Below are 55,012 nucleotides of genomic sequence, written 5' to 3'. Positions count from 1 at the left end.
GGTCATCGAGGGCATCGGCTACCTGCGCGGCCACCCCGTGCTGATGATGAGCTTCCTCGTCGACATCATCGCGATGGTCTTCGGCATGCCCCGCGCGCTCTTCCCCCAGATCGCTCACGAGAGCTTCGCCGGCCCGTCCGAGGGCGGCATCGTCTTCGCGCTGCTCTTCGCCGGCATCCCGGCCGGCGCCGTGCTCGGCGGGATCTTCTCCGGCTGGGTCTCGCGGGTGGACGCCCAGGGCAAGGCCGTCGTGTGGTGCATCGTCGTCTGGGGGCTCGCGATGGTGGGCTTCGGTCTGGCGATCGGGCTCGCCGACCATGCTGATGGCGCCGGCGGTGCGGCCCGGCTGCTGCTGGTCCTCGCGGTGCTCATGCTCGTGATCGGCGGAGCAGCCGACATGGCGTCCGCCGCCTTCCGCACCAGCATCCTGCAGGCCTCCGCCGCCGATGCGGTGCGCGGCCGCCTGCAGGGCATCTTCATCGTCGTCGTGGCGGGCGGGCCGCGCATCGCCGACGTCGCGCACGGCGCGACCGCTGCCATGGTCGGCACCGCGGTGGCAGCTGCGGGCGGCGGGGTGCTGGTCGTCGTACTCACGGCCGCGGCAGCGGTCGCCATCCCCGTCTTCTGGCGCTACCGGCTCGAGCGCCCCGCCCGCTGATCTCAGCTGACGACGAGCGGCACGCTCACCGGGCGTCGCACGTAGGGACCCGGCGCCCAGACGATCTGGTCGGGATCGACCGTGAAGCGCGGGATCATCCGCATCAGCTCCTCCAGCGCGATGCGCGCCTGGAGGCGGGCGGCTGCGGCGCCGAGGCAGTGGTGGTGGCCCTGGCTGAAGGTGAGGATCTGGGTCGGCCGGCGTCGGATGTCGAGGTGCTCGGCATCGGCGCCGTACTTGCGCCAGTCGCGGTTGGCGGCGCCGTAGAGCAGCAGGACCCGGCGGCCCGCCGGGACGACCTCGCCATGGATCTCGACGTCGCGGGTGGTGGTGCGAGCCAGGCCCTGCACCGGTGAGGTGAGGCGGAGCAGCTCCTCGACGGCATCGGCCACGAGCCCCGGCGACTCGGCGAGCTCCTCATGCTGCTCGGGGTAGGTCGCGAGGAGCTCCATCGAGCCGCCCAGCAGGCCGGTCGTGGTGTCGTTGCCTCCGGTGACCATGGTGAAGACGAAGCCGAGGATCGCCATCGCGTCGGTGCGCGCGTCCTGATCTCCCTCGGCCGCAGCCGCGACCAGGTGGGAGACGGTGTCCTCCCCCATCCGGCCCGCCGCCTGCTCGGCCCGCCGCTGGTCGATGAGTGCGGAGAAGTAGCCCATCAGCTCGATCGTCGCGCCGGCCGCGCCGCTGACGGCGCCGCCCACCCCGTCGGCCGCGTTGGCCGACACGATCGCGTTGGTCCAGTCGTCGAAGCGCGGCCGGTCCTCCTCGGGCACCCCGAGGTAGTGCGCGACGACCATGCTCGGCATCGGCTTGAAGAGCTCGGCCACGATGTCGCCGCCGCCGGCCGCGCGCAGTCGCTCGAGGCGCTCGACGACGAACGCCCGCACGGCCGGCTCGAGCTCGGCGACCTGCCGCGGCGTGAAGCCGCGGGCGACGAGTCGCCGGAACGCCGTGTGCACCGGCGGATCGGTCATCACGAACGGCGGGTTGTCGGCCAGGCCGATCTGCTCGAGCTCGCCGTAGTTGACCGTCAGGCCCGATGCGCTGCTGAAGGTCTCGGTGTCGACAGCCGCTGCGACGACGTCGGTGTGGCGCGACAGCACGTAGAAGTCCTCGTCCGGCCGCCCGCGCGGGACGACGTGGTGGACGGGGTCGTGCTCACGCAGTGCGGAGTACGACGGCCACGGGTCACGCCACGCGAGTCCGCCTCCGGGCACGTAGTGGGCGGCGGTCGACTCGGTTCCCATCGGAGAAGAATGGAACAGGTTCTATCTCCGCGTCGAGCGTTCCGACGAACGAGATCTACGCGATCTCCTCGAGCGGGCCGTAGAGCAGCACCGGGAGCGCCTCGACGCCGTAGACCGCCGACAGCTTGCGGAAGTCGAGGGCGCTGATGTCAGCGGCCATCGTGAGGTCGGGGTAACGCTCGGCCAACATCCGCAGGGCCGTGCGCAGCTCCATCCGGGCGAGCTCGGCACCCACGCAGCGGTGCATGCCCCAGCCGAAGGACAGGTGGCGCACCGGCTCGCGGGTCGGGTCGAAGGTGTCGAGGTCGGGGCCGAGCCGCGGGTCGCGGTTGGCTGCGAGCAGGGAGACACCGACCGCGTCGCCCTCCTTGATCTGCACCCCGCCGACCTCGACGTCGGTCTTGGCGAATCTCAGGAACGCCAGCTGGACGACGGCCAGGTGCCGCAGCAGCTCCTCCACCACCTTGTCGATCGACTTCGGGTCGGAGCGGAGCATGCGTCCGGCCTCTGGGTTGGTGGCGATCAGGTAGGTGCCGAGGGCCAGCATGCTGGCGCTGGTCTCGTAACCACCGAGGAACACCCCGTCGGCGATGCCACCGAGGGTGATGTCGTCGAGCTCGTCGCCGTACTCCTCGAGCAGGGCGCCGATGAGGCCGTCGCCCGGCTTCTCGCGCTGCCCGCGCACGGCGTTAATCAGGAAGTCGCGGGTGTGCGCCTGCGCACCGAACGCGCCGGCGCCGCCCTCGCTGAGGTCGAACCGTGCGACGCCGAGGTCGAGGAAGCGGCCGCGGTCCTCGACGGGGAGGCCGAGCAGGTCGCAGATGACGTCGAAGGGCACCGCGAAGGCAAACTCCTGGACGAGGTCGACCTCGGGTCCGATCGCGTCCATCGCGTCGAGGCGGTCCTGGACGATCGTCTCGATGCCGGGCTGGAGGCGGGCGAGGCGGCGCATCGTGAACTCGGGGGTGAGGTACTTGCGCAGCTGGGTGTGCAGCGGCGGGTCGGTCATGCCGAGGCCGCCGATCTGCTCCTCGGCCGAACGGCCCTCCTGCGACACGAACTGCCCGAGGTCGTTGGACCAGACCGCCGCGTCACCGGCGAGCACCGTCTTGGCCTCGTCGTAGCCGGAGACCAGCCAGATGTTGCGGCCGAAGAGGGTCGCGAGCTTCTTGACCGGCTGATCGGCCTGCGCCTTCATCAACGCGGGCACCGGGTCGAGCCCGTCGCGCTTGATCGGCAGGGTGAAGGACTCGGGGAGGAAACGCAGCTTGCGAAGGTCGATGCCGTCCTTCATGGTGCGCTCGAGCAGGAGCTTGACGACCCGACGTTTGATCGGGCCGGGAAGCGGGATGGGGAGCGCCATGCCGCCCATTTCATCATCCCGATCCGGTGAGCGCGTGAGCATCCCTACTCAGCGGTCATCGCATCAGCGCCCGGCGAGTCCCTCGGAGGCGCCGGCGAGCTTCTGCGAGACCCAGATCGGGATGATCGACAGCAGGATCAGCACCACGGCGACGACGTTGACGACCGGCGCCTGGTTGGGGCGGAAGAGGTTGTTGAAGATCCAGATCGGGAGCGTCTGCTCACGGGCGCCGGCGGTGAAGGTCGTCACGATGATCTCGTCGAAGCTCAGGGCGAAGGCGAGCAGGCCGCCGGCCAGCAGGGCCGAGCGCATCATCGGGAAGGTCACCAGTCGGAAGGTGGTGAACGTCGAGGCACCAAGGTCGGCCGAGGCCTCCTCGAGGCTGATCCCCATCCGCCGGAGGCGCGCCAAGACGTTGTTGAAGACCGTGACGATGCAGAACGTCGCGTGGGCGATGACGATCGTGATGAAGCCGAGCTCGAGGCCGAAGACGGTGCGGAAGGCGTTGTTGAGCGCGATGCCCGTGACGATGCCGGGGAGCGCGATCGGCAAGATGATCAGCAGGGACACGGCATCGCGGCCGAAGAAGCGGTAGCGCTGCAGCGCCATCGCGGCCATGGTGCCGAGCACCAGCGCGACGACCGTGGCGAGCGCGGCCACCTCGACACTGACCTGGACCGCGTCGCGCGCTCCCTGGCTGTCGACGGCCTTGCGCCACCAGTCGAGCGTGAGGTCGGTCGGCGGCCAGGCGAAGGTCTGGCTCGCGTTGAACGAGTTGATGACGACGAGCATCAGCGGTGCGTAGATCACGACGAGCGCGAGGCAGGTGATCGTGCGCAGCACGATGCGGAAGCCGGGTGACATGGTGGCCGACGGGGTCATCAGACGTTCTCCAGTGCGCCCGTACGACGAGCAGCCGCCAGGTAGACGAGCATGATCACGACCGGGATGGTCGCGACGGCTGCGGCGAAGGGGAGGTTGTTGGCGGCGCCGACGTTGTCGTAGACGACGTTGCCGAGCATCTGGTTGGCGCCACCGACGATGCGCACCGTGATGTAGTCACCGAGCGACAGCGAGAAGGTGAAGATCGAGCCGGCGATCACGGCCGGGAAGACCGACGGCAGCACCACCCGGCGCATCGTGTGGCCGGTCTTGGCACCCAGGTCCATCGACGCCTCGAGCATCGAGTCGGGCAGCCGCTCGAGGCCGGCGTAGATCGGCAGGATCATGAACGGGAGCCACAGGTAGGCCAGCGTGATGACGACGGCAGCGAGCCCGTAGCCCGGGGTGTCGATGCCGAGCAGGCCACCGAGGTCGCTGACGACGCCGTCCTCGCTGAGCATGATCCGCCAGGCGTAGGCCTTCACCAGATAGCTCGCCCACAGCGGCGTGAGCACCGCGATCACGAGGATGTTGCGCATCCTCGGCGAGGCGACCTTGGCCATGTAGAGCGCCACCGGGAAGGCGATGAGGATGTCGATCACGGTCACGCCGGCGGCGATGCCGACCGTGCGGAAGGTGATCTTGCGGTAGACCTCCGACTCCCACAGGAGCCGGAAGTTGTCGAGGTTCCACTCACGGACCACGGTCCCCGTGAAGGGGTCCTGCCCCCAGAGCGAGGTGATGAACAACGCCCCGAGGGCACCCAGGTAGGCCACGCCGAGCCACAGCATCGGAGGTCCGATGAGGAGGCTGAGCCGCAACCGCGGGCGGCGGTGCAGCACGGCGGAGGCCCGGTTCGGCAGCGCCGCTGCGAAGCGCCGTAGCGCAGCGAGCAGCCGGGCCACGAGGGTGCCCTCGGAGGCGTTGTTCGTCTGGTTCATCGGTGCAGAGGTCAGCCCTTGATCTCGGTCCAGGCCTGGGTCCAGTCGCCGTAGTCCGTGCACTTCACGTCCTCGCGACCGTCGAGGCACTGCTCGATGGGCGTGGTCCAGTACCAGATCTGGTCGGCGAAGTCCTCGTCACCAGCGTCGTAGGTCTCACAGTGACCCTCGGTGGCGATGTCGCACGCCTTCGGGTTGGCGGGCGCCTCACCGAAGTACTCCGACACGGCGGCGTTGGCCTCCGGGCTGATGATGTGGTCCATCCAGAGGTAGGCGCACGTCTTGTGCTCCGACTTCTCCGACACCATCCAGGTGTCCGACCAACCGGTCGCACCCTCCTCGGGCAGCACGACGTCGACGGGGACGTCCTCGCCCTGGGCGACGTTGGCGATGACCTGCCACGTGGTGCCGATGACCGAGTCGCCGGTCGTGAAGGCCTGGACCTCCTTGAGGTAGTCGGCCCAGTACTCCGAGATCAGACCGCGCTGCTTCTTGAGCAGGTCGACCGCCGCGTCGAGCTGGTCGTCATCGAGGGAGTAGGGGTTCTCGATCCCCAGGTCGGGCTCGTGCTTCATCAGGTAGAGCGCCGCGTCGGCGATGTAGATCGGCGAGTCGTAGGCGGTCACCTTGCCGGAGTACGGCGAGTCCTCGTCGAAGACCGCGCCCCAGCTGGTGGGAGCCGGGTCGACCACGTCGGTGCGGTACATCAGCAGGTTGGCGCCGTAGCCGTGCGGAACGCCGTACATCTGTCCGTCGACCGAGTTCCAGTCACGGTCCTTGAGGAACGGGTAGAGGTCGGCGTAGTTGGGGATCAAGTCGGTGTTGACCGGCTCGACGTCGCCGGCCGCGATGAGGCGGAGCGAGGCGTCGCCGGAGGCCGACACGACGTCGTACTCCCCGGTCTTCATCAAGGTGACGGCCTCGTCAGAAGTACCGAAGTACTTGACGCTGACCTCGCAGCCCGAGTCCTTCTCGAAGTCGGAGACCCAGTCGACGGCCGGGTCGGTCGAACCGTCCTCGACGTAGCCCGGCCACGCGAGGATGCTGACCTCGCCCTCCGGGTCACCGAGCTTCTCGAGCTGGGGAAGGTCGGGGGCCTTGAAACCGCCGTCCTTGGCGTCCTTGTCGTCGCCGGAGCTCGTGCCGCACGCGGCCACGAGGGTCAGGGCCGCGCACACCGCTGCGATGCGAGGCCACCGGTGGTGTCGATGAGTCATGACGGGTTCCTTGCTGTTAGGAGAGGTGGGCTGTCAGCCGACGGGTTGAGGCGCCACGGAGACGGTGTGCTCGCGCAGCCAGCTGAGATGGACTCGCGCGCCCCGACCAGCGACATCGCCTTCCGAGGGCGACTGCTGGTTCTGTCGGAGCACGATCAGTGAGCCCCCGAGGTCGAGATCGACGATGCTCTGGGTCGCAGAGCCGAGGTAGACGACCTCGCGGACGACACCGGCGGCGGTGACCGCGTGCGGGGTCGCTGAGTCAGAGAGGTGCGGGTCGTCGAGGTGGAGCTGGATCTTCTCCGGCCGGACGCTGAAGATGCCGGGCTCACCCAGCAGCGCCGTCGCGGCTTCGCCGTCGAGCACGTTGGACGTGCCGACGAAACCGGCCACGAAGGGCGTGGCCGGCAGCTCGTAGAGGTCGCGCGGGGTCGCGACCTGCTCGATGCGGCCGTTGTTGAAGACCGCGATCCGATCGCTCATGGTGAGCGCCTCCTCCTGGTCGTGGGTCACGAACAGGAAGGTGATGCCGAGGTCGCGCTGGAGCTGCTTGAGCTCCACCTGCATCTCCCGGCGCAGCTTGAGGTCGAGGGCGCCGAGCGGCTCGTCGAGGAGCAGCACCCGCGGGCGGTTGACCAGCGCGCGAGCCAGGGCGACCCGCTGGCGCTGGCCACCGGAGAGCTGGCCGGGGCGGCGGGCGCCGTACTGGCTCAGCTGGACGCTCTCGAGCGCCTCCTGGGCACGCTTGCGACGCTCCGCACGCGGCACCCGCTTCACCCGGAGGCCGTACTCGACGTTCTGGGTGACGGACATGTGCGGGAAGAGCGCGTAGTCCTGGAAGACCGTGTTGACGTCGCGGCTGAACGGCGGGTCCTTGGTGACGTCGGTGCCGCCGAGCTGGATCGTGCCGGCCGTCGGCGACTCGAAGCCGGCCACCATCCGCAGCACGGTCGTCTTGCCCGAGCCGGACGGGCCGAGCATCGAGAAGAACTCGCCGTTGGCGATGTCGAGGTCGACGCCGTCGACCGCGGTCACGCTGCCGAACTCCTTGCGCAGCCCGCGGATCGCGATGGCCGGCGCGCCTTCCTTCATCTCGGTAGCGGCGTGGTTCATCGGCCCACCGCCGACATGACGTGCTTGACGCGGGTGTACTCCTCCACCGAGTACGCCGACAGGTCCTTGCCGTAGCCCGACATCTTGAAGCCTCCGTGGGGCATCTCGGCGACGAGCGGGATGTGGGCGTTGACCCACACGCAGCCGAAGTCGAGGTCGGCGCTCATCCGCATCGCGCGGCCGTGGTCGGCGGTCCACACCGAGGAGGCGAGCCCGTAGGGCACGCCGTTGGCGAGCGCCACCGCCTCCTCCTCGGTCGAGAAGGCCTGGACCGTGATGACCGGGCCGAAGACCTCCTCCTGGATGATCCGGTCGTCCTGACGTACGCCGGTCACGACCGTCGCGTCGTGGAAGAAGCCGCTCTCGGGCAGGTCGGCGGGCCGGCCGCCGCCGAGCGCGATCGTGGCGTGGCTGGGGAGGTCGGCCATGAAGCCCTGGACGCGGGCGAGCTGGCTGGCGTTGTTGAGGGGCCCGAACAGCGCGTCGTCGTCCTCCGGCAGGCCCGGGCGGGCGTTGTCGCGGATCCAGCCGGTCAGGGCGGCGACGAAGTCGTCGTGGACGTCCTCGTGCACCAGCACCCGACAGGCTGCGGTGCAGTCCTGGCCGGCGTTGAAGAGCCCGCCGATCCCGATGCCCTCGGCCGCCTCGCCGAGGTCGGCGTCGGCGAAGATCACCGCCGGCGCCTTTCCACCGAGCTCGAGGTGGGAGCGGGTCAGGTTGGCCGCCGCCGAGCGCGCGACCTCGATGCCCGCGCGGGTCGAGCCGGTGATGCTCACCAGGCCGGGCGTGCGGTGCTCGACGAGCGCGCGGCCCGTGTCGCGGTCGCCGCAGACCACGTTGAGGACGCCCGGCGGAAGAGCCTCTTGGGCGATCTCGCCGAGGAGCGCGGTGCTCGCCGGGGTGGTGTCGCTCGGCTTGAGGACGATCGTGTTGCCTGCGGCGAGGGCCGGTCCGATCTTCCAGACGGCCATCATCAGCGGGTAGTTCCACGGGGTGACCTGACCGACGACACCGATCGGCTCACGCCGTACGAACGAGGTGAAGCCGGCCATGTATTCGCCCGCCGCACGACCCTCGAACATCCGCGCAGCACCCGCGAAGAACCGGAGCTGGTCGACGGCGACGTCGAGCTCCTCGCTCCTCGTCAGCGAACGGATCTTGCCGGTGTTGGCCACCTCGGCCTCGACCAGGTCGTCGGCATGCTCGGCGACCAGCTCGGCGAGCTTGAGGATGGCCTGCTGCCGCTGGGACGGCGTCGCGCGGCCCCACTCCGCACGGGCGTCGTCAGCGGCGGCGTAAGCGTTGTCGACGTCGGCGGCGCTCGAGGCCGGCGCGGTCGCGAAGACGGTGCCGCGGACCGGCTCGATCAGCTCGGTGCGGGCGCCGCTGGCCGCGTCGCACGGCTTGCCCCCGATGACGTTGCGGACGTGGCCCGGATCACTCATGGCACGAAAACCTATGAGATCAGTTTTCAAAGCACAAGGGTTGGTGCACAATTCGTGATCTGCGCCCGACGGGCGCTCTCGGGACCCGGTCGAGGAGGCCTGCAGCGGTGGCGATCCAGTTCTACGGGCGCGCGACAGCGGCCGTGTTCGCGCCGCTGGAAAGCACCAGCCGATCAGCCCGCGTGGCCCGCCGGCTGACCGACGCGATCGCCCTCGGACTGCTCCCCGACGGCGAGCAGCTGCCCGGCGAGGCCGACCTCGCCCAGCAGTTCGGGGTCTCGACCGTGACGATCCGGGAGTCGCTGTCCGTGCTGCGCCAGGAGGGGCTCATCGAGACCCGGCGCGGCCGCGGCGGCGGCAGCTTCGTGCGCGAGCCGGTCGACGGACCGGCGGTCCTCGCGAAACGTCGGCTAGCCGAGGTGAGCCTGCTCGAGCTGCGCGACCTCGGTGACCTCTACGCGGCGATCGCCGGCTCGGCCGCCGCCCTCGCCGCCCGCCGCAACGACACCGAGGACGTCCGCCAGCTGCGCCGCGCCGCGTCCCAGCTCGCCGACGCGCAGAAGCCCGACGCGCGTCGTCGCGCCGACGCGCAGTTCCACATCCAGGTGGCGGTCGCCGCGCAGTCCGCGCGGCTCTACCACGAGGAGGTCGCGATGCAGGCCGAGTTCGGCACCCTGCTGTGGCTCGCCTTCGGCGACGACGACAGCCACGAGCAGATGGTGACCAGCTGTGATGCCCTCGTCGCGGCGATCGAGGCGCGCGACACCGACCTCGCACGTCGTACTGCTGAGCAACGGGTGGCCGACGCGACCGCCCGCCTGATCGACTACCACCTCGCCCAGGAGCCGTGATGCCCCAGACCGCAGCCCTCGCCCCCGAGGTCGCCGGCGTCCTCGACGCCGTCGCCGACATGGCCGCGGCCGCCTTCGAGGTGGTCGACCAGATCTCCGCGCTCGTGCAGGAGCGGTTCACCGCGGGCGAAGCCCCGAGTCGAGCGACCCTGACCGGAGTCGGCGAGCTGTGCGCCGGCTTCGTCGGCACCCGCGACCACCCGGTGCGCGGGGCGGGCTACGTCGCCGCCGTCGGCTACCTCGCCGACGAGCCGTGGTGGCTCGAGTGGTTCACGCAGGGCGAAGACGGCAAGTCGCACCGGATGGTCTGCCAGACCGATCCCGACGGCGTCGGCTTCTTCGACTACGAGTTCCTGACCTGGTACGTCGTCCCCCGCGACACCGGCCACCGCCACGTCACCGGGCCCTACATCGACTACCTCTGCACCGACGACTACAACATGACCTACACGGCACCGGTGCTGATCGACGGGAAGTTCGCCGGCGTCGCCGGCGCCGACATCGGCGTGCAGACCGCCGAGACCCTCCTGCTCCCCGCCCTACGCACCGCCGGCCGACCGCTCGCGGTCGTCAACGAGCAGGGCCGCATCGTCGCCAGCAACAGCGGCCGCCACCTCTGCGGTGACCTCGTCACCGACGTCGACGTCCCCGCCGCCTGGGCATCACCCGCCCGAGCAGGGCTCCACGTCGTCGCCGACCTGCCCCTCGCCGTACTCGAGCTCGCGCGCTAGCCCGCGAAGTGTCGGGCTTGAGCGCACGAAGTGTCGAGCTTGAGCGGTCGAGGTGTCACACCTCGGCCCGCCAACTCCGACACTTCGTCAGCGCAACCCCGACACTTCGGCGGTGCAAGAGCGACACTTCGCGGCTAGATGAGCTCCACGGAGTAGTAGCGGGTCTCCTGGTACTCGCGGAGGCCTTCGCGGGCGCCTTCGCGGCCGGTGCCGCTCTGCTTGACGCCGCCGAAGGGGGCGGACGGGTCGGAGACGAGGCCGCGGTTGATGCCGACCATGCCGGCCTCGATGCGGTCGGCGAGGCGGAGGGCGTCTTGGAGGCGGCCGGCGAAGAGATAGGCCGCGAGGCCGTAGTCGGTGTCGTTGGCCATCCGGACCATGTCCGCCTCGTCGCGCCACGTCACGATCGGCGCGACGGGTCCGAAGATCTCGTCCTGGAGGATCGCGGCGTCGGGGGCGACGTCGACGAGCACGGTGGGGGCGACGTAGTGGGCGTCGTCGGGGGCGGTGCCCTGGTGGGCGATCCGCGCACCGGCGGCCACGGCCTCCTCGATCTTGAGTCGTACGCCGGCAGCGGCTCGCTCGTGGATGAGCGGACCGATCTCGTTGTCGGCGTCGGTGGCCGGGCCGACGCGCAGCGCCTCGACGGCCTTGCCGAAGCGCGCGACGAACTCCTCGGCCACGTCCTCGTGGACGTAGAAGCGGTTGGCCGCGGTGCAGGCCTGCCCGCCGTTGCGGAACTTCGCGATCATCGCGCCCGCCACGGCGGCATCGAGGTCGGCGTCGGCGGTCACGATGAAGGGGGCGTTGCCGCCGAGCTCCATGCTCGCGTTGACGACGCGATCGGCCGCCTGGCGCATCAGCGTCCGGCCGACCGGCGTCGAGCCGGTGAAGGAGATCTTGCGGACCCGGTCGTCCTCGAGCCAGGCCGTGACGACTCCGGCCGCGTCGGTCGTGGTGACCAGGTTGACGACGCCGTCGGGGACCCCGGCCGCGGTGAGGATCTCCGCGACGGCCAGCGCCGTGAGCGGGGTCTCCGCCGCCGGCTTGAGGACCACGGTGCACCCAGCGGCGAGCGCGGGCGCGATCTTGCGGGTCGCCATCGCGGCCGGGAAGTTCCACGGGGTCGCGAGTGCGGCGACGCCGACCGGCTGGTGGGTCACGATCGTCGTGGCGCCGGACGCGGGGGCGGTGCTGTAGTCGCCCTCGCTCCGCACGGCCTCCTCGGAGAACCAGCGGAAGAACTCGGCGGCGTAGGCGACCTCCGCGCGCGCGTCGGCCTGGGACTTGCCGTTCTCCGCGGAGATCAGGGCGGCCAGCCGGTCCGTGTCGGCGACCATCAACTCGTAGGCCTTGCGCAGGACCTCCGCCCGGACCCGCGGCGCCGTCGCGGCCCACGCCGGGAAGGCGGCGGCGGCCGCATCGACGGCGGCCCGCGCGTCGGCTGCCGTCTGGTCGGGGACCTGCGCGAGGACGGCGCGGGTCGCAGGGTCGAGGACGTCGAAGGTGGCGGTCACTTCGCGGCCGCCAGGGCGTCGGCGAGCACGTCGAGGCCCTCGCCGAGGAGCGCGTCGCTGATCGACAGCGGCGGCAGCAGGCGCAGCACGTTGCCCCACGTGCCGCAGGTCAGGACGACGACGCCCTGCGCGTGCGCAGCGGCGGCCACCTGAGCGGCGAGCGCCGCAGCAGGCTCGGTGGTGCCGGGCTTCACCAGCTCGACGGCGATCATCGCGCCGCGGCCCCGCACCTCACCGATCCGCGGGTCGGCGGCCTGCAGCGCGGTGAGTCGATCGACGACGAGGTCACCGATCTCGCGCGCCCGCCCCACGAGCCCGTCGGCCTCGATCGTCTCGATGACCGCGAGCGCAGCGGCGCAGGCGATCGGGTTGCCGCCGTAGGTGCCGCCCAGGCCACCCACGTGCGGGGCGTCCATGAGCTCGGCGCGGCCGGTGACCGCGGCGAGCGGCAGGCCGCCCGCGATGCCCTTGGCCGTCACGATGAGGTCGGGCACGACACCCTCGTGGTCGCACGCGAAGAGGTCGCCGGTGCGGGCGAAGCCGGTCTGCACCTCGTCGGCGATGAACACTACGTCGTTGGCCCGGCACCACTCGACCAGAGCTGCAAGGAAGCCCGGAGCAGGTACGACGAAGCCGCCCTCGCCCTGGATCGGCTCGATGACGACGGCTGCGAGGTTGGCCGCACCGACCTGCTTCTCGATGACGTCGATCGCCCGGCGGGCGGCCGCCGGTCCGTCGACGCCCGCGTCGCGGAACGGGTAGGACATCGGGGCGCGGTAGACCTCGGGCGCGAACGGCCCGAAGCCGTGCTTGTAGGGCATGTTCTTCGCGGTCAGCGCCATCGTGAGGTTGGTGCGACCGTGGTAGCCGTGGTCGAACGCGACCACCGCCTGCTTGCCGGTCGCCACGCGCGCGATCTTCACCGCGTTCTCGACGGCCTCGGCACCGGAGTTGAAGAGCGCGGTGCGCTTGTCGAAGTCGCCGGGCGTCAGCCGGTTGAGCGCCTCGGCGACCTCCACGTAGCCGTCATAGGGCGTGATCATGAAGCAGGTGTGCGTGAAGGCAGCGGCCTGTGCAGCCACCGCTGCCGCCACGCGCGGGTTGCTGTTGCCGACGGTGGTCACGGCGATCCCGGAGCCGAGGTCGATGAGCGAGTTGCCGTCGACGTCGACGAGCACACCGCCTCCCGCGGCAACGACGTACGCCGGCAACATCGTGCCGACCGCATGGGTGACCGCCGCGTCCTTGCGGGCCGCCAGCTCCCTCGAGCGCGGGCCGGGGATCTCGGTGACGAGGCGTCGCTCCTGCGGGAGCGAGGGGCCACCGGTGGACGGGATGGTGGTGGGCGTTGCGGTCATGCCTCCCACGGTAGGAGCAGCGGCACCCACCAGCGATGTCCGTTGTGCACAATCGCGGACCATTCCTTGTGCGACACTGACACGGTGCTGACGGTCGCCCGCGTGCTCGCCGAGCGCGCCCTCGCGCTGCAGCCGGTCCACCTCGCCGACGGGGACCGGCCGGTCGCCTGGGTCGCGACGAGCGAGCTGGCCGACCCGACGCCGTTCCTCCAGGGCAACGAGGTCCTGCTCACGACCGGCCTCGACACCACGGGCTGGGGCCGCGAGTGGGACGCCTACGTCGCCCGCCTGGTCGCTGCCGACGTGGCTGCGCTCGGCCTCGGCATCGGGCTGACCCACGCCTCCGTCCCGCGGCCCCTTGCGAAGGCCTGCGCGAAGCATGGGCTCACCCTCTTCACCGTCCCGCGCCCGACGGCTTTCGTCACGATCTCGCGCGCCGTCGCAGCACTCCTCGACGAGGAGGCCGAGCACGCGACCCGGCAGGCGCTCGAGGCGCAGCGCCTGCTGACCCGGGCCGCGCTGCGCGGTCAGGACGCCGACGTGCTCCGGCAGCTCGCCCGGCTGGTGGGCGGCCGGGTCGAGGTGGTCGACGCCGCCGGCGCCGACACGGCCCTTGCCCGCGCCGGCGGCACGACCGTGGTCCACCCGCTCGGTCTCGCGGCCCGACCGACCGCGTGGCTGGCCGTCACGACCGATCACCCGTTGCCCGACCCGCACCGCAGCGCGATCAGTACGGCGGTCGCGCTCCTCACCCTCGCCGACGAGGGCCGCCGCGAGCGACGCACCCACGACCGCGTGGTCCGTGCCCGCGCGGTCGGCCTGCTCCTGGACGGTGACGCCGAGGTCGCCACCCTCCTCCTCGACGCCGTCGGCACCGCTCTCCCTCCGGCGCCGGTGCGCGTGCTCTGCGTGCGGACCGGCCGGGTCGAGGACGCCCTCGAGATCCTCGACGACCTCGGCGTCATCGCTGCCCGCGACGACGACCTGACCGTCGCGATCTGCGCTGCGCGCCGGGCAACCGCCGTCGCGACCCGACTCACCGAGGCGGGAGCGACCGTCGGCATCGGCACCGCCACCCGGCTGGACGAGGCGGCTCGCAGCCACGAGACCGCGGTGCAGGCCCTGGCCCGGACCAGCGCCGCGGCACCTGCCCGCGCCTGGGACGAGCTGCACGACTCAGGGGTGGTCGCGCTGCTGGGGGCGGCAGCGACGCCGTACTCCCGTGAGTGGCTGGCACCCCTCGCCGACGACACGACGCTGATCGAGACCCTGAGCGCCTACGTCGCCCACCACGGATCGATCGGCGCCGTCGCCGCGGCGCTGGGCGTGCACCGCAACACCGTGCGCAACCGGGTCGCCCACATCGAGGCGCTGCTCGGTCGCGACCTTGCCGAGGCCGGCACGCGCGCCGAGGCCTGGGTCGCCCTCAGCGCGCTCGAGCAGGGTCGATGACCGGCAGCGAGATCCGGACGTCGTCGAACGTCACCACGCCGGTGCTGCGCTGGAGCCCGAAGATCATCGATCCGGCGATGATCTGGAGCCGGTAGTCCGAGGTCGCGTCGGCACGGGTGGCGATGGCGTTGAGGTTGATGCTCACCCGGTGCGGCCTGCCGTCGAGGACGACGGGCACCGGGGTGACCTGGACCCCGACGACACGGTGCGTGCGCGCGTCGAGCACCTGCGCATAGACCCACGACTTACCGGGCACCGCCCGACCCCGGTAGGAGAGCTGGAGCCGAGGGAAGCCCACGACGTCGGCGGGGCCGCTCGGGGCCGCGATCGGCACCTCGACGACCAGGGCGGCGGCAGGTTGGGCGCCGATGAAGATGAAGCCGACGCTGGACAGCGGACCCGTCGCGAGGAGCGGGAGCTGACCGCTTCCCGCGCCACGGAGCGCACCGTCCGATGCCGGCGGGTAGGCGACCGCGGAGCGGTAGGTGTCCTCGTTGTCCGCGAGCCACTCGAACTGCGGGCCGGTGTCGACCGAGGCGTCGGCCTTGAGCCAGCGGTCCATCCACCGGATCACGACGTCGTTGAAGTGGTCCTCGAGCGGTCCGTCCGAGCCCGGGCACAGCGAGTGACCCTCGCAGTTCCAGACGAGCTTCACCGGCACCCCGCGCGCCTTGAGGGTGGAGTAGTCGCGGACCAGGCTGTCGAGCGGGAAGAGGGTGTCCGACGTACCGCCCTGGATCAGGGTCGGCACGGTGATCCGACGCAGGTAGCGCGCCGGGCTCCGGTGGTCGAGGTAGGTCGTGAACGCCGGGGTGGTCGTGCCCCGCACCACCGACGCGAGCAAGCCGGTGATCGCCGGGGGGTCGATGAGGTGGAGCTGCGGGCCGAGCGGGCTCGCGAGCCCGGCCGGGATCAGCCCGACGCCACCCATGCCGGCGAGGCCGAGGCCCCAACCCTCCTTGAACTTGCCGTTGGTGCTGAGGCTGTCGCGGGCCAGGTCGTGGGAGGTGTAGCCCGGCGCGATCACGTCGACCCGGTCGTCGAGGGCGGCGACGAGGAACTGGACGATCCCGCCGTACGACGCCCCGACCATGCCGATCCGCGGGTCACCGGGCGCGTCGAGCTGGACGCCCGGTTGCGCGGCGAGCCAGTCGAGGATCGCCTGGACGTCCTTGACCTCGTAGTCAGGGCTGTCGAACATCGCATTGCCCTCGGACCCGCCGTGGCCGCGCGCGTCCCAGGTCAGGACGTCGTAGCCGGCGTCGAGCACCGGGCGGATCGTGGGCGCACCGGCGAGCCGGGCACCGTCCGGGTCGGACGGGCCCGCCTCCCCGAAGCCGTGAGCGATCGCGATGACGGGCGCGGTGCCGTCGGCGGCGCGGACGCTCGTGCGCATCAGGTGCACCTGGAGCCGGGTGCCGTCGAACGACGTGACGAACGTGTCGACGTCGGTCGCTGTGGGCTCATCGGCGACCGCCCTGACCACTCCCAGACCGGGCAGGACGAGCGCAGCGAGCATCAGGGCCAGACGGGTCCTCATGGCTGTCGAGATTAAGCACCGTCGTTTAATTGCGCAAGCACTAACGCTTGATCGACCGCGAGCCCGACCGTAGGATCCGCGCATGACGAGCAAGGTCGCACTGCTCCTGGCCGCCGAACGACTGGTGGCCGAGCGGGGTGCCGACGTCCCCCTGCGGGACGTGGCCGCAGCCGCGGGGCAGCGCAACAATTCCGCCGTCCACTATCACTTCGGGTCGCGGGAGAACCTCGTGATGGCGGTGCTGGAGCTGCGCTCCGCGGCGCAGGAGTCACGACGTCTGCAGTCACTCGCCGAGCTCGAGGTCGAGGGCAACAGCGACGACATCGCCGCCCTCGTCGACATCTTGTTGCGCCCCATCTGCGAGGTGCCCTACGAGCAGGGCGCGACCCACTACGCGCGGTTCATGGCCCAGGTCTACAACCGCCCCGAGCTCGCCGACCTGGTCTTCGACCCGGCGCGGTGGCCCTCGGCGCAGATCATCGTGGTGCGGCTCTACCGTCTGCTCGACCACCTCGCACCCGACGTACGACGCCGTCGCATCGCCTCGATCCACGCCCTCTCCACGACCTTCCTCGCCGACCACGAGCGACGCACCCGGCCGGATGCGGATCCCGCGCCCGCTCCCGAGCTGGTCGACGACCTCATCGCGAGCACGGTCGGCATGCTGACCGCGCGGATCCCGGAGCGGGTGTGAAGCGCGCGGCCCTGCTGGGCGCCGCGGTCGCATCGTGCGCGGCCGCGATCGGGACCTTCGTGCCCGCCGGTCCCGCACCTGCCGCTGCCGACGTCGCGGTCACGCTCCCGGCGACCATCCCCGCGGTCCAGCAGTGGCGACCGGCCACCGGCACGTTCACCCCTGCGGACGACGTGCGGATCGTCGTACCTGCCGAGGACGCGGCGCTGCTCGGCGACACGGCCGACCTGCTCGCCCAGGACCTGGCCGCGTCGACCGACCTCGCACCGACCGTCGCGATCGGGACGACTCCGCGCGACGGCGACATCCTGCTCGACCGGATCCCCGGCTTCGGCCTGCGCCCCGAGGGCTACCGGCTCCAGGTCGGCGACGTGCTCGCGGTCAAGGCCCGCGACGACACGGGAGCCTTCTACGGCACCCGCTCGGTGATCCAGATGCTGCGCCAGCAGCCGGCCCTGCCGCGCGGCGTCGTCGTGGACTGGCCGCGCTACCCCGACCGCGGCCTGCTGATCGACGCCGGCCGCCGCTACTTCTCGCCCGCCTTCTACCGCACCCAGATCGAGCGGATGAGCTACCTCAAGCTCAACCTGCTCCACCTCCACATCAGTGACGACGCCGGACTCGGCATCGAGAGCGAGCTCCACCCCGAGGCGGTCGCCGACCAGTTCCTCACCCAGGACGAGGTCCGCGACCTGGTCGCCTTCGCCCACCGCCACCACGTCCGGGTGATCCCCGAGATCGACATGCCCGGGCACATGCTCGGGATCCTCGAGGACCACCCCGAGCTGCAGCTGCGCGACTTCCAGGGCACGCCGTCTCCCGAACGCCTCGACATCACCAACCCCGATGCCCGCGCATTTGCGAAGGAGCTCCTCACCGAACTGCTGCCGCTCTTCCCCGATGCCGACTGGCACCTGGGCGGTGACGAGTACCTCATGCTCGCCGAATACCCGCTCTACCCGTCCTTGAGGAGGTACGCCGCCGAGCGCTACGGCACCGGCGTCGTCGGACAGGACGCGCTGATCGACTTCATGAACGAGATGGCGGCCTTCGTGCAGGCGCACGGCAAGGTGGCGCGGATGTGGAACGACGGCGCCGGCCGGGCCCACAAGGCCGTGCTCGACCCCGACGTCGTCGTCGAGTGGTGGACGGACTTCTCGCCGCTCTCCGACCCGTTGCCGCCGACGCCCGCGACCCTGGTCAAGGCCGGGCACCAGACCCTGAACAACGGCTGGTGGCCGACCTACTACGGCGCACCCGGGCTCCCCGCGCCGAGCTTCCGCGAGGCCTACGGCAAGTGGCAGGTGCACCACTTCTACGGAACGCTCTACGCCAACTCGACCGTGCAGGTGCCGCCGAAGCGGCTGCCGGCGGGGTCGCCCGCCAACCGCGGGTCACAGTTGTCGATCTGGAGCGACGGTCCCGCGCAGACCGACGACGAGCTCCTCGCGGGCAGCCTGCCCGGCTTGCGCCTGATCGCCCAGAAGACGTGGGAGTCGCCTGCGCAGCCGACCTACGACGCCTTCGAAGCGACCGCAGCAGCGATCGGACCCACCGCCGACTGACCGCCGACCGACCGTCAGCGCACCGGGTGGTGACTGGTGATCGAGATCCGGTTGAAGGCGTTCATGCTGATCGCCGCCCAGGCGATGACGGCATAACCCGCGTCGCCCAGCCCGGCCCGGGCGCAGTCCTCGACCACGACCCGGTCGGCCGGCTCGGGGATGAGCGTGATGCACTCGGCCAGCTCCAGCGCGGCGCTCTCGACGTCGTCGAAGAGCTCGGTCTCCTGCCACTCCTGGAGCACCGCGATCCGCCGCGGGTCCTCGCCGAGCCGCACCGCCTTCGCGTGGTGGACGTCGAGGCAGTAGGCGCAGCCGTTGATCTGCGAGACCCGCAGGTTGACCAACTCGATCAGCCGCTCGCTGATGCCGACCTCGGCCGCAGCCGCGTGGATCAGCTTCGAGACGCCGGCCATCGCGGCGAAGATCTCCGGTGCGGCCTTGTCGAGGTACAGCGGGTCGCTCGCGTTCACGACCGCAGCCTACGGCCGGTGTGCGAGCCGCCAGCCCTGGTCGACGAACCTCAGCGCGTCGAGCGTCGCGTCGATGTCGGCACTCACGAACCGCTCGTCACCGAGCGCGTCGACGTACGCCTTCACCTCCGGATCGCCGGACCGCAGGGCGTCCGGGATCTCGAGCGCTCCCTCGATCCGCCGCCGGTGGTCGTCGAGGCCGCGCGCCCGGCGCGCCTGGCGGATCGTGTCGGTCGTGTGCAGGGTCAGCGTGAACCGCTCGCCGGTCGGCAGTGTCACCCACACGTGTGCGGGCGAGCAGTACGTGTTGAAGTCCCGTACGACGACCGCCGCTCCCCCCGCGGACCCGCTGTAGCGCCGGTCCTCCGACGCTGCGAGGTCGCGGCGTGACGTGTCGGCCGCGGGGTTGTCGAGAGGCCGCCCGGCGAGCGGATCACCGGTCGCGACGAAGTGCCAGCCCGCGGCTGCGACGTCCTTCTGCCAATAACCGGTGCGGCCCGCGTGCCTCCCCTCGATGCGCAGGATCCGGTGGACCAGGCCGGGGCCGACCTTGTGCACCGAGATCCGGCCCGTGACGGCTCCGGGGACCTTCGGCTGCTCGACCCATGGGAAGGACGGGAGCTGGACCTTCGGGTTCTTCACGCCGGCCTGGTCGTCGTAGGCGTACTTGTAGAAGAGCGGGTCGGCACCGGCCATGTCGAAGTCGTAGAACCGGGTGAAGACGTCGCCGTGCTCGCTGATCACCGCGACGAGCGAGCCGCTCGAGGCGAGGTCGACGGCGCGGAACCGGCCGCGCTCGGGGGCGCACATCTCGTAGCTCTCGTCGCTGGGCAGCCAGGGGTCGAGGTAGGTCATCCGGCGGCCACCGTGGGACAGCATCCACATGTGGGAGACCTTGCCGAGGCCGATCGCCTGCTCGTTGCCCGCGGTGTCGAGGTAGCCGCCGTCCTCGCGGATCGACACCACCGACCAGTCCCAGTCGGTCGCGCTCGCCGGCAGCTTGCGCCCCGGCCCCGTCCAGAGCGGGGGACCCCAGCGCAGGGTCCAGTTGAAGTCGCTCGGTGTGCCGAGCGCGCCGTCCATCGTGTAGACCCAGCGGTCCTCGTCGATCGCGAGGACCTCGTCGTCGTCGACCGCGACACCGGCGATGCGCCCGTCGAAGCAGTCGGGGATCGGGAGTGCCGCCCACGGCTCGGCGATGCCGGTGACCTCGGTGTTGGAGCGGTACCAGACCGTGCCGCGGGCGACCGCGAACTGATAGCGACGGTTGAACGACTCCCGCGTCGACCGGAGGTGGACCTGGCGCGGGAGCGATCGCGGCGCGTCGGTCGCGTCCCCCGCGTCGAGCGGGTTGCCCTCGTCAGGACCGCGCTCGCGCCGAGGACCGAGCTCCGGGATCCCGGCGGTGCCACCGGCGAGCTCCGGGCAGCGCAGCATGTCGGCCCGGTCGATCGTGAGCCCCTGGATGACGCCGGGCAGCAGGAGCAACGCCTGCAGCGGGTCCATGCCGCTGGTGTCGTCGGCCAGGGCCGGCCGCGGCGGCGCGGCCGCCACCAACGCGAGCAGGGCCGCCGACGCGGCGACCAGACGTCGGGATCTCACAGCCGACCGGCACCCTCGCTGATCAGGAACTGTGCACCGGTGTAGGTCGCCATGACGGCACCCTCGAGTCGCGGGTCGGGGTCGCGGAGCACGAACTTGCGCAGCCCCAGGATCGAGTCGGACGCCAGGAACGTGAGGGCACCCGCTGCGATCAGTCGGCGCGCGGCCGGCTTCTGGTCCGGCCCGAGGCGGGTCGCGGCAACCACCATCGAGGTCAGTGCCGCCGAGTAGCCACCGACCACGGGGGCCACCCCGGCGCGGCGGGCCTGCCACGCCATCAGGGGCGCGTTGGTCGCCCAGATCGCAGCGAGGACGCGGGCCCGCGGGTCGCGGACCAGGCCGGGCTCGCGCCTGCGCCGCGGCACGAACGCCGCGAGGTAAGCCGCGTGGCCGACCGCGAAGCCCGTCGTACCGACGACGAACGGCTTCTTCTCCTCGCTCAGCAGACCGACGTCGCCCACCCAGCCGGCGGCCTGCGCCGCGAGCACGGGGATCCGCGCCGAGGACGCACCGGGCGTCGTCGCGAGCGAGGCCGCGAGCGTCGGCATCAGCAGCGGCTTCGTCACGAACCGGGCCTTGTGCGCGACCGGTCGCTCCGACATCGACAGCGCGGTGTCGACAGCGGCGAGCGCGACGTACGCCGCCTTCAGCTTCGTCGCAGGAGACATGCTCGGAGAGTAGCGGCCCTCACGTGCCGACGACGGCGGCGTGGATCTGCTCGAGCATCGCCTTCATCTCAGGCAGCTGCTTGACGAGCGCGATCTCCTCGGCGAGCTCGGTCAGCAGGCCCTGGACCTGGCCGAGGACCTCGTTGGTCGCCGCGAGGGTCGCGTCGACCGTGGTCATCCGTTGGTCGACGCTCGACAGCGTGCCCTCGACCGTGGTGAGCGTGCCCTCGACCGTGGTCAGCGTGCCGCCGACGGTCTCCAGCGTCACGTTGGCGCTCGCCAGCGTCTTGTCGGCGCGCTTCAGGATCTCTCCGACCGGGTTGAGCCCCATGCCATTCCCCTCGTTTATTGACAGTGGTGTAGTAATTACCACCTCTGAGGGGCCGCCGTCTGTGTGGCGACGGTCACTCCTCCACCGACGCGATGTGCACGAGCGCGTCACCGGCGTTGACGATGGGGGCGCGGGTCAGGCCGATCACGATGCCGGTGCGGTCGGCGCGCACCAGCCGGACCCGGCGACCGAAGGTGTCGGAGAGCCCGCCCAGCCGGTCACCTGCCGTGACCATCGCGCCCAGCTGGGTCTCCAGCAGCAAGATGCCGGTCCCCCGTGCCCGCACCCAGCCACTGCTCCTCGACTCCAGGCTCGCCGGTGGCTGGTCGGTCGGGTGCTTGTCGATCATGCCGAGGTGCTCGAGCACCCGACGGATGCCGACGACACCGGTCTTGATCGACTCGTCGTCGAAGCGCAGCGCCTCGCCCGCCTCGTAGAGGAGCACCTTCGCGCCGACGTCGGTCGCCGCCTGGCGCAGCGACCCGTCGCGCAACCGGGCGTGGAGGTTGACCGGTGCGGCGAAGGCCTTCGCCAGCTCTCGGGTGCGCGGGTCGTCGAGGTCGGCACGGATCTGGGGGAGGTTGGCACGCTTGTCGGCGGCGGTGTGGACGTCGATGCCGACCTCGCACTTCGACACGACCTCCTTCATGAAGAGGTGCGCGATGCGGCTGGCCAGCGAGCCGCGCGGCGAGCCGGGGAACATCCGGTTGAGGTCGCGGCGGTCGGGCAGGTAGCGGTCGCCGGTCATGAAGCCGAGCACGTTGACGACGGGTACGGCGACGAGCGTCCCCCGGAACTCCTTGGCCGACAAAGTCAGGATCAGCTCACGGATGACCTCGACGCCGATGACCTCGTCACCATGGATCGCGCCGCTCACCCAGACCGTCGGCCCCTCCTCGCGACCATGCACCACGCGGACCGGGAGGCTGGCGTCGCCTCCCGTGACGAGCCGGGTGATGGGCAGCTCGACGTCGCGCTCGGACCCGGCCCGCACGCGCACGTTGCCGATGGCGAAGGACTCGCGCACCATCGGCCTAGAGTCCCCGGTTGCGGCGTCGTACGACGCGCTTCGGGCGGCCGGCGAGGTAGGACCGCTCGGAGTCGACCAGGAAGCCCTGACGCAGTGCCTCCCTGCCGACGAGCAGGCGGAACCCCATCTCGTCGCGGCGCGTGAGGGTCACCTCGGTCCTGACCACTCGCTCTGCGATGCGCAGGTCCATGAGGACGACGTAGCGCTCCTGGACGTGGCCCGACGAGCTCTTCACGTGGCGTACGTCGTGCACCGGGAGCTCGGCGGTGACGGCGTCTGCGGCCGTCCGCTGCCAGGGGTGGACCGAGAAGCGCACCCAGGGCGCACCTTCTCGCTCGAACTCCTCGAGGTCGAATGCATGGAGTGCGGAGCTTCGGGCACCTGTGTCGAGCTTGGCCTTGATCCAGTCGACGCCCAGCTCCGGCAGACTCACCCATTCGCGCCACCCTGCGACGCTGGTTAGATGGGAGCCGGACACGCCCCCCATCCAAGCAGGCCGGCATCCGGGCGTGGTTGCAGTCCGGTGAGCAGTCCCTTCCCCTACGAGAACTGATCGGGTTCAGACGTGAAGCTGGCGATCCTTTCGCGCGCCCCCCGCAGCTACAGCACGCAGCGACTGCGGACCGCCGCGCTCGACCGCGGCCATGACGTGAAGGTGCTCAACACCCTGCGGTTCGGGATCGACCTGTCGGGCGACGTACCGGACCTGCAGTTCCGCGGACGGACGCTCTCGCACTACGACGCGGTGCTGCCGCGCATCGGCAACTCGATCACCTACTACGGCACCGCCGTCGTGCGGCAGTTCGAGCAGATGGACGTCTACACGCCCAACACCTCCAGCGGCATCACCAACTCCCGCGACAAGCTGCGCGCGACCCAGATCCTGTCCCGTCACGGCATCGAGATGCCGGCGACGACGTTCGTCCAGGACCGCGCCGACGTGATCCCGGCGATCGAGCGGGTCGGCGGCGCCCCGGTCGTGATCAAGCTGCTCGAAGGCACTCAGGGCATCGGCGTCATCCTGGCGCCGACCATCAAGGTCGCCGAGGCGATCATCGAGACGCTGCAGAGCACCCGTCAGAACGTCCTGATCCAGCGCTTCGTCAAGGAGAGCAAGGGCCGCGACATCCGCGCGCTCGTGGTCGGCGACCGCGTGGTCGCGGCGATGCGGCGCACTGCGCAGGGCGACGAGTTCCGCTCCAACGTGCACCGCGGCGGCAGCGTCGAGCGGGTGGAGCTCGACGAGGCCTACGAGCAGACGGCCGTCCGCGCCGCCCAGATCATGGGCCTCAAGGTGGCCGGTGTCGACATGCTCGAGGGCCGACGCGGGCCGCTGGTCATGGAGGTCAACTCCTCCCCCGGCCTCGAGGGCATCGAGACCGCCACCAAGCTCGACGTCGCCGGCGCGATCATCGACTACATCGACAACCAGGTCGCCTTCCCCCACATCGACGTGCGCGAACGGCTCAGCGTCTCGACCGGCTACGGCGTCGCCGAGCTCGTCGTCAACGGCGACCCCGACCTGGTCGGCAAGCCCCTGGGCGAGTCCGGCCTGCGCGAGCGCGACATCACCGTCCTCACCCTGCACCGCGGGGTCCAGGTCATCCCCAACCCGCGGCGCAGCCAGGTGCTCGAGGACGGCGACCGCCTGCTCTGCTGGGGCAAGCTCGAGGAGATGCGCTCGATGATCCCCGCCCGCCCGAAGCGCCGGTCGCGGGTGAAGCGGCTCCCGAAGAATCCCATCCACGAGGACTGACGCCGGCGGCGCGATCCGGCTGAGCGACGATTGACCGGTGACCGCCCCGCTCCTGGGCGCCGACCAGCCGTCCGCGCCACCCCGCGTCGTGTCGACGCGACGACGCTGGGCCATGCTCGCGGTCAGTACGGCGGCGCAGGCGTCCTCGGCGACGATGGTCCACGGGCCGGCCTTCTTGATCCCGGTCCTGCACGACCGCGGCGCCATGTCGCTCGGCGAGGCAGGCCTCGTCGCAGCGGCCCCGATGGCGGGGCTGATGTGCACGCTCGTCCTGTGGGGCCTGGTCGTCGACCGCCGCGGCGAGCGCTTCGCGCTGCTCACCGGCATCAGCGGTGTCGTGGCTGCGGGCACCGTCGCCGTCCTGGTGGACGGCACCACGCAGATCGCCGCTGCCCTCTTCGTCGCTGGTGCGTTCTCGTCGGCGACCAACGCAGCCTCGGGGCGAATCGTGGTCGGGTGGTTCCCACCGGAGCGGCGCGGTCTGGCGATGGGCATCCGTCAGTGCGCCCAGCCGCTGGGCGTCGGCCTCGGGGCGCTGACCATGGCTGTCCTTGCTGAGCACGTGAGCATCTCGGCCGCCCTGGTCGTGCCGTTGGCGGTCGCCGCGATCGCGCTGGTGCTCGTCACCCTTCTGGTCATCGACCCGCCCCGCCCCCCGGCCGCGGAACGCGCGGGCGCCCCGAACCCCTACCGCGCCGACCGCTACCTGGCCCGGATCCACGGCACCTCGATGCTGCTGGTCGTGCCGCAGTTCGTCGTGTGGACCTTCGGCCTGACGTGGCTGGTCGACGAGCTCGGCTGGGCCGCCGGCTTCGCCGGGATCGTCGTCGCGGGCACGCAGCTGCTCGGCGCGTTCGGCCGGATCGGCGCGGGCCACCTCTCCGACCTCGTCGGCAGCCGCACGCGGCCGACGCAGTGGATCGCCTGGGCCGCGGCAGGGACCATGTTGGCGCTGGGCATCGCGGCATCGGGATCCGGCTCGTGGGTGGTGGGGATCGCCGTCATCCTCCTCGCCGTCGCCTCCACCATCACCGTCGCCGACAACGGCCTCGCCTACGCCGCCGTGGCCGAGCGGGCGGGCGCGTTCTGGTCAGGACGGGCGCTCGGGATCCAGAACACCGGCCAATACCTCGTCGCCTCGGCCGTCCCTCCGGTCGCCGGCATCGTCATCACCGTCTGGGGCTACGGCGCCGCGTTCGGCGCTGCGGCCGTCTTCGGGCTGGTCGCCGCAGCGGTCGTGCCCGTTGCGCAGGAGCGCCCCCTTTAGGGGCGGCACCTTTTCGGAATAGCGCTCGGCATGCGACCGTTTGCCCACTATGTCCACGATCGACCTCACCGCTGAGACCTTCGAGCAGACCGTGCTCGACAACGACATCGTCCTCGTGGACTTCTGGGCATCGTGGTGCGGCCCGTGCCGCAACTTCGCCCCGATCTACGAGCAGGCCTCCGAGACGCACGCCGACCTGGTCTTCGCCTCGATCAACACCGAGGAGGAGCAGGCGCTGTCCTCGGCCGCGCAGGTCACCTCGATCCCGACGCTGATGGCCTTCAAGAAGGGCCAGCTCGTCTTCCGGCAGGCCGGGGCACTCCCCGCGCCCGCGCTCGAGGAGCTCATCGGCGCGGTGCGCGCGCTCGACGTCGACGCCGCGGCGGAGTAGTCCATCCGCGCGTTCTGGGCCGCACTGCCGACCGAGGGTCGGTGGTTGTTGTCGACGGTCGCGATCCAGACCCTGGGCCGCGGCCTGACCCTGCCGTTCACGGTCATCTACCTGCACGAGGTGCGGGGCTTCGACCTCGGTCTGTCCGGCACCCTGATGAGCCTGATCGCCGTGGCCGGGTTGATCGTCACCGGTCCGGGTGGGTCACTGACCGACCGGCTCGGAGCGAGAGTCATCCTGCTGGCCGGCTGCGTGACTGCGTTCGCGGGCAACGCGCTCCTCGCGTTCGCGGAGACGCCCGCTGCTGCCGCGGTCGGCCTGATCCTCATCGGGATCAACTTCGGCGTCTCGTGGCCGGCGTTCAACGCGTTGATCGCCGCCGTCGTCGAAGGTGACATCCGCCAGCAGTACTTCGGCGTCAACTTCGCTCTCGTCAACGTCGGCATCGGGGTCGGCGGTGTCGTCGGCGGGCTCTACGTCGACGTCTCCGACGCGGGCACCTTCACCACGATCTTCCTCGTCGATGCGCTGACCGCCCTGATCCCCGCCGCGCTCCTACTCGGACCGCTGCGCCACGTCCACGGCCGCGCCGAGGCACCGGTCGACGCCGACCTCGCCAGCGAGGCGAGCTATCGCGCGATCCTCCGCCAGCCGGCCGTCCTGTGGCTGACCGGCCTGACCTTCGTCGCGGTGTTCGTCGGCTACGGACAGTTCGAGGCCGGGCTCCCCGGCTACGGGCGCCAGGTCGCGGAGCTGTCCACCCAGATCATCGGCATCTCCTTCGCGGTCAACACCGTGTGGATCGTGCTGATGCAGTTCACCGTGCTCACGCGGCTCACCGGCCGCCGGCGCACGCGCGCCATCATGGTGATGGCCGGCGTCTGGGTCCTGGCGTGGCTGGCCCTCGGCGGTGCCGGACTGGTCCCGGGGTCAGCGATCGCGGCGGCCGGGATGCTCACGTTCATGGCGGTCTTCGCCTTCGGCGAGACGCTGATGCAGCCGACGATCCCGGCGATCGCCAACGACCTCGCGTCCGACCACATCCGTGGCCGCTACAACGCGCTCAGCTCGGCGGCGTTCCAGGGCGGCGCGATCCTCGGCCCCGTGGTCGCTGGCTTCCTCCTCGAGCACGACCTCGGTGCGACCTACGTCGCGGTGATGGTCGCGGGCTGCGTGGCGGTCGGGCTCATGGCCGTGGCGCTGGAGCGGCGGATCTCGCCGGCGGCCAACGGCGTCAGTCCTGAGCCGAGTCCGATCCCTGGTCCGTGACGCCACCGGCGTCGGCCGACGTGGACGTCTCCGACGGACCGTGGTCGTCCTCGTTGACGTCGAGGGCGCCGCCCAGACCACTCGTCATCGCGGCGATCACGGCGGCGGAAGCCGCCCAGCGCGAGGTGACCAGGACCGTACGGCGCCGGCGGGGTCGAAGGGGAGGCTGAACTTCGTCGGGAACATCCGTCATGTCGTCCGACAGTGGCACGGTTCCCTGAACGCCCACTGAGAACGAACTAGAACACGTTATCGTTCACGATCGTGGATCGTTTCGCAGACAAGGTCGTGCTGGTCACCGGCGCATCGTCCGGGCTGGGCGCGGCCTGCGCCGAGCTCTTCGCGGCGCAGGGCGCCCAGGTGTTCGCCGTCGGGCGGGATGCCGGACGGCTCGATGAGGTCGCCGCCCGAGCGGGAAGCACGACGACCCACGTCGCCGACCTGGCCGACCCCGACGCCTGCGTGGCGGCCGTCGCCGCCTGCGTCGAGACCTACGGCCGGCTCGACGTACTCGTCAACAACGCGGGCCGCCACGACTTCCGGATCACCACCGACGTCACCCGCGCCCAGTGGCGCAACGACATCGCCGTCAACCTCGACAGCGTCTTCTTCCTCAGCCGGGCCGCGCTCCCACACCTGCTGGAGACCGGCGGCAACATCGTCAACGTGGCGTCGGTAGCGGGCGTGATGGGCGAGTCCTACTCGGCGGCCTACACCGCGGCCAAGCACGGCGTGGTCGGCATGACCAAGGCGCTGGCGGTCGAATACGTCCGCACCAACGTGCGGGTCAACTGCGTCTGCCCCGGCGGCATGGACACGCCCCAGGCCTCGACGATCGAGGTCCCCGACGGCGCCGACTGGGACCTGATCATGCGGGTCGCCTCGCTCCGCGGGTTGATGTCAGCGGAGAAGGTCGCCCAGGTCGTCGCCTTCGTCGCGTCCGACGACGCCTCCGCGGTCAACGGCAGCATCCTCACTGTCGACCAGGGCCACACCGCCGGCTGACCGGCCGCGAATCAGCCGGTCTCGATCCCCAGCTCCGCAGCAGCGGCCGAGATCTCCCGCGCCAGCGCCACGTCGCGCTCGCTGAGACCCCCGATCTCGTGCGTCGAGAGGCGTACGGCGACGCTCGGGTAGCGCAGGTCGACATCCGGGTGGTGGTTGGCGGCGTCGGCGAGCGCGCCGATCCGCGCGATGAGGTCGACGCCGCGCGCGAACGACCCCGTCTTGAAGGTGGCTCCGACTTCACCGCTGCCGAGGATCGTCCAGTCCTGGACGCCCTCGGCAGCGGCGAACTGCTCTGCCGTGATGCTCGTGACCATGGCTCCGACGGTAGCCCGTCGGGGGTTCACAGTCCCCGGGCGAACTCCGTGATCAGCGTCGGCACCGCCGCATCGAAGCCGACCACGTCGAGCATCCCCGCATCGGTCGGGTCGGCGATGCTGAAGCGCGTCGCGGTCATGCCGACCACGACCAGCTTGGCGTCGATGCCCGAATGCCGGCGGTAGTCCACCAGCGCCTGGTGCGGGTGGACGCGCCCTGCCCACGTCTCGTTGTCCGTGTAGACCACGAACGTGTCGACCTCGAGCTCGCGCTCGATCGCGTGCACCATCGGCAGCGCGCAGTCGGTGCCACCGAACGGCATCTGGTCCACGACGCGCAGCGCGTCGTCGAGCCGCTGCCGCGGCGAGATCCGCAGCGGGGTCAGCACCGCCGATCGCGACCAGCTGCCACCGGTCGAGGCGAAGCCGACCGCCGTCGCCGACGGCTCCGTCGCGAGCTGCACCAGCGCCAGCGCCGCCGAGGCCTCCCGCGCCGAGAGCGGCAGGCCCGAGATCGGCGCCGTCATCGAGCCCGAGACGTCGAGCGCGAGCAGCGTCCGCGTGCCCGACGGCTCGACCGCACCGAAGGCGGCGTAGAACGCCGCGTCCAGCGCGTCGGTGACCTTGCGCGACGGCGTCCACACACCGTCACCCCGGGCCGACTGGCCGCGGGCGTAGGTGCGCTGAGCCACCAGCACGTTGACCGGGTGCACCCGCGCCTTGCGCAGCCGCGTCGCGTCGGTCAGCCGGCCGACCACCTCGTCGGTGCGGCCGCCCACGTCCGGCAGCATGCCCAGGCGGGTCAGCCGCGGCAGCTGGCGCATCAGCGCCGTCTGCGGCAGCCCGACATCGAGCAGTGCGTCCCACACGGCACGCTCGGTGAGCGCGGCGTCGGGGAGCATCTCCCAGGTCAGCCGGTAGTCCCGCACCAGCGCCGCCCAGGTCCCCGCGTCCGACGCGTCCTGCGCCTTGACGTAGCCCTCGACGTACGCCGGCACATGGTCGCCGAGGGCACCCTGGACGATCCACGCGAACGTGTCGGCCAGCTCGGGCGCGTCGGCCACCGGGTGGGCGAGGCGGAGCAGGTCGCGGTGCGACCAACCGTCCCGCTGGCGGTACTTCACGGCCTGGTAGGCCACCGCATCCGCATCCTTCGCGACGTACCAGTCGGCCACCGCGCGCCGCAGGCCGCGACCCCAGCCGCGGAACTGCTCGACGTACTCGGCGAACCAGAACAGGTGCGTGCCCGTGCGCGCCACCTGCGGCAGGGCCGCGAGGGCGAGCTGCGAGGACTGGGGAAGCGCCGCCGCGTAGGCCAGCGCGAACAGCGCCGGCCGCTGGTTCGGAGCGACACCGCCCGTCGACGCCTCGACGATGGTCCGGACCAGGCCCTCGGGGTCGGTCTCGGCCATCCGGGCCACGACCGCGACGTTGTCCTTCGCGAGGGCCTGGGGCGCCGTGTAGTAGGTGCCGCCGTCCACGCCGAGCACGAGGAAGCGGCGCAGCCGCGCCGCGTCGTCGAGGGTGAAGGCGTAGCCGCCGGCAGCGTTGCGCCGCTGGCGGGCATCCGCCCGGTCCGTCTGTGCGGTGCGGCGCAGGTTGAAAGCGCGCAGCACGTCCATCGTTGGTGGTCCTCTCGTCATCAGGGATCGCGAAGACGAGCGGTGGCGGGCATGGCATGCCGACCGGAGCCAACCGGCAGGCGCCGGCCGGGCCCTTCTCGGGGGCCCTCGTGGCACGAAGGTGAGAGATAACCGGTCAGCTCCGGCCCGCCACCGCACGGGTCAGGTGGGCGTGTTGATGACTGCCGGAGTCGTGCTCTCCCATTGAGCTACCTGCTCACCTGGGCGAACAGAGCGGGAGTCGAACCCGCAACACCGCCATTTCAAGGTAACCGACCGTCCCCGGCCCACCTGACCTCGTCTTCTGTTGTCGATCAGGAAGGTAGGAGAGGGCGTCCGGGCTGGCCTAACGCATTAACCGAGAACGATCAGGCGAGGCGGTCCTCGGGGCCGCGCGGGAGGATCACGGCGGCGATTCCGGGCCAGGCCTCGTCGATCAGGTCGGCCATGTCGAAGTCGGTGGCGCGCCGCACGTAGGGCTTGGAGAGCTCGGTGCGCACGACCTTCACCAGGAAGCGGCGCAGCTCCGGCTCGAGGCGCGCGAGCTTCTGGAGCACGGCGCCGCGGCGGGTGTCGCTCTGCAGCGTCAGCGCGACCTCGTCGTCGTTGGGGACGGTGATGTCGATGCGGATCCGCAACGGCGCGACCGTGTGCACGGTCAGGACGATCGGGACCACGACGTCAGCGGTGAAGCGGTGCTTGTCGACGCGCATGTCGATGTCGAAGACCACGCTGATCGGCAGGTAGACGCGGTAGGACAGCAGCGGGCCCGGGATCTCCTCGCCCTTGCAGGGGCGGAAGGTGCCGAGCGCACTGACCGTCGCCGCCTTGCGGCCGGGGCCGGCGCCGATCGGGCCGAGCTGGATGGTCGGCCCGAGGAGCTCGTTGATGAGACCGAGGATGCGGTCCTTGTGGAGGACGCGGCGGATGTATTCGAACCCGAACTGCTCGTAGGAGATCTCCTGCTCGCGCTCGCGGTCCTCCGCCGTGCCGCCCAGGGCGACCGGCGCGGTCGCGGCCTCGTCGTCGATCGCGGCGAATCCGCTGAGCTCGTCGGCACTGATCAAGACGATGTCGAGCAGTGCGTCGACGTCGTCCTGCTGGGCTGCCTCGGTCACGTGTCCCCCGGTCTCGTTGTCCATGGCCACCTCTCGCGACGGGAACGGAGCGCTCTCGTCGGACGCGCCACTCTAGCCACCGGGGGACGCGGATCACCCACCAGTACGGGCGATTCTCGTCCCCCGGTCGGCAGAGGACCGCTCAGGTCACGTTGCAGTCAGAGTTGTTCCGGTTGATCGCGCAGTAGGAGCTGATGACGTTGCCGGCCCTGCCGTAGGTGGTCAACGTGATGGTCCCGAAGTTGAGCGACACGGACATCGAGCCGTCCTTGAGACCGCGCGCCCACGAAGCGCTGCTGATGATCACATCGGTCATCACCCACTTACGCCGTCCGTTGCTCGCGTCCGGGCTGGTCACGGTGACCGTCGAGATGCTGTCGCCGCTGCCCAAGGCCTCGAGGAGCCGAGGATCGGTGAGCGAGGACTCGATGGTCACGGTCGCCTCCGAGAGGGAGAGGTTGCTGATCTCTCCCATGCTGGAGACGGCTCGCCCGCCACCGAACTGGAACGAGGTGATCGGCACCGTGAGGCTCGGCGACAGCGAGAACGAGATGTTCCCGGCCCCGCTGACCGTCGGCTGGGGCGGTGCGGACTGGGTGGGGAGCGGCGCGGCCTCCGAGGCGGGTCGGGCGATCCACCACGCAGAGGCGACGATGGTGAGGATGAGGACCAGAAGCGGGAGCGACTGGCGACGCGGTACAGCTGTCATGACAAGACCCCTCGGGAGCAGGACGGATGTTCCGTCGAGTGTCTGCCCGGCCCGGACACCTGTCAGAGGGTTGGGGAAACCTTTCCTCGCACCTCGCCCAGCTCCAGGAGCCCGCCGCCCACCGCCGGAGCCGTCGCGGTGATCACCACCTCGTCACCGTCCTCGAGGAAGGTGCGGCTCGATCCGTCCGCGAGGTCGATCGGTTCGGCACCGTTCCACGAGAGCTCCATCAACGAGCCCCGCTCGTCGCGCTCCGGTCCACTCACCGTGCCGGAGGCGTAGAGGTCACCGGAGCGCAAGGACGCACCGTTGACGGTGAGGTGGGCCAGCTGCTGCGCGGCCGTCCAATACATCGAGGAGTACGGCGGCCTGGCGACCCGGTTTCCGTTGAGGCTGATCTCGATCCGGAGATCGAGCCCCGCCGGGGCCAGGCTCGCGTCGTCGAGGTAGGGCAGCGGCTGCTCGTCGCGCGGCGGCGGCGCGACCCAGGCTGCGTCGAGAGCCGCGAGCGGCGTCACCCAGGCCGAGACCGAGGTGGCGAAGGACTTGGCGAGGAACGGGCCGAGCGGCTGGTACTCCCACGCCTGGATGTCGCGCGCCGACCAGTCGTTGACCAGGCAGACCCCGAAGACGTGCTCGCGGAAGCCGGCCATCGGGACCGAGGTGCCGAGAGCAGAGGGCACGCCGACGACGAACCCGACCTCCGCCTCGACGTCGAGGCGGCTCGTCGGACCGAAGACGACCTCGCCCTCGGGCGTCCGGCGCTGGCCGCGCGGCCGCACCACGTCGGTCCCGGAGACGACGACCGTCCCGGCGCGACCGTGGTAGCCGACGGGCAGGTGCTTCCAGTTGGGCGGGAGCTCGGGCTGGTCCGGGCGCAGCATCCGGCCGATGTTTCGGGCGTGGTGCTCGGAGGAGTAGAAGTCGACGTAGTCGGCGACGGTGAAGGGCAGCAGCAACCGGACGTCGGCGAGCGGGTAGAGGTGCTCGGGCAGCGGCTCGAGGACCGCGACGGCCGCGAAGACCCGGTCCCAGAGCGGCGGCCCGCCGGCCAGGAGCCGGTCGAGATTCGGCCCTGCGACCTCTGCGGCCAGCCCGGGCTCGAGTGCGGCGGCAAGGTCGAGCACCTGGTCGTCGTACCGGACGCCGAGGCGGGCGACGCCGTCCTGCTCGAACGACCCGTAGCGGTGGGTCACCGACGCCCTCCGGCCCATGACCACGCGTAGGCGCCGTCGTCGGTCGCGCGGCCGGCCTCGCCGAGCTCGAGCGGGCGGAACGTGTCGACCATGACCGCGAGCTCGTCGAACCGCTCGGCGCCGAGGCTCGCCTCGATCGCGCTCGGCTGCGGGCCGTGCGCGTGGCCGCCAGGATGCAGGGTGACCGACCCGATGCCGATGCCCGAGCCCTTGCGCGCCTCGTAGTCGCCGGCGACGTAGAACATGACCTCGTCGCTGTCGACGTTGGAGTGGTAGTAGGGCACCGGCACCGCGAGCGGGTGGTAGTCGACCTTGCGCGGCACGAAGTTGCAGATCACGAAGTTGTGCCCCTCGAAGACCTGGTGGACGGGCGGCGGCTGGTGCAGCCGGCCCGTGATCGGCTCGAAGTCGTCGACGTTGAAGGCGTAGGGGTAGAGGCAGCCGTCCCAGCCGACGACGTCGAACGGGTGGTCCGGCACGACGTGCACCGACCCCGCGAGCCCACCGGCGCCCGCACCGCGATGCTTGATGAACACCTCGACGTCGGTCCCTTCGACCGGCTCGGCGAAGGTCGGCAGCCGCAGATCGCGCTCGCAGTAGGGCGCGTGCTCGAGGAACTGCCCGTAGCGCGACAGGTAGCGCTTCGGCGGCGCGATGTGGCTGTTGGCCTCGATGACATACAGACGGACCGGGGTGCTCTCACCGACGACCCACCGGTGCGTGGTCGCCCGCGGGATCACGACGTAGTCGCCGGTGCCGACGGCGAGGTGGCCGAAAACGGTCTCGACCGTCGCCTGGCCGCTCTCGACAAAAACGACCTCGTCGCCGATCCCGTTGCGGTAGAGCGGCGAGGTCGAGCCGACCACCGCGTAGCTGATGCGGACGTCGCCATTGCCGAGCACCAGGCGGCGGCCGGTCACCGCGTCGACGCCCTTCCAGTCCTCACCCGGGAACAGGTCGTGCAGGGACAGGTGCCGCGGCATCAGCGGTGCGTTGGGCACCGTGGCCTGATCGGGGAGCTCCCACTCCCGCGCATCGACCATCGCCGACGGGACGTGCCGGTGGTAGAGCAGCGAGGAGTCGGAGGAGAAGCCCTCCTCCCCCATCAGCTCCTCGTAGTAGAGGTTGCCGTCGGGGTCACGGTGCTGCGTGTGCCGCTTGGGAGGTACGTCGCCCACCCGCTGGTAGTGCGCCATGTGCCCACTCTCCTCCTCGTCCGGTCAGAGGTTGCCGCGACGCTCCTGCTCGCGTTCGATCGCCTCGAAGAGGGCCTTGAAGTTGCCCTTCCCGAAGCCGAGCGAGCCGTGCCGCTCGATGAGCTCGAAGAAGACCGTGGGCCGGTCGCCGATGGGCTGGGTGAAGATCTGCAGGAGGTAGCCGTCCTCGTCGCGGTCGACGAGGATGCCGCGCTTCTGGAGCTCCTCGATCGGGGCGCGCACGTTGCCGATCCGCGCCCGCAGCTCGGGGTCCTCGTAATAGCTGTCCGGGGTGTTGAGGAACTCGACGCCCGCGGCCCGCAGGTGGTCGACGGCGGTGAGGATGTCGTTGGTGGCGAGCGCGAGGTGTTGCGCGCCGGGGCCCTTGTAGAAGTCGAGGTACTCGTCGATCTGGCTGCGCTTCTTGGCGATCGCCGGCTCGTTGAGCGGGAACTTCACACGGTGGTTGCCGCTCGCGACGACCTTGCTCATCAGGGCCGAGTAGTCGGTGGCGATGTCGTCGCCGATGAACTCGGCCATGTTGGCGAAACCCATGACACGTCGGTAGAAGTCGACCCAGTCGTCCATCCGGCCGAGCTCGACGTTGCCCACGACGTGGTCGAGCGCCTGGAAGAGGCGCTTCGGTGCACCCTCCGGCCGCGTGAGCGTGGAGGTACGCGCGACGTAACCGGGCAGGTAGGGCCCGTGGTAGCGGCTGCGGTCGATCAGGGTGTGGCGGGTGTCGCCGTACGTCGCGATCGCGGCACGGCGGATCGTGCCGTGCTCGTCGGTCACGTCGCGCGGCTCCTCGAGCACGGTCGCCGCCTGCGAGGCCGCGTGCGCGATGCACCGGTCGACGTCGGGGACCTCCAGCGCGATGTCGACGATGCCGTCGCCGTGGCGCGCGTGGTGCTGGATGACCGGGCTGTCGGGGTGGACGCCACCCTCGACGACGAAGCGGACCGCGCCGCTCTCGAGCACATACGACTTCCGGTCGCGGTTGCCCGTCTCCGGGCCCGAGTAGGCGACCAGCTGCATGCCGAAGGCGGACATGAAGAAGTGCGCGGACTGGGTCGCGTTGCCAACCGCCCACACCACTGCGTCCCAGCCGGTGACGGGGAACGGGTCGTGGCTCGCGTCGTAGTCGACGAGGCCGACGAGCTGGTGGAGCTGCTCGAGGCTGAGGTGAGCGAGCCGCTCGGCGTCGGTGAGCTGGTCCAGGGTCATACGCGTAGCGAACCGCGAAGCGGAACTCCTGTTCAACCGAGCCAGTCCCTGCTGGTCATCGAGGCCACTACTGCACAGTTGAGCGCCGTTGAACTAGGCTGATTGCCTACCATGCACCTCGACCGCCTCGACCTCGCCCTGCTCACCGCATTGCGCGCCCATCCTCGCGCCGGTGCGCTCGAGCTGTCGCGCATCACGAAGGTCGCCCGCGCGACGGTCCAGGCGCGCATCCAGCGGCTCGAGTCGACCGGCGTCATCACCGGCTACGGACCCGACATCGACCTGGAGGCCGCGGGCCAGCACGTCTCCGCCTTCGTCACCCTCGAGATCGCCCAGGGCGCGCTCGACCAGCTCGCCCCCGAGCTCGCGGCGATGCCGACGATCCTCGAGGCCTACGTCACCACCGGCACGGCCGACGTCCTCTGCAAGGTCGCCGCGACCTCCCACGCCGACCTCCAGGACACCCTGATCGCGCTCAACCGGTCCCCCTCCGTGGTGCGTACGACGAGCGTCGTCGTGCTCGGCACGGTGGTCGCTCCCCGGGTGCTGCCCCTCCTCGAGCGGTCGGCCGAGGAGCGCGACGCCCGAGCGCCGGCCTACCGCTCACGCTGACCGGACACCGTGACCCCACCCACCTAGAACGCGTTATCGTCCCGGAGCACCCGGGAGGAAACCACCATGCGTCGAAGCCACGCCGTACGTTCACTGATCGCCGCCGGCGCCGCACTCGTCGGACTCACCGCGACCCTGGGCGCCGCCCCGGCCGGCCACGCTGAGGACGGCGCTGGGGACCTGCCGGTCAACTACAACTTCCTCCTCGGCGCGATCGCCGCGGGCGCCAAGCTCGACGCCGACCCGCCGGGCGGCAACGACTGGACCTGCCGGCCCACCGCCGCGCACCCGCGGCCGGTCGTCCTCGTCCACGGCACGCTCGGCAACAAGAACACCAACTGGCAGGCCTACTCGCCGCTGCTGAAGAACAACGGCTACTGCGTCTACTCGCTCAACTACGGCGTCATCGCCGGCACCCCGCCGCCGATCAACCAGTTCGGCGGCCTCGGCAACATCAAGGACAGCGCCCAGGAGCTGAAGGTGTTCGTCGACCAGGTGCTCGCCGCCACCGGCGCGCGCAAGGTCGACATCATCGGCCACTCGCAGGGCACGTTCATGCCGGAGTACTACGCGAAGTTCCTCGGCGGCGCGTCGAAGATCAAGAAGTACATCTCGCTCGCCCCGCTGTGGCACGGCACCAAGGGGACGATGCCGCTCTCGATGATCGCCAAGGGCTTCGGCATCGCGGAGGACGACTTCCCCGTGTGCGCCGCGTGCGTCCAGATGGGCAACGAGTCGCAGTTCCTCGCGCGGCTGCGCGAAGGCGGGCTCCTGGTCGGCAACATCGAGTACACCAACATCATGACCAAGTACGACGAGCTCGTGCGGCCCTACACCAGCGGCAGCGAGCCGGGCATGCGCAACCTGGTCGTCCAGGACTACTGCAAGACCGACTTCTCCGAGCACTTCGAGATCGCGTCCGACCCGGTCGGCGCGCAGCTCGTGCTCAACACGCTCGACCCGGCGCACCCGCAGCCGGTGCCGTGCATGGTGGTGCTGCCGTTCATCGGGCCGCTCGGGGGCTGACCGCTCTATAGAGTCGCGGCGTGCCCCTGCCCTTCCGCCAGGTCGACGTCTTCAGCACCACACCGCTGCTCGGCAACCCGGTCGCGGTGGTCCACGACGCCGACGGCCTGACCGACGAGCAGATGGCCGCCTTCGCCCGGTGGACCAACCTGTCCGAGACGACCTTCCTGCTGCGGCCGACCACGGACGAGGCCGACTACCGGCTCCGGATCTTCACCCCCGGCGGCGAGCTGCCCTTCGCCGGCCACCCGACCCTCGGCTCGGCGCACGCCTGGCTCGAGCACGGTGGCACGCCCCGAGGAACCGAGGTCGTGCAGGAGTGCGGGGTCGGTCTGGTGCGGCTGCGGCGCACCGAGCGGCTCGCGTTCGCTGCGCCGCCGCTGATCCGCTCCGGACCGGTCACCGACGATGACCTCGGCCGGGTCGTGCGCGCCCTCCGCATCCACCGCGACGACGTCGTGGACAGCCAGTGGGTCGACAACGGGGCGGGCTGGGTCGCCGTACTCCTGCGGGACGCGGAGGCCGTGCTCGCGCTGAGCCCCAACTTCGGGGGCTTCGACGGCCTCGACATCGGCGTGGTCGCGATCTACGCCGACGGCGGCGAAGTCCAGGCGGAGGTGCGCGGCTTCGCCCCCGACGCCGGCATCCCCGAGGACCCGGTCACCGGCTCCCTCAACGCCGGACTCGCTCAGTGGCTCACCGGCAACGGCACCCTGCCCCCGTCCTACGTCGCTGCCCAGGGCACCGCTCTGGGACGCGCAGGTCGGGTCCACGTCGACACCGACACCGCCGAGGCGGGCGGCACGATCTGGATCGGTGGCGCCACCGTCACCACGATCGTCGGAGAGCTCAATCTCTGAGAAGAGTGGCGCCCGCCGCTAGAGTTCGACCCATGAGCACGCGCTGCCAATGACAGCCCGATACGGGCCGTCAGCTTCCTGAAAGGCACCGTCATGCTCACTCGCACCCTGCGTCTTCTCCTCCCCGCTGGTCGCCGCCGCGCTTTCGACGACTGGGCTCTTCGCCGCCGCTGGCGCCTCGGCATTCGTATGGACGCCAGCCCGGAGGTCAACGCCCGGTTCCTCGCCGACGGATACCGCTACGTCTGGCGCATCAGTCGGGACGTCGCGATCGGCCACACCCTTGACGGGCGCGTGGTGACGATCCCCGTCGACGCTTTCGTCTCCCGCTACCTCGTCGGCGCGCAGTAGGCGGACGACCACCGCAGACGGACGTACCAAAGTCGTTTCCGGTCCGGCGCGCCACGCTCAGCACCGAACCCCACCCGGACTTTGGTACGTCCGTGTGTCGGCGCATCAACCGGAAAGCATCAGCCGGCGGCAGCCTCGGCGGCGATCTGCTCGAACTGGGCACCCATCCGCGCGGACAGGGCGTTGGCGGCCGAGAGCGGTCGCACCATGACCTTGAAGTCGTCGATCAGTCCGGTCGCGTCGACGTGGATGAAGTCGGCGCCGTTGATGGCCTTGCCGTCGACCGTCGCCTCGAACTCCAGCACCTGGTGGTCGCCGTCGTTGATCTCCCGCACGTAGCGGAAGTCCTCGAAGACCCGGAAGACGCCCCGCAGGATCGCCGCGGTGATCGCCTTGCCCTCGTAGGGCTTGAAGGCGACCGGGCTGGTGAAGGTCACGTCGTCGGCGAGACAGGCTGCCATCGCGTCGGTGTCGCCGGCCTCGACCGCCGCACGGAACTCCTGCATGTGGTTCTCCTCGTTCTCAGTCAGGGATGACGGCGAGCGCGAGCCGAGCGGCCCGCTCCGTCCCTGCCCAGTCTGACGTGCCCCCCGCACAGGTCAGCTGGTCCTGGACGTTGCCGGCGTTGAGGTAGGCGTCGATCCGGAAGGCGTCGTCGCCCGGCGCGGCCGAGCCGGCGATGGTCAGCTCGGACTCGAGGAGGTCGATCCACTCCTGCTTGAGCCGTCTCACGGCATCAGCGACCGGGCCGCTGCGATGGCCGTACTCGACGGACGTCGCGGCGATGAAGCAGCCGCCCGGGAAGACGCCGGCCTGGAGGTACGCGACCCACGACTCGAGCAACGCGCGGAGTCGTACGGCGCCCGCCGGCTCGTCCCAGACCGGCGCGATCACGACCTCCTGGTAGATCCGTCGCGCCTCGGCGACAGCCGCCACCTGGATGGCCTCGCGGCTGCCGAAGACGGTGAGGATGCCGCTCTTGCTGACGCCCGTGCGCTCCGAGAGCGTGCCGACGGTGATCGAGTCGAGTCCGCTGACGGTCGCGATCATCGCGGCCTCGCGGGCCACTCGCTTCCGGGTGACATCGCCGCGCGCGCGGCGGCCGTCGGTGGGGGGCGCGTGAGTCACGACACAACTATAAGACCGACTGGACGTAAAGATCGAGGCGGCGTACCTTGGACAGAACTAAACGACCGATCGCACGTATATCTCCAGGAGCGCGCCATGCCCGACACCAGCGCCGGCATCCTCATCCGCAAGCGGATCTATCTCGACGACCTCGACGGCTTCGGGATGCTCCACCACGCCCGCTACGCCCTGCTCTTCGACAACGCCGTCATCGACTTCTGGGCCGACGCCGGCTGGGTGCTCGACCCGGCGGACTCGGTGCTGGTGATCCGCGAGCTCTCCTTGACCTACCACCAGCCGGTCGTCGGGATCACCGACGTCGACGTACGTCTCTGGGTCGAGCGGGCCGGTCGCACCAGCGTCACCTACCGCTTCGAGGTGCTCTCGGCTGACCACTCCGTGCTCCATGCCGACGGCCATCGGGTCGTCGTCAACCTCGACAGCGAGACCCTGCGCCCGGCGCCGTTCAGCGAGGCGACGTGGGCGATGGCCCGGCCGCTGCTGGCGCCGGGGGTCGAGCGCCCGGCTGCCTGACGACGGTCACCGCGAGCAGGATGATCGCCAGCGCCTGGACCACGCCGACCAGCACAGCGAGCAGGCCGACGTGGTGCGTCACCAGCGCACCGGCGACACCACCGCCGACGAGAGCGCCGACGCCCTGCACGGCCGCGAAGACGCCGTACGCCGTCGCCCGCCGCCGCGCGGGGACCAGGTCGGCGACGTAGGCCTTCACGGTGGAGTCCTGGATGCCGTAGGCGACACCCCAGACGACCACCCCGACGAGCACCAGCCACAGCTGGTCGGCGAAGACACAGAGCGGCACCGCGGCCACGAGGAACGGCACGCCGAGCAGCACCCGGCCACCCCAGCGGTCGAAGAGGCCACCGGTCGCGAGCGCGGCGACGGCCTCGACCGCCATCGCGAGCGCGTAGACGAGCGGGACGGCTGCCAGGGAGATCAGCCCTATGTCGACAAAGCGATAAGAGATCACGCCGAAGGTCATCAGGCCGGCGGTGGTCAGGGCGGCCGAGAGCGAGAAGAGGTGGAAGGTGCCGGGCAGGTCGACGCCGAGCGATGCGCGCAGGCCGCCCGTTGCTCCGCGCGCCGGCTCCGGACCGTCCTCGGGGTCGGGCTCGGCGACCGACGGCACCCGCCGTCGCAGCTGGGCGAGGAGCAGCATCGCCGCGGCACCGGGGATGGCAAGGAGCGCGTAGCCCGGCCACAGGACGCCCGTCAGCGCGGCCGATCCGGCGAGGAGCAGCGGACCGCCGAAGGCGCCCACCTGGTCCATCGCCTTGTGGACCGCGAAGCCCTTGCCGCGACCTGTCGCCGTCGCCATCCGGGCGAGGAGCGCGGACTTCGAGGGCGACCGGACCGCCTTGCCGGTGCGCTCCAACAGGATCAGGGCCGACGCTGCAGCCAGGCCGATCCCTCCGATGAACGGGGTCACCGCGAGGAGCGGCACGCAGACCGCGGTCATGCCGTAGCCGATGACGGTCAGCCGCCAGTGGCGACCGCTGTGGTCGGCCCACGCGCCGGTGGCGAGCCGCAGCATCAGCGCGACCGCTTCGCCCGCACCCGTGACGAGCCCGACCGTGAACGCCGAGGCACCGAGCGTGCCGAGGAAGGGGCCGGCTGTGGCCCGCATGCCCTCGTAGACCATGTCGGCGGCCATGCTGACCAGGCCGAACGCGAAGACGGTGCGCCACGGGGTCCAGGCAGGCCGGACGTCGGTGGGACCACTCACGTCGGTCGATCCTGGCACAGGCCGCCAGGACTCAGCCCGCGTCGACCTCCTGCGGCCGCATGGCGCGGCGCAGTGCGGGGAGCTGGACGCTGCGCGGCGTGACCTTCGACCCGAGCGCGGTCAGCCGGACCATCGCGCCCGGCACGACGACCCTGCGGTTCTTGTCGAGCCCGGCCAGGGCGATCTCGGCGACCATGTCGGCGCTGATCCCCATCCCCGACGGGCCCGGGCACAGGGCCGTCACCGAGACGCCTCGGTCCGCCATCTCGTGGTGCAGCGCCTCGGAGAAGGAAAGCGTGTGCGCCTTCGCGGCGGCGTAGCCGGCCGACCACGGCATCGGCTGCATGGCCGCCGTGGACGCGACGTTGAGGACCGCGCCCTCCCCCCGCTCGACCATGCCCGGCAGCACCTGCGACGCCAGGTCGACGACCGCCTCGACGAGCACCCGGACCTGCCGGAGCTCCAGCGCGGTCTCGATGCCGACGAAGTCACCGCTGGTCGAGGCGCCGGCGTTGTTGATCAGTACGTCGACCCGCCGCTCACGCGCCGCGATCTGGTCGAGCAGCGCGACGCGTGCATCGGGCTCGGCCAGGTCGCAGGTGAGGACGTCCACCTTCACCCGGTGCTGGTCGCGGATCGACTCCGCGAGATCCTCGAGGACGTCCTCGCGCTGGTTGTCGTGTTGGGCAACGAGCGTGAGATGGTGTCCTCGCGCCCCCAGTTGCTGGGCGAGCGCGGTGCCGATCTCGCTCGATGCCCCCGTGACCAGTGCGGTCGCCTGATAGTGGGGCCGGGGGATGCTCATCGTGGGTCCTCAGGGGGTCGGGGGACCACCCAGATTACTACAGTAGTGTAGTAATTGACGACGTGACGTCGCGCACACGTGGTCGCCTACCGTGGGCACATGCGTGGCTGGACCTTCGCCCAGTGGGGCTTGCTCGTCATCTGCACGCTCCACGTGATCCAGGCGGTCGTCGGCTTCATCGCCGAGCCGAGCTTCGCCATCGGCCCCGACGCCCCGACGACGCCCGTGATGGGCATGGACTACAACGGCTGGCACGCTGTCGCCGGCCTCGCGCTCTTCGCTCCGGGGCTCTACTTCGCCACCCGTCCGGCCTGGGCCGTCGCCTACCTGCTCCTCGCCGCGGGAGCCGGCATGGGCCCCGGCGTCTGGGCGCTCTTCTCCCACAACGTCGCGTGGATCTTCCACTTCCCCAACAACACGACCGACGCGATCGTCCACCTGGTCACCGGCGCGGTGATGATCGGCGTAGCGCTGGTGCAGATCCGTCGCGACGGCGGGCTCAAGCAGTCGCTCGCCGGACTTGGCGCAACCTAGATCGCGCCCAGGATGCGAGCCCGCGCGGCGTCGTACTCCTCACGACCGATGAGATCGCGCTGCAACAGGCTGTCGAGCTCGGCCAACCGCTCCTCCACGGGGCGTTGGTCGGGCGCGCCGGCCGCGACCGGAGCCGCGGGCGCGGGCATCGCCTGGTAGGGCACGCCCGGAGCCGTGCCCGGGTTGAACGCCGGACGGGCGGCGTCCCAGTCGAACTCCCACTCCTGGGTCGTCGGGTCGACGAGCACCGGCATCGGTCCGGCGTAGAGCAGCGGCAGCCGGAAGTCGGGGATCACGCTCTTGGTCTGCGCCTCGAAGGGCGCCATGTCGTCGCCGTGGATCCGGACGTGCAGCTCGAGGAGCGGCTGGTCGTTGATCCGCACACCGGTCTGCTCGACCGACACGACCTCCGCGACGCCTCGGCGGCCGACCGTGTGGAGCCGCAACGACTTCTCCTGCGACTTGGTGCGGCCGAGCGCGATGACGAAGGCGATCGCCACGTCGAGGATCGTGATCCCGAGGCCCGTCCACAGCATCCAGCTGATCAGCGGCTCGCCGCCGCTGAGGAGGTAGATGATCAGGAAGATCGGGCCGACGATGCCGCAGACGAGCATGAACGCCAACGTCTTGATGAAGTTGACGATGAAGGACGGCTGGGGGATCGCCGCCTGCTCGGAGGGGGTGCTCACGGGCGGATCGTAGTCCTCGCCGAAGCGGTCAGGAATCAAGAAGCAGGTTCCTGCCGCAGCGACCTAGCGTTTCCGTCATGAACTCCATCGACACCATCACCCTCGACGTGACCGACGTGGCCGCCGCCCGCACCTTCTACGAGCAGGCGTTCGGCCCCTCCTTCGACACCGGCGCGGTGCTCGAGCTGCACGCGGTCGACGCCGCCCCCACCGGCTTCCAGGGCTTCACCGTCTCGCTCGTCATGGCCCAGCCCTCCGACGTCAACGCGGTCTTCGAGGCGGCGCTCGCCGCTGGCGCAACCGCGATCAAGCCCGTCACCAAGTCCTTCTGGGGCTACGGCGGCACGCTGCTCGCACCCGACGGCGCCATCTGGAAGATCGCCTGCTCCGCGAAGAAGGACAGCGCGCCCGTCGCCCGGACCGCGCAGGACGTGGTGCTCCTCCTCGGCTGCGAGGACGTCGCGGCGACCAAGCGCGACTACCTCGAGAAGGGCCTGACGGTGGCGCGCAGCTTCGGCAAGAAGTACGTCGAGTTCGAGGCCGGCGGCTCACCCGTCAAGGTCGCGCTCTACGGCCGCAAGGCGCTCGCCAAGGACGCCGGCGTACCTGCCTGATCCCTAGCGTCCCGGGGGCGGGACGTCGCCGACCACGCTGATCCCGACCGCACGCGCGGCCGCGGCGATGCCCGGCGACGCCCGCTCCGCCAGGGCGGCGATCGTCAGCGACGGGTTGACCGTGAGTGAGGTCGGCACGGCGCTGCCGTCGGTCACGAACAGCCCGGGATGGCCGCGCAGCTGGTGGTCCGCGGTCAACGCGGAGGTCGCCGGGTCGTCGCCCATCCGGCACGAGGCGAGCGGGTGCGCAGACAGCACCGGCTGACCGCCGGTCCAGTCGAGGTGCTGGCCGAGCCCGTCCTTCTCGACGATCGCCCGCAGCGCTGCATCGGACGCGGCGAACCCGCGCAGGGTGTGGGCGTTGGGGTGATAGCTCAGCGAGCTGATGACCGCCGACGAGGCGACCCGGATGAAGTTGCCCGTCGGAGGCAGCGCACCCCACTTGCCCTCGTTGTCGTCCTCGGTGAGAGCGAGGAGCGTGAGCCAGGACCGCCACTTCTTGGCCAGCAGCTTCTTGTCGACCCCGAACCAGTCCGGTGCCCCGGGAGTCCCGTCCTCGGGGAGGATGTTGGTGATCGCCGGGAAGTAGATCTGCTGGAGCCCGAACCGCTCGAACTCCGGCAGCTGCCCGTTGAGGTAGTCGTAGGACATCGAGCCGATCGGCTTGCCGATGGGGAAGGCGTCGTACGCCACCCCGGGCTCGCGCTCGAGCCGCAACACGTCGCGGATCCGCCGCTCGTCCATGACCGCCATCGAGACCCGGTCGCCGTTGGGCGAGAAGTACTTGCCGACGGCGCCGGGGATCTTGCCGAGGGTCGCGGCCGAGCGCCGCAGGATGACCGGAGTCCCCATCGTGCCCGCGGCGACGATGACGATCTTGGCCTCGATCGAGCCGACGCCGGCGGGGATCCGGTAGTCGTTCGGGTTCACCACCGTGTAGTCGACCTGGTAGCGATAGCCCGGCGTGAGGGCCTTGGTGATCAGCTGGACCTCGTGCAGCGGTCGCACCTCGGCCCCGTGCGCGCGGGCTGCCGGGAGGTAGTTGAGGAGCATCGACCGCTTCGCGTCGAAGCGGCAGCCGTTGAGCATCCAGTTGCAGTTGGTGCAGCGGTCGAGGTCGACGGCCAGCGGCACCGGGTTGCAGGTGTGGCCGGCGTTGCGGCACGCGGCAGCGAAAAGACCGCCCGCGTAGGGCACGTCGTCCCAGGTCTGGTGCGCGACGGGAAGGGTCTCCTCGACCCGGTCGTACCAGGGGTCGAGCGTCCGCCTGCTGATAGCGCGTGGCCACAACCGATGGTCGGTCGACCCGCGGCGGTTGAAGACGAACGACGGCGCGCGCAGCGACGCGGCGAAGTAGACGACGCTCGAACCGCCGACGCAGTTGCCGGCGACGACCTGGATCCCGTTGCCCTGGATCAGGTCGACGATGCGGGTGTAGCCGCCGATCTCGAGGCTCTGGGTGAAGTCGGCCGCGCCGAGCTCCGGACCCCGCTCGAGGATGGTGACCTTGGCGCCACCCGCCGCGAGGTTGTAGGCCGGGATCGCTCCGCCGAAGCCGCTGCCGATGACCAGGACGTCGGTCTTCTCCGTGAGGCTCATGCCGGATGTCCTGTGGCCGTCGTGCGCGGGTGGGTCCGGGCGAGCGCGCGGCGATAGCTGAAGTCGGGGAAGCGCCAGATGCCGTCGTCGTCGGGCTGCGGGAAGCCGAGCCACGTGAGGCCCGGGTGCCCGTCCCGGACCGCGGTCGCGGTGTCGAGGTGACCGGCCGTGTGGAAGGCCAGGATCGGCATCGCCGCGAGGGCGTACCAGACCAGTTGCACCGGGCCGGGCGGTCCGCCGAGGAGCTTCTGCGCCACCGCGGTGCGCTCCTTGAAGGTGAGCTCGACGAAGCCGAGGACGACCTTGCCGTGCCCGGCGGCATAGGTGATCGCCTCGGTGTCGATGAGCGCAGCAAGGGCCGGCAGCAGCGGGCCGAGGCCGACGTCGGGGTCGTTGTAGAGCTTCCAGGCACCGGCCTGGACGGCTCCCGGTCCGGGGGTCGCTCCGAGGACCACCTTGTCGCCGGCGTACCGCCGCTCGCCCGGCACCATCGTGTCGGCCCAGGCCTCCATCGTGGCGCGGGTCTGGAGGATGGCCGCCTGCGCCTCCTCGGCCGGCAGCAGCGGGATCACGGCAGCGGCCGCCGTCGCGATCTGGAGGATCCGACGTCGAGACAGCGCGGGGACAATCATCGGCGTCGCGGGCTCAGACGCAGAGCGGGTTGAGCGGCACGCCGAGCTTGACGGACCCGCCGTCGCCGCCCTGGCCGTACTGGCGGAAGTAGGCCGCGAGCGCCGGGCTGATCTTCGCGAGGTACTTCGCGCCCTCCTCGATGGTGATCGGTCGGCCCAGGATGCGCAGGTCGGTCAGTCGCGCGCCGAGCTGGCCGGTGCCGAGGTCCCACCAGTAGCTGCCGTCCCACCGGATGATCGGCGTCTGGCCCGGCTTGAGCTGGACGCTCCAGTGGTCCTGCTGCCAGTACTGGCACTTCGTGCCAGCCAACGCGAAGCGGGCCGGCTCGGCGAGCAGGAACTTCACGGCCCCGCCGTTGCTCAGGGTGATGTCGCGCTTGGCATACTCCACGCACAGCGGGTCGTCGGGCAACGCGCCGAGGTCGGGGATCTCGCCCTCGGCGAACTGGTGGACCGTGCAGTCCGCAGCGAACGGCGGCGGGACGTACGGCGTCAGCGGCGCCGCCGCCTGCGCCGACGGCACGGCCGGAGGAACCACGAGCGCCGCCAGTACGAGGCCGGGCAGCGCGAGGGCGCGGAGGACGGAGACGGGTTTCATGACTGCTCCTGGTGGCTGAGCGTGGTGACGCTGGGTTCGGGCTGATCGCTGAGGAACTCCAGCGCGCCGCCGTGCTCGCTGCGCAGCGTGAACGCAGGTTCGCGGGTCGGCTCGACGTGGAGCTCGACCTCGGCGGTCTTGGAGTTGAGGCAATAGCTGGTCGGGCGCGCGGGGTTGCTGTAGTCGAGACAGACCATCCGCGAGGGCCGCCCGGTCATCCGGAGCTCGGCTCGGCCGTGCGGCCCGCGCATCGCGAGCGTCCACTGCGGGAAGACGATCTCCGGGCGCTGTCGCCACAGGTCGATCAGCCGGTCGAACCGGTATTCCTGGTCACGGTGCCGGACGACCAGCATCGACACCAACGGCGAGCGTCGGCGCCCGATCTCGGTCCGCCCCGAGGCGGCCTCGACCATTCCCACTGCGGTGCCGTCCTCGAGGAACAGGCACTGTCCCCACGCATACTCCGGGCTGTGGGCCACCCCCCAGTTGTGGCCCTGCATCCCGGACCATCCGTCGAGGTCCCAGCTCACGCCGTCCAGACTCATCCGCCCGGCGCAGGTGCCGGACGGGAACGGCGTGAGCAGCTTGTTGCTCGGCAGCCGTCCCTCGACCAGACGGTCGGAGGGCAGCAGCGAGAGCGGTCGTCCGAGCGGCCCGGGCGTGCGGACCAGGGTCAGGTCCCAGTCGACCCGCGAACCGTCGTGCTCGAGCGCGCCTCCGGTCCGGATCTGGTCCGGGCCCAGGTCGAGCCACAGCACGCCGAGGTCGATGAAGGTCCCGAGCTCGTTGGCGCTGAAGGTCGCGTCGGCCAGCGGCACCTCGGTGCAGAAGGCCTGCGTACGGTCGTCGTCGAAGGTGCTGCACCACGCCTGCACGAGCGAGGTCCCGTCGCGACGGGTCAACACCGTCGCCTTCAGCCAGATCGAACGCGCCGACGCCGCGTCGTTGGCGCGCACGAACCACGACTCGACGTGGTCGGTGCCCGGTCGGTAACGCGGGAGGTTGCCGCGGTAGGAGGTCATCGCGAGCCACCTCTGCGGGTCAGCGGCAGGAGCCGACGGCCCGCGCGGATCAACGCCGTCGTACGGCGACCCGGGTTGCGCGTCGCGTAGGCCGCGGCGAGCGCTGCCATCCCGTCCTCGAGCGCCGGGTCGTAGGGGTGCCACCAGGGCCGGTGGGGCCCGAACCGGACGCCACGCGGGGTGTCGATCACCTGCACCCACGACGCGTCGAGGAGGGCGTCGACCCCGTGGGACCGACCGAAACCGGAGTCACCCACGCCGCCCCACGGGACCTCGGGCGAGCTGTAGAGGATCGCGGCGACCTCGTTGACAGCCACCGCGCCGGCGTTGAGCCGTCCGGCTAGCGCCGCTGCTCGCCGGGTGTCGGCGGAAAGGACGCTGGCGGTCAGGCCGTAGCGGGTGTCGTTGTGGAGGGCGACGGCCTCGGCCTCGGAGTCGAACGGGACCGCGGCGACGACCGGCCCGAACGTCTCGTCGCTCCAGACGCTCGCCTCGAGGACGTGGGGATCAGTCACCAGCGTCGGGGCGAACCGGTCACCCGGGAGCGGGTGGCCGCCGCAGCTCACCTGGGCGCCGATCGACTGCGCCTCCTCGATGTGCCGGCCCCAGGTGGACAGCTGCCGGCCGTCGATCGCCGGACCCAGGTCGGCGAGCGGGATCTCCGCCATCGTGGCGCGGATCTTCTCGACCAGCTCGTCGTGGATGCTGCGCGCGACGATGAGGCGCTCGACCGAGCAGCACGCCTGGCCGCCGTTGAAGGTCGCGCCCCACGACGCCGCCTCGGCGGCGAAGTCGAGGTCGGCGTCCTCGAGCACGACGAGCGCATCGATGCCGCCCAGCTCGAGGCCGACCGGCACGGGAAACTGGGCCGCAGCCGCCATCACCCTGCGGCCGGTCGCAACGGACCCGGTAAAGAGGACCTTGTCGGGGTGCGCGTCGACCAGCGCCGCGCCGGTGGCTCCGTCGCCCTCGGCAAGCTGGAGCAGGTCAGGGTCGATACCGGTCTGGTGGACGATCTCGACGAGGAGGCGTGCCACCCTCGGCGTCAGCTCCGACGGCTTCAGCACGACGGCATTGCCCGCCAGCAGGGCCGGGAGCACCTGGCTGAACGGGATGAGGAACGGGAAGTTCCAGGGCGCGATGGCGACCACGACGCCGTAGGGCCGATGGTGGCGCACGACCTTGCGGTGCGGGAGGTTCGGCGTACGGATCCTGCTCGCGCCCAGCACCTTCGGCGCCTTGTCGACGTGGTGCCGAGCGAGCGCGACCGCGGGCGCGGCCTCGTGGGCGCTGGCTTCGACGCGCGGCTTGCCGTTCTCCTCATGGATGACGGTGACGATCTCGTCGAGGCGCGCGAGCACCAGGTCCGGAAGGGTTCGCAGCGCCTGGGCCCGTTCCTTCGGGGTCGCCTCTCCCCATGCCTCCTGGGCACGGCGGGCCCGATCAACCAGTCGCGTGGCGCGCTCGGTCTCGGACAGCGTCGTCACAGTCATCGGCGCTGGCTCATCCTTCCCTCTGTACCCGTGGAGTATCCGACATACTTATCGGTAACACAAGGTACGAAGTTGGGTACAGTGGCTGGCATGACCGCGGGACTCGCGTCGATCGACCTGTCCACCCTGATTGCCAACGGGGTGGCGTTCGGCCTGTCGCCGGAGGACTTCCTGACCCGCTCCGCCGCGACCCAGCGGGGTCGGCTCCTCGTCGCGTCGACGCTCGTCGTCGCCGAGCGCGGCTACGCCAAGGCCAGCGTCAGCGACATCGTGGCGGCAGCCGGCGTCTCGCGCTCGACCTTCTACGACAACTTCGACGGCAAGGACGACTGCCTGATCGCGGCCTACCAAGCGACGGTCACCACGAGCCTGGCCCGGATGGCCGAGCGCGCGATGGTCGCCGCAGCCGACGGGTGGCGGGCCGGCCTCGTCGCCGGCGTCCAGCTGATCTTCGACGACATCCGCGACCGGCCGATGGTCGCGCAAGCGACCTACGTCGGACTCGTCGCCGCCGGGCCGGGCGTGCTGGCGGCGCGACGCGAGGGCAACGCCCGCTTCGCGGAGCACGTCCACGCGCTCGCGGCCGCCGTCCGCACGGTCGATCCGCGGATGCCCGACGTCAGCGTCCCCCGGCTCGAGCTGCTCATCTCCGGCCTCGACCTCCGCATCGCCTACGCGCTCAACGTCGGCAACGTCGACGAGCTCGACGAGATCAGGGACCTCACGATCGAGGCGCTCGACGTGATGTACAGCCCGGCGCTCGGTCCGACGGACTGACCGCCGGACGCTCTGTCAGCGGGCTCCGCTGACGACCAAGGCGATGCCGAAGACGGCGAAGAGTGCCGCGGCGCCGTACTTGATGACGTGCTCGGGCAGTTGGCGCCCGAGCATCGCGCCTACGCCGATCGCGAGGGCGTCGGCGGCGACCATGCCGACCGTCGAGCCCAGCCAGGTGCCGAACCAGCCCTCCTGCGTGGCGAGGGTGATGGTCGCGAGCATGGTCTTGTCGCCGAGCTCGGCGAGGAAGAAGAAGGTGGCCACGACGAGCACGGCACGGCCGGTCGCGGCGTTGGCCTTGGCGGTGTCTTCGTCGGTCAGCTCGTCGCCGCGGAGGGTCCAGAGCGCGAAAGCCAGGAACGCGAGGCCGGCGCCGATCTCGATCGCCCCCTGGTAGTCGGCGAAGGCGTCGCCGATGAGGTAGCCGATGCCGACCGAGACGAGGTGCACGACCGCGGTCGCTGCGGTCAGTCCGATGATCACGTCGCGCGCGCGGTAACGGGTCGCGAAGGTCATCGCCATCAGCTGGCTCTTGTCGCCGAGCTCGGCGACGAAGATGACAGCAGTGCTGAGGAGGAAGGCATACATCGGCTGTCGAAGGTACCGGCTGGCTCCGCGTTCCTCCTCATCGAGCGGGTCGTCGCAGGTAATCTCGAGGGCGTGTCGGTGGTCGACGTGCTCCTCGCTCGACGCGACAGCGGTAGCCGCCCGGGCGCGCGCACGGACGGGCACCGCGTCGCGCTCGCAGTCGAGGGCGGCGGCAACCGCGCGGCCTACTCCGCGGGCATGGCTCTCGCGATCGACGAGGCCGGGCTGACCGACAGCTTCGACGCGGTCTACGGGACGTCCGGTGGCGCGCTCAACGCAGCCTGGCTGCTGACCGGCGAGGCGCAGCGCTACCTCCCGACCTGGGCGTCGGAAGAGGTCGCGTCAGCCGGCGTCACCGACGCGCGGCGAATGCTGCGCGGCGGCGTGATGATCGACCTGCGTGTCCTGGTCGAGCACGTCTACGAGCACATCACCCCCATGGACTTCGACGCGATCCTCGCCAACCCGATCTCCTTCCACCCGGTCGCGACCGACGCCCGCACCGGGCAGACCGGCGACCTGGCCCCACTGATCAAGGACCGCGCGACCCTGCAGACCGCCCTGCGCGCGACCGCCTGCCTGCCACTCCTCAGCGGTCGGCCGGTGCGCCTCGGCGACCGCACCTGGGTCGACGGCGGGCTGTCGGAGGCGGTGCCCTACCGGTCCGCACTCGCCGCCGGGGCGACGCACGTGCTCGTCCTGCGCACCCGGCGGGAGGACCAGCGGCTGATCCCGACCCGGGGCGAGGGCGTCGTACTGGCGCCGTACTTCTTCGCGTTCGCGCGGGGTGCGCGCCGCAGCTACGTCGTACGTCACCACATCTACGCCGACGACGACCGCCAGCTGTCCGCGGGTGCCCCGCGACTGATGCAGGTGCGGCCGCCGGTGGGCTCTCCCGACGTCGCGCGGCTCTCCCAGGATCTCGACGCGATCCGGGAAGCGATCGAGATCGGGCGTACGGCGCTGCACGAGGCTCTCGGCATCGTCGATCAGATCTAGAACACGTTCTTGTTTCGGGAGCGCGGTCGTGCTTCCATCGCGGCGTGACTACAACGACTGCTCCGCTGCGCGTCATCCAGTGGACGACGGGCAACGTCGGCCAGCGCTCCCTGCACGCGATCCTCCGCCGGCCCGACATGGAGCTGGTCGGCGTCTTCGCCCACGGCGCCGACAAGCTCGGGGTGGACGCTGCCGAGCTGGCCGGCGGGGGCGCGCCGTCGGGAGTCGTGGCCACCAACGACGTCGACGTCCTCATCGCGCTGAAGCCGGACGCCTGCGTCTACAACCCGCTGTGGTCCTCGACCGACGAGCTCGTGCGGCTGCTCGAGGCCGGCATCAACGTGTGTACGACGGCGGGCTGGATCAACGGCACCAAGCTCGACCCGGCCGAGCGGGCTCGCGTGGAGGACGCCTGCCAGCGCGGCGGCTCGTCGATCTACGGCAGTGGAGCGCACCCGGGCATGACCAACACCGTGGCGCTCGCGCTGACCGCGAGCTGCGCTTACATCGACAGCGTGCGGATCACCGAGTCGGTCGACTGCTCGACCTACGCCTCCGCCGAGACGCAGCGGGCGATGGGATTCGGCTGCGACCCGGCCACCCCCGGCCTCGCCGAGAGCGTGCGCCGGGAGAGCGAGGTCTTCGCCGAGTCGGTCGCGGTGATGGCCGACGCGATGGGTGTGACGCTGGACCGGATCGACTTCGACGTCACCTTCACCGCCGCGACGGGGCACTCCGACCTCGGCTTCATGGAGATCCCCGACGGCACGGTCGGGAGCGTCTACGGCTACCACCGCGGTTGGGTCGGCGACCACAACCTCATCAGCGTCGGCTTCAACTGGACGATGGGCGACCACGTCGTCCCGCCCAAGCCCCTCAAGCACGGCCACGACATCCAGGTCTTCGGCGCCCCCAACATGCGCACGGTGATCCACTGCCTCCCTCACGCCGAGTGGGACGAGGAGGGCTTCATGGGGCTCGGGATGATCTACACCGCGATGCCGGTGACCAACGCGGTGCCCTACGTCGTCGCGGCGCCGCCCGGGATCGTCACCCTGGCGGACCTGCCGGTCGTGACGGGGCGTCCCCGCCTCTGACGCTGCGGGTCGCTCCCTAGACTGCGGCCGTGATGCGGGAGCGGTGGGCGGCACTGGGGATCCCCGGTGCGATCGACATCCACACGCACTTCATGCCGGCCAACGTGATGGCCAAGGTGTGGGCCTACTTCGACCGGATCGAGGCCGACTTCGGTCAGCCCTGGCCGATCACCTACCGCTTCGACAACGACCGGTGCGCCGAGATCCTCGAGGACTTCGGGCTGGTCGCGCACACCGCGCTGAACTACCCGCACCGGCCGGACATGGCGACCTGGCTCAACGAGTGGGGAGCGGCCTTCGCTGACAGCCACCCGTTGTGCGTGCGGTCGGCGACCTTCTTCCCCGAGGCTGCTGCCGCCTCCTATGTGCCGGCCGCGATCGAGGCGGGCACGCGGGTCTTCAAGGCGCACCTCCAGGTCGGCGGCTACGACCCGCTCGACCCGCTGCTCGCACCCGTCTGGGGTGCCATCGAGAACGCCGGCCTGCCGGTCGTCTTCCACTGCGGCTCCGGTCCGGCGCCGGGCACCCACACCGGGCCGGCTCCGGTCGCTGCCCTGCTCGCGCGCTTCCCTCGTCTGCGGCTGGTGATCGCCCACATGGGCACACCGGAGTACGCCGACTTCCTCGCGCTCGCCGCCGCCCACGAGGGCGTCCATCTCGACACGACGATGACGTTCACCGACTTCACCGAGGCCAACGCGCCCTACCCGCGCGAGTTGCTGCCGCGGCTGCGCGACCTCGGCGATCGCGTGGTGTTCGGGTCGGACTTCCCCAACATCCCCTACACCTACGACGTGGCGATCGACGCGCTCGAACGGTTGGACCTGGGCGAGGAGTGGCTGCGCGCCGTACTCCACGACAACGCGGCGCGGCTCCTCGACCTCTGACCTGCGGTTTTCAGGCGGTCCTCAGACGGTCGGCGTGCGGGCGGGTGCGCCCGGAGTGGTCGCCCACCGGATCGCTCCGACGGCGCCCACACCCAGCGCCCGGACCACGGTGCGCTCGGCGACGGGCAGCCAGGGCAGACGCAGGTGGCGGCGGGTCCACACCGGCAGGAGGCCGACGGCCGCGGCGACGAGGACGACGTAGGGAGCCCGAGCGGGCAGCGGCAGCGGGGGCCTCAGCAGGAGGTAGCGGGCGGCCTCACGTGCCTCCGGCGTCGAACGCAGCTCCGGACGAAACGCCGCCAGCGTGGCTCGGAGCTCCGCCTCGGTCGTCGGCGGGTCCGTGACTCCCAAGCGGCGGGCGACCTCCGCGGTCTGGGCCACGTAGTGGTCGCGCTCAGCGGCGTCGAGGGGGCGGGCGCCGTAGGCCTGGTGCGCGGCGAGGAAGCTGTCGACCTCGGCGACGTGTACCCAGAGCAGCAGGTGGGGGTCTGATGCGGAGTACGGCGTCCCGTCCGGCATCGTGCCCCTGATCCGCTCGTGGATCGTGCGGACCGCGGCGACCGCCTGCTCGGCGTCGGTGTCGCGACCGAAGGTCGTGACGGCCAGGTAGCGGCTGGTGCGGGCCAGTCGACCCCACATGTCGGCGCGGTAGTCGGAGTGCTCCGCGACCCCGCGCATCGCGGCCGGGTGGAGCGTCTGCAGCAGCAGGGCCCGGATGCCTCCGACGAACATCGAGGCATCGCCGTGCACGCGGGCGATAGGGCTGTCGGGCTCGAACCACCGCGGGCCCGGCGTGCCGTGGATCCGATCGCGATGGCGCGGACCATCGGGACCCGCCACTCGCAAGAAGATCTCCGCGCCGATCCGGTCCCGCGCGGCCGCGGTCGCAGCGCCGAGGCGCACGCCCGGGATGCCGATCGCGGGAAGGCCCATGCCCCCAGTCTGCGGGCTGGGTCAAGCCAGCAGATCCCCGCCGCGGCTGCTCAGGCTGGGGTGAGGACGACGACCGGGATCGGTCGGTCGGTCTTCGCGCGGTAGCGGGTGTAGCGGCCGCTGTTGCTGTCGTCGCAGATCTTCATCAGCCGCTCGTAGCCGGCCTGGTCGGGGTAGACGGCGCGGGCCGTCGCCTCCTGCCGCTTGCGGCCGAGCTGGTAGTTGATCGCCGGGTCGGCCTCGAGGTTGAAGAGCCAGGCGGGCGGCTTGTCG

Annotated in this window: 59 protein-coding genes (2 of these 59 only partly in view); 22 read left to right on the top strand and 37 right to left on the bottom strand. The window is 70.9% G+C overall.

From position 1 onward, the window contains the following. A protein-coding gene (locus F0U44_RS21075) for an MFS transporter (protein WP_223163783.1) crosses the window boundary here: on the top strand, positions 1-658 show its 3' portion. The gene continues 644 nt to the left of window position 1, outside the view; the window shows 658 of its 1,302 coding nt (coding positions 645-1,302); its start codon lies beyond the left edge, outside the window; it ends in the stop codon at positions 656-658. Between the two features lie 2 nt (positions 659-660). On the opposite strand, the gene F0U44_RS21070 is transcribed toward F0U44_RS21075, so the two are convergent. From F0U44_RS21070 to F0U44_RS21040, 7 genes are all read right to left on the bottom strand, one after another. Next, positions 661-1,905 carry a cytochrome P450 gene (locus F0U44_RS21070; protein ID WP_149730352.1) on the bottom strand — a complete coding sequence of 415 codons (1,245 nt, stop codon included), beginning with the start codon at positions 1,903-1,905 and terminating at the stop codon, positions 661-663. A gap of 55 nt (positions 1,906-1,960) precedes the next feature. Continuing rightward, positions 1,961-3,268, bottom strand: a complete 1,308-nt coding sequence (locus F0U44_RS21065) for a cytochrome P450 (RefSeq protein ID WP_188113603.1) — start codon at positions 3,266-3,268, stop codon at positions 1,961-1,963. A gap of 63 nt (positions 3,269-3,331) precedes the next feature. After that, a complete protein-coding gene (locus F0U44_RS21060; protein WP_223163782.1) occupies positions 3,332-4,150 on the bottom strand; it encodes an ABC transporter permease in 819 nt (272 codons plus the stop codon). Continuing rightward, positions 4,150-5,091: an ABC transporter permease gene (locus F0U44_RS21055; protein ID WP_149730351.1), complete on the bottom strand. Its 942-nt coding sequence runs from the start codon at positions 5,089-5,091 to the stop codon at positions 4,150-4,152. The genes F0U44_RS21060 and F0U44_RS21055 overlap by 1 nt, the downstream gene beginning before the upstream one ends. Positions 5,092-5,102: 11 nt before the next feature. After that, positions 5,103-6,308 (bottom strand): ABC transporter substrate-binding protein, encoded by a 1,206-nt coding sequence (locus F0U44_RS21050; protein WP_149730350.1) that lies wholly within the window; start codon positions 6,306-6,308, stop codon positions 5,103-5,105. Between the two features lie 33 nt (positions 6,309-6,341). Then, positions 6,342-7,421, bottom strand: a complete 1,080-nt coding sequence (locus tag F0U44_RS21045; protein WP_149730349.1) for an ABC transporter ATP-binding protein — start codon at positions 7,419-7,421, stop codon at positions 6,342-6,344. After that, positions 7,418-8,866 carry an aminobutyraldehyde dehydrogenase gene (locus F0U44_RS21040; protein WP_149730348.1) on the bottom strand — a complete coding sequence of 483 codons (1,449 nt, stop codon included), beginning with the start codon at positions 8,864-8,866 and terminating at the stop codon, positions 7,418-7,420. The genes F0U44_RS21045 and F0U44_RS21040 overlap by 4 nt, the downstream gene beginning before the upstream one ends. 107 nt (positions 8,867-8,973) lie before the next feature. Here F0U44_RS21040 and F0U44_RS21035 point away from each other — a divergent pair, with 107 nt between their 5' ends. Continuing rightward, positions 8,974-9,717: a FadR/GntR family transcriptional regulator gene (locus tag F0U44_RS21035; protein ID WP_223163781.1), complete on the top strand. Its 744-nt coding sequence runs from the start codon at positions 8,974-8,976 to the stop codon at positions 9,715-9,717. After that, positions 9,717-10,448, top strand: coding sequence for a cache domain-containing protein (locus F0U44_RS21030; RefSeq protein WP_149730347.1), 732 nt, complete (start codon positions 9,717-9,719; stop codon positions 10,446-10,448). The genes F0U44_RS21035 and F0U44_RS21030 overlap by 1 nt, the downstream gene beginning before the upstream one ends. 134 nt (positions 10,449-10,582) lie before the next feature. On the opposite strand, the gene F0U44_RS21025 is transcribed toward F0U44_RS21030, so the two are convergent. Both F0U44_RS21025 and gabT read right to left on the bottom strand, forming a co-directional pair. Further along, positions 10,583-11,965: an NAD-dependent succinate-semialdehyde dehydrogenase gene (locus F0U44_RS21025; RefSeq protein WP_149730346.1), complete on the bottom strand. Its 1,383-nt coding sequence runs from the start codon at positions 11,963-11,965 to the stop codon at positions 10,583-10,585. Next, a complete protein-coding gene (gabT, locus tag F0U44_RS21020; protein WP_149730345.1) occupies positions 11,962-13,323 on the bottom strand; it encodes a 4-aminobutyrate--2-oxoglutarate transaminase in 1,362 nt (453 codons plus the stop codon). The genes F0U44_RS21025 and gabT overlap by 4 nt, the downstream gene beginning before the upstream one ends. 84 nt (positions 13,324-13,407) lie before the next feature. On the opposite strand from gabT, the gene F0U44_RS21015 reads away from it, so the two are divergent. Then, positions 13,408-14,775, top strand: a complete 1,368-nt coding sequence (locus F0U44_RS21015; RefSeq protein WP_188113602.1) for a PucR family transcriptional regulator — start codon at positions 13,408-13,410, stop codon at positions 14,773-14,775. Here the strand turns inward: F0U44_RS21015 and F0U44_RS21010 are convergent. Then, entirely contained in the window at positions 14,750-16,315 is a 1,566-nt protein-coding gene (locus F0U44_RS21010) for an alpha/beta hydrolase family protein (RefSeq protein ID WP_188113601.1), read from the bottom strand. The genes F0U44_RS21015 and F0U44_RS21010 overlap by 26 nt on opposite strands. Positions 16,316-16,397: 82 nt before the next feature. Between F0U44_RS21010 and F0U44_RS21005 the strand changes: the two genes are divergently transcribed. Both F0U44_RS21005 and F0U44_RS21000 read left to right on the top strand, forming a co-directional pair. Further along, positions 16,398-17,009 carry a TetR family transcriptional regulator gene (locus F0U44_RS21005; RefSeq protein ID WP_149730342.1) on the top strand — a complete coding sequence of 204 codons (612 nt, stop codon included), beginning with the start codon at positions 16,398-16,400 and terminating at the stop codon, positions 17,007-17,009. Further along, entirely contained in the window at positions 17,006-18,574 is a 1,569-nt protein-coding gene (locus F0U44_RS21000; RefSeq protein WP_149730341.1) for a beta-N-acetylhexosaminidase, read from the top strand. Before F0U44_RS21005 ends, F0U44_RS21000 begins: the two co-directional genes overlap by 4 nt. 14 nt (positions 18,575-18,588) lie before the next feature. Here F0U44_RS21000 and F0U44_RS20995 read toward each other — a convergent pair whose 3' ends face one another. The 6 genes from F0U44_RS20995 to F0U44_RS20970 all read right to left on the bottom strand — a co-directional run bounded on the left by F0U44_RS20995 (position 18,589) and on the right by F0U44_RS20970 (position 23,162). After that, positions 18,589-19,044: a carboxymuconolactone decarboxylase family protein gene (locus F0U44_RS20995; RefSeq protein ID WP_188113600.1), complete on the bottom strand. Its 456-nt coding sequence runs from the start codon at positions 19,042-19,044 to the stop codon at positions 18,589-18,591. A 9-nt stretch (positions 19,045-19,053) separates the two neighbouring features. Further along, positions 19,054-20,646 carry a hypothetical protein gene (locus tag F0U44_RS20990; protein ID WP_149730340.1) on the bottom strand — a complete coding sequence of 531 codons (1,593 nt, stop codon included), beginning with the start codon at positions 20,644-20,646 and terminating at the stop codon, positions 19,054-19,056. Continuing rightward, the gene (locus F0U44_RS20985) at positions 20,643-21,314 is read right to left on the bottom strand and encodes a lysoplasmalogenase (RefSeq protein ID WP_149730339.1); all 672 of its coding nucleotides are present in this window, start codon (positions 21,312-21,314) and stop codon (positions 20,643-20,645) included. The genes F0U44_RS20990 and F0U44_RS20985 overlap by 4 nt, the downstream gene beginning before the upstream one ends. Before the next feature lie 19 nt (positions 21,315-21,333). Continuing rightward, positions 21,334-21,645 (bottom strand): hypothetical protein, encoded by a 312-nt coding sequence (locus F0U44_RS20980; RefSeq protein ID WP_149730338.1) that lies wholly within the window; start codon positions 21,643-21,645, stop codon positions 21,334-21,336. Positions 21,646-21,718: 73 nt separating this feature from the next. Then, the gene (locus F0U44_RS20975; RefSeq protein ID WP_149730337.1) at positions 21,719-22,675 is read right to left on the bottom strand and encodes a succinylglutamate desuccinylase/aspartoacylase family protein; all 957 of its coding nucleotides are present in this window, start codon (positions 22,673-22,675) and stop codon (positions 21,719-21,721) included. 4 nt (positions 22,676-22,679) lie between these two features. Next, a complete protein-coding gene (locus F0U44_RS20970) occupies positions 22,680-23,162 on the bottom strand; it encodes an ATP-dependent zinc protease family protein (protein WP_149730336.1) in 483 nt (160 codons plus the stop codon). 78 nt (positions 23,163-23,240) lie between these two features. Between F0U44_RS20970 and rimK the strand changes: the two genes are divergently transcribed. Genes rimK through F0U44_RS20950 form a run of 4 tightly spaced genes read left to right on the top strand, consistent with a single transcriptional unit; the run spans position 23,241 to position 27,358 of the window. Continuing rightward, positions 23,241-24,431, top strand: coding sequence for a 30S ribosomal protein S6--L-glutamate ligase (gene rimK / locus F0U44_RS20965; RefSeq protein ID WP_149730335.1), 1,191 nt, complete (start codon positions 23,241-23,243; stop codon positions 24,429-24,431). 37 nt (positions 24,432-24,468) lie between these two features. After that, positions 24,469-25,698 (top strand): MFS transporter, encoded by a 1,230-nt coding sequence (locus F0U44_RS20960; protein WP_246160731.1) that lies wholly within the window; start codon positions 24,469-24,471, stop codon positions 25,696-25,698. A 49-nt stretch (positions 25,699-25,747) separates the two neighbouring features. After that, a complete protein-coding gene (gene trxA, locus F0U44_RS20955) occupies positions 25,748-26,089 on the top strand; it encodes a thioredoxin (protein WP_149730334.1) in 342 nt (113 codons plus the stop codon). Positions 26,090-26,134: 45 nt separating this feature from the next. Next, entirely contained in the window at positions 26,135-27,358 is a 1,224-nt protein-coding gene (locus F0U44_RS20950; protein ID WP_223163780.1) for an MFS transporter, read from the top strand. Here the strand turns inward: F0U44_RS20950 and F0U44_RS20945 are convergent. Next, the gene (locus F0U44_RS20945) at positions 27,324-27,551 is read right to left on the bottom strand and encodes a hypothetical protein (RefSeq protein ID WP_149730332.1); all 228 of its coding nucleotides are present in this window, start codon (positions 27,549-27,551) and stop codon (positions 27,324-27,326) included. The two genes, F0U44_RS20950 and F0U44_RS20945, sit on opposite strands and share 35 nt — an antisense overlap. Before the next feature lie 71 nt (positions 27,552-27,622). Between F0U44_RS20945 and F0U44_RS20940 the strand changes: the two genes are divergently transcribed. Beyond that, positions 27,623-28,363, top strand: a complete 741-nt coding sequence (locus tag F0U44_RS20940; protein WP_149730331.1) for an SDR family NAD(P)-dependent oxidoreductase — start codon at positions 27,623-27,625, stop codon at positions 28,361-28,363. Between the two features lie 11 nt (positions 28,364-28,374). Here the strand turns inward: F0U44_RS20940 and F0U44_RS20935 are convergent, their stop codons facing one another. The 7 genes from F0U44_RS20935 to hppD form a co-directional block, all read right to left on the bottom strand. Then, positions 28,375-28,680: a 4a-hydroxytetrahydrobiopterin dehydratase gene (locus F0U44_RS20935; RefSeq protein ID WP_149730330.1), complete on the bottom strand. Its 306-nt coding sequence runs from the start codon at positions 28,678-28,680 to the stop codon at positions 28,375-28,377. 26 nt (positions 28,681-28,706) lie between these two features. Further along, complete coding sequence (locus F0U44_RS20930; RefSeq protein ID WP_149730329.1) at positions 28,707-30,302, bottom strand: TROVE domain-containing protein; 1,596 nt, start codon at positions 30,300-30,302, stop codon at positions 28,707-28,709. A 368-nt stretch (positions 30,303-30,670) separates the two neighbouring features. Next, a complete protein-coding gene (locus F0U44_RS20925) occupies positions 30,671-31,444 on the bottom strand; it encodes a hypothetical protein (RefSeq protein WP_149730328.1) in 774 nt (257 codons plus the stop codon). Positions 31,445-31,562: 118 nt separating this feature from the next. After that, entirely contained in the window at positions 31,563-32,129 is a 567-nt protein-coding gene (locus F0U44_RS20920; protein WP_149730327.1) for a type VI secretion system tube protein Hcp, read from the bottom strand. 62 nt (positions 32,130-32,191) lie between these two features. Next, positions 32,192-33,343: a fumarylacetoacetate hydrolase family protein gene (locus tag F0U44_RS20915; RefSeq protein WP_149730326.1), complete on the bottom strand. Its 1,152-nt coding sequence runs from the start codon at positions 33,341-33,343 to the stop codon at positions 32,192-32,194. Further along, a complete protein-coding gene (locus tag F0U44_RS20910) occupies positions 33,322-34,521 on the bottom strand; it encodes a homogentisate 1,2-dioxygenase (RefSeq protein ID WP_149730325.1) in 1,200 nt (399 codons plus the stop codon). The genes F0U44_RS20915 and F0U44_RS20910 overlap by 22 nt, the downstream gene beginning before the upstream one ends. A 24-nt stretch (positions 34,522-34,545) precedes the next feature. Beyond that, positions 34,546-35,748, bottom strand: a complete 1,203-nt coding sequence (gene hppD / locus F0U44_RS20905) for a 4-hydroxyphenylpyruvate dioxygenase (RefSeq protein ID WP_149730324.1) — start codon at positions 35,746-35,748, stop codon at positions 34,546-34,548. A 111-nt stretch (positions 35,749-35,859) separates the two neighbouring features. On the opposite strand from hppD, the gene F0U44_RS20900 reads away from it, so the two are divergent. The 4 genes from F0U44_RS20900 to F0U44_RS20885 all read left to right on the top strand — a co-directional run bounded on the left by F0U44_RS20900 (position 35,860) and on the right by F0U44_RS20885 (position 38,597). Further along, a complete protein-coding gene (locus F0U44_RS20900; protein WP_149730323.1) occupies positions 35,860-36,360 on the top strand; it encodes an Lrp/AsnC family transcriptional regulator in 501 nt (166 codons plus the stop codon). A gap of 66 nt (positions 36,361-36,426) precedes the next feature. Beyond that, the gene (locus F0U44_RS20895; RefSeq protein WP_149730322.1) at positions 36,427-37,386 is read left to right on the top strand and encodes an esterase/lipase family protein; all 960 of its coding nucleotides are present in this window, start codon (positions 36,427-36,429) and stop codon (positions 37,384-37,386) included. Positions 37,387-37,406: 20 nt separating this feature from the next. Then, positions 37,407-38,246, top strand: coding sequence for a PhzF family phenazine biosynthesis protein (locus F0U44_RS20890; RefSeq protein WP_246160730.1), 840 nt, complete (start codon positions 37,407-37,409; stop codon positions 38,244-38,246). 93 nt (positions 38,247-38,339) lie between these two features. Beyond that, positions 38,340-38,597, top strand: a complete 258-nt coding sequence (locus F0U44_RS20885; RefSeq protein ID WP_149730321.1) for a hypothetical protein — start codon at positions 38,340-38,342, stop codon at positions 38,595-38,597. A gap of 119 nt (positions 38,598-38,716) precedes the next feature. Here F0U44_RS20885 and F0U44_RS20880 read toward each other — a convergent pair whose 3' ends face one another. After that, positions 38,717-39,103: a nuclear transport factor 2 family protein gene (locus F0U44_RS20880; RefSeq protein WP_149730320.1), complete on the bottom strand. Its 387-nt coding sequence runs from the start codon at positions 39,101-39,103 to the stop codon at positions 38,717-38,719. Positions 39,104-39,119: 16 nt separating this feature from the next. Continuing rightward, positions 39,120-39,725, bottom strand: coding sequence for a TetR/AcrR family transcriptional regulator (locus F0U44_RS20875; protein WP_149730319.1), 606 nt, complete (start codon positions 39,723-39,725; stop codon positions 39,120-39,122). Between the two features lie 96 nt (positions 39,726-39,821). On the opposite strand from F0U44_RS20875, the gene F0U44_RS20870 reads away from it, so the two are divergent. Beyond that, on the top strand, positions 39,822-40,259 hold the full coding sequence (locus tag F0U44_RS20870; protein ID WP_149730318.1) for an acyl-CoA thioesterase: 438 nt from the start codon (positions 39,822-39,824) through the stop codon (positions 40,257-40,259). On the opposite strand, the gene F0U44_RS20865 is transcribed toward F0U44_RS20870, so the two are convergent. Next, positions 40,192-41,472 (bottom strand): MFS transporter, encoded by a 1,281-nt coding sequence (locus F0U44_RS20865; RefSeq protein WP_246160728.1) that lies wholly within the window; start codon positions 41,470-41,472, stop codon positions 40,192-40,194. The two genes, F0U44_RS20870 and F0U44_RS20865, sit on opposite strands and share 68 nt — an antisense overlap. 31 nt (positions 41,473-41,503) lie before the next feature. Next, the gene (locus F0U44_RS20860; protein ID WP_149730317.1) at positions 41,504-42,277 is read right to left on the bottom strand and encodes an SDR family NAD(P)-dependent oxidoreductase; all 774 of its coding nucleotides are present in this window, start codon (positions 42,275-42,277) and stop codon (positions 41,504-41,506) included. A gap of 99 nt (positions 42,278-42,376) precedes the next feature. Here F0U44_RS20860 and F0U44_RS20855 point away from each other — a divergent pair, with 99 nt between their 5' ends. Beyond that, the gene (locus F0U44_RS20855; RefSeq protein ID WP_149730316.1) at positions 42,377-42,811 is read left to right on the top strand and encodes a DUF4383 domain-containing protein; all 435 of its coding nucleotides are present in this window, start codon (positions 42,377-42,379) and stop codon (positions 42,809-42,811) included. On the opposite strand, the gene F0U44_RS20850 is transcribed toward F0U44_RS20855, so the two are convergent. Then, a complete protein-coding gene (locus tag F0U44_RS20850) occupies positions 42,808-43,500 on the bottom strand; it encodes an SHOCT domain-containing protein (RefSeq protein WP_149730315.1) in 693 nt (230 codons plus the stop codon). The genes F0U44_RS20855 and F0U44_RS20850 overlap by 4 nt on opposite strands. 77 nt (positions 43,501-43,577) lie before the next feature. On the opposite strand from F0U44_RS20850, the gene F0U44_RS20845 reads away from it, so the two are divergent. Then, positions 43,578-44,114 carry a VOC family protein gene (locus tag F0U44_RS20845; protein ID WP_149730314.1) on the top strand — a complete coding sequence of 179 codons (537 nt, stop codon included), beginning with the start codon at positions 43,578-43,580 and terminating at the stop codon, positions 44,112-44,114. Positions 44,115-44,117: 3 nt separating this feature from the next. Here F0U44_RS20845 and F0U44_RS20840 read toward each other — a convergent pair whose 3' ends face one another. Genes F0U44_RS20840 through F0U44_RS20820 form a run of 5 tightly spaced genes read right to left on the bottom strand, consistent with a single transcriptional unit; the run spans position 44,118 to position 49,458 of the window. Then, positions 44,118-45,713, bottom strand: coding sequence for an FAD-dependent oxidoreductase (locus F0U44_RS20840; RefSeq protein ID WP_149730313.1), 1,596 nt, complete (start codon positions 45,711-45,713; stop codon positions 44,118-44,120). Next, positions 45,710-46,345 (bottom strand): DUF5987 family protein, encoded by a 636-nt coding sequence (locus F0U44_RS20835; protein ID WP_223163778.1) that lies wholly within the window; start codon positions 46,343-46,345, stop codon positions 45,710-45,712. Before F0U44_RS20835 ends, F0U44_RS20840 begins: the two co-directional genes overlap by 4 nt. 13 nt (positions 46,346-46,358) lie before the next feature. Then, complete coding sequence (locus tag F0U44_RS20830; protein ID WP_149730312.1) at positions 46,359-46,943, bottom strand: hypothetical protein; 585 nt, start codon at positions 46,941-46,943, stop codon at positions 46,359-46,361. Continuing rightward, on the bottom strand, positions 46,940-47,965 hold the full coding sequence (locus tag F0U44_RS20825; protein WP_149730311.1) for a hypothetical protein: 1,026 nt from the start codon (positions 47,963-47,965) through the stop codon (positions 46,940-46,942). Before F0U44_RS20825 ends, F0U44_RS20830 begins: the two co-directional genes overlap by 4 nt. After that, entirely contained in the window at positions 47,962-49,458 is a 1,497-nt protein-coding gene (locus F0U44_RS20820; RefSeq protein WP_149730310.1) for an aldehyde dehydrogenase family protein, read from the bottom strand. Before F0U44_RS20820 ends, F0U44_RS20825 begins: the two co-directional genes overlap by 4 nt. A gap of 90 nt (positions 49,459-49,548) precedes the next feature. Between F0U44_RS20820 and F0U44_RS20815 the strand changes: the two genes are divergently transcribed. Beyond that, a complete protein-coding gene (locus tag F0U44_RS20815) occupies positions 49,549-50,235 on the top strand; it encodes a TetR/AcrR family transcriptional regulator (RefSeq protein WP_149730309.1) in 687 nt (228 codons plus the stop codon). A gap of 15 nt (positions 50,236-50,250) precedes the next feature. Here F0U44_RS20815 and F0U44_RS20810 read toward each other — a convergent pair whose 3' ends face one another. Continuing rightward, positions 50,251-50,823, bottom strand: coding sequence for a TMEM165/GDT1 family protein (locus F0U44_RS20810; protein WP_149730308.1), 573 nt, complete (start codon positions 50,821-50,823; stop codon positions 50,251-50,253). A gap of 72 nt (positions 50,824-50,895) precedes the next feature. Between F0U44_RS20810 and F0U44_RS20805 the strand changes: the two genes are divergently transcribed. Genes F0U44_RS20805 through F0U44_RS20795 form a run of 3 tightly spaced genes read left to right on the top strand, consistent with a single transcriptional unit; the run spans position 50,896 to position 53,806 of the window. Next, a complete protein-coding gene (locus F0U44_RS20805; protein ID WP_246160726.1) occupies positions 50,896-51,822 on the top strand; it encodes a patatin-like phospholipase family protein in 927 nt (308 codons plus the stop codon). Between the two features lie 44 nt (positions 51,823-51,866). Then, positions 51,867-52,919 carry an NAD(P)H-dependent amine dehydrogenase family protein gene (locus F0U44_RS20800; RefSeq protein ID WP_149730307.1) on the top strand — a complete coding sequence of 351 codons (1,053 nt, stop codon included), beginning with the start codon at positions 51,867-51,869 and terminating at the stop codon, positions 52,917-52,919. 32 nt (positions 52,920-52,951) lie between these two features. After that, on the top strand, positions 52,952-53,806 hold the full coding sequence (locus F0U44_RS20795; protein ID WP_149730409.1) for an amidohydrolase family protein: 855 nt from the start codon (positions 52,952-52,954) through the stop codon (positions 53,804-53,806). A 21-nt stretch (positions 53,807-53,827) separates the two neighbouring features. Here F0U44_RS20795 and F0U44_RS20790 read toward each other — a convergent pair whose 3' ends face one another. After that, on the bottom strand, positions 53,828-54,739 hold the full coding sequence (locus F0U44_RS20790) for an oxygenase MpaB family protein (RefSeq protein WP_149730306.1): 912 nt from the start codon (positions 54,737-54,739) through the stop codon (positions 53,828-53,830). Positions 54,740-54,789: 50 nt separating this feature from the next. After that, positions 54,790-55,012, bottom strand: partial view of a nitroreductase/quinone reductase family protein gene (locus F0U44_RS20785; RefSeq protein WP_149730305.1) — the 3' portion only. 200 nt of this gene lie beyond the right edge of the window; 223 of the gene's 423 nt are visible here — the last part of the coding sequence; the start codon falls outside the window, past its right edge; its stop codon occupies positions 54,790-54,792.

It is taken from the genome of Nocardioides humilatus (assembly GCF_008373755.1).
GTDB classification, from domain to species: domain Bacteria; phylum Actinomycetota; class Actinomycetes; order Propionibacteriales; family Nocardioidaceae; genus Nocardioides; species Nocardioides humilatus.
The sequence above is the reverse complement of the archived record's forward strand: the minus strand, read 5'-3'. Positions and strand labels throughout refer to the sequence as shown.

Excerpts from the sequence above, each read along its gene's own strand:
- F0U44_RS20855 (WP_149730316.1), top strand. The coding sequence starts at position 42,377 with ATGCGTGGCTGGACCTTCGCCCAGTGGGGCTTGCTCGTCATCTGCACG.
- gabT (WP_149730345.1), bottom strand. The coding sequence starts at position 13,323 with ATGACCGCAACGCCCACCACCATCCCGTCCACCGGTGGCCCCTCGCTC.
- F0U44_RS20810 (WP_149730308.1), bottom strand. The coding sequence starts at position 50,823 with ATGTATGCCTTCCTCCTCAGCACTGCTGTCATCTTCGTCGCCGAGCTC.
- F0U44_RS21040 (WP_149730348.1), bottom strand. The coding sequence starts at position 8,866 with ATGAGTGATCCGGGCCACGTCCGCAACGTCATCGGGGGCAAGCCGTGC.
- F0U44_RS20895 (WP_149730322.1), top strand. The coding sequence starts at position 36,427 with ATGCGTCGAAGCCACGCCGTACGTTCACTGATCGCCGCCGGCGCCGCA.
- F0U44_RS20795 (WP_149730409.1), top strand. The coding sequence starts at position 52,952 with ATGCGGGAGCGGTGGGCGGCACTGGGGATCCCCGGTGCGATCGACATC.
- F0U44_RS21005 (WP_149730342.1), top strand. The coding sequence starts at position 16,398 with ATGACGAGCAAGGTCGCACTGCTCCTGGCCGCCGAACGACTGGTGGCC.
- F0U44_RS20900 (WP_149730323.1), top strand. The coding sequence starts at position 35,860 with ATGCACCTCGACCGCCTCGACCTCGCCCTGCTCACCGCATTGCGCGCC.
- F0U44_RS20910 (WP_149730325.1), bottom strand. The coding sequence starts at position 34,521 with ATGGCGCACTACCAGCGGGTGGGCGACGTACCTCCCAAGCGGCACACG.
- F0U44_RS20945 (WP_149730332.1), bottom strand. The coding sequence starts at position 27,551 with ATGACGGATGTTCCCGACGAAGTTCAGCCTCCCCTTCGACCCCGCCGG.
- F0U44_RS20790 (WP_149730306.1), bottom strand. The coding sequence starts at position 54,739 with ATGGGCCTTCCCGCGATCGGCATCCCGGGCGTGCGCCTCGGCGCTGCG.
- F0U44_RS21045 (WP_149730349.1), bottom strand. The coding sequence starts at position 7,421 with ATGAACCACGCCGCTACCGAGATGAAGGAAGGCGCGCCGGCCATCGCG.
- F0U44_RS20815 (WP_149730309.1), top strand. The coding sequence starts at position 49,549 with ATGACCGCGGGACTCGCGTCGATCGACCTGTCCACCCTGATTGCCAAC.
- F0U44_RS21050 (WP_149730350.1), bottom strand. The coding sequence starts at position 6,308 with ATGACTCATCGACACCACCGGTGGCCTCGCATCGCAGCGGTGTGCGCG.
- F0U44_RS21065 (WP_188113603.1), bottom strand. The coding sequence starts at position 3,268 with ATGGCGCTCCCCATCCCGCTTCCCGGCCCGATCAAACGTCGGGTCGTC.
- F0U44_RS20870 (WP_149730318.1), top strand. The coding sequence starts at position 39,822 with ATGCCCGACACCAGCGCCGGCATCCTCATCCGCAAGCGGATCTATCTC.
- F0U44_RS20975 (WP_149730337.1), bottom strand. The coding sequence starts at position 22,675 with ATGGTGCGCGAGTCCTTCGCCATCGGCAACGTGCGCGTGCGGGCCGGG.
- F0U44_RS20830 (WP_149730312.1), bottom strand. The coding sequence starts at position 46,943 with ATGAAACCCGTCTCCGTCCTCCGCGCCCTCGCGCTGCCCGGCCTCGTA.
- F0U44_RS20920 (WP_149730327.1), bottom strand. The coding sequence starts at position 32,129 with ATGACAGCTGTACCGCGTCGCCAGTCGCTCCCGCTTCTGGTCCTCATC.
- F0U44_RS20845 (WP_149730314.1), top strand. The coding sequence starts at position 43,578 with ATGAACTCCATCGACACCATCACCCTCGACGTGACCGACGTGGCCGCC.
- F0U44_RS20970 (WP_149730336.1), bottom strand. The coding sequence starts at position 23,162 with ATGGGGGGCGTGTCCGGCTCCCATCTAACCAGCGTCGCAGGGTGGCGC.
- F0U44_RS21060 (WP_223163782.1), bottom strand. The coding sequence starts at position 4,150 with ATGACCCCGTCGGCCACCATGTCACCCGGCTTCCGCATCGTGCTGCGC.
- F0U44_RS20980 (WP_149730338.1), bottom strand. The coding sequence starts at position 21,645 with ATGGGGCTCAACCCGGTCGGAGAGATCCTGAAGCGCGCCGACAAGACG.
- F0U44_RS21070 (WP_149730352.1), bottom strand. The coding sequence starts at position 1,905 with ATGGGAACCGAGTCGACCGCCGCCCACTACGTGCCCGGAGGCGGACTC.
- F0U44_RS20985 (WP_149730339.1), bottom strand. The coding sequence starts at position 21,314 with ATGTCTCCTGCGACGAAGCTGAAGGCGGCGTACGTCGCGCTCGCCGCT.
- hppD (WP_149730324.1), bottom strand. The coding sequence starts at position 35,748 with ATGACCCTGGACCAGCTCACCGACGCCGAGCGGCTCGCTCACCTCAGC.
- F0U44_RS20840 (WP_149730313.1), bottom strand. The coding sequence starts at position 45,713 with ATGAGCCTCACGGAGAAGACCGACGTCCTGGTCATCGGCAGCGGCTTC.
- F0U44_RS21055 (WP_149730351.1), bottom strand. The coding sequence starts at position 5,091 with ATGAACCAGACGAACAACGCCTCCGAGGGCACCCTCGTGGCCCGGCTG.
- F0U44_RS21010 (WP_188113601.1), bottom strand. The coding sequence starts at position 16,315 with ATGAGGACCCGTCTGGCCCTGATGCTCGCTGCGCTCGTCCTGCCCGGT.
- F0U44_RS20860 (WP_149730317.1), bottom strand. The coding sequence starts at position 42,277 with ATGAGCATCCCCCGGCCCCACTATCAGGCGACCGCACTGGTCACGGGG.
- F0U44_RS20915 (WP_149730326.1), bottom strand. The coding sequence starts at position 33,343 with ATGGGCCGGAGGGCGTCGGTGACCCACCGCTACGGGTCGTTCGAGCAG.
- F0U44_RS20930 (WP_149730329.1), bottom strand. The coding sequence starts at position 30,302 with ATGGACGTGCTGCGCGCTTTCAACCTGCGCCGCACCGCACAGACGGAC.
- F0U44_RS20820 (WP_149730310.1), bottom strand. The coding sequence starts at position 49,458 with ATGACTGTGACGACGCTGTCCGAGACCGAGCGCGCCACGCGACTGGTT.
- F0U44_RS20825 (WP_149730311.1), bottom strand. The coding sequence starts at position 47,965 with ATGACCTCCTACCGCGGCAACCTCCCGCGTTACCGACCGGGCACCGAC.
- F0U44_RS20925 (WP_149730328.1), bottom strand. The coding sequence starts at position 31,444 with ATGGACAACGAGACCGGGGGACACGTGACCGAGGCAGCCCAGCAGGAC.
- F0U44_RS20835 (WP_223163778.1), bottom strand. The coding sequence starts at position 46,345 with ATGATTGTCCCCGCGCTGTCTCGACGTCGGATCCTCCAGATCGCGACG.
- F0U44_RS20935 (WP_149730330.1), bottom strand. The coding sequence starts at position 28,680 with ATGGTCACGAGCATCACGGCAGAGCAGTTCGCCGCTGCCGAGGGCGTC.
- F0U44_RS20880 (WP_149730320.1), bottom strand. The coding sequence starts at position 39,103 with ATGCAGGAGTTCCGTGCGGCGGTCGAGGCCGGCGACACCGACGCGATG.
- F0U44_RS21030 (WP_149730347.1), top strand. The coding sequence starts at position 9,717 with ATGCCCCAGACCGCAGCCCTCGCCCCCGAGGTCGCCGGCGTCCTCGAC.
- F0U44_RS20885 (WP_149730321.1), top strand. The coding sequence starts at position 38,340 with ATGCTCACTCGCACCCTGCGTCTTCTCCTCCCCGCTGGTCGCCGCCGC.
- trxA (WP_149730334.1), top strand. The coding sequence starts at position 25,748 with ATGTCCACGATCGACCTCACCGCTGAGACCTTCGAGCAGACCGTGCTC.